Source organism: Buttiauxella sp. S19-1 (assembly GCF_022134725.1).
Taxonomy (GTDB): domain Bacteria; phylum Pseudomonadota; class Gammaproteobacteria; order Enterobacterales; family Enterobacteriaceae; genus Buttiauxella; species Buttiauxella ferragutiae.
In genome coordinates this window covers 1-57671 of record NZ_JAHWLU010000003.1, presented here as the reverse complement: position 1 = coordinate 57671, position 57671 = coordinate 1, and the positions used below count along the sequence as shown (strand labels likewise).

The following is a 57671-nucleotide window of genomic DNA, read 5'->3' as shown; positions in this document are numbered from 1 at the left end:
ATTCCTTGGTGGCTTATATCTGCGAAAACAAAGACGCTAATCGCGAATCAAAACCTCAGTCTGTTGTTTTGACTACCGGAGAAAATCTTGGGGATTATTGCTGTATTAAATGCGCTGTGAAAGCGATTGCTAAAAAACACTTAGGTGAGGATGGAATATATATCGCAGGCGACAATCCCTTAGCTCAATTCGGTGCGTTTGGAATGCTACTTGCTGCGCTTGCTGAACTGCCGACAGAAAAAAGCCCGCACGAGGCGGGCTGATTCCAGATTTAACATCTCTCGATGTGCCGGTCGGGGACCAACCCGACCGTCAGAGACATGACCAATGACCACCGAGGCGACCACTGGACGCCTCATATTCTACACAGTTTTGAGGAAAAGTGTAATGAGCGATATGCCGCAAGAAATTGCCCTGTATCAGAAGGTAAAAAACGAGAGTGCCAGAAAGCGCTTGAACATTAAGGCTGCGTTCTTCTGGTGTACCAGTAAGAAAGAAAGCCTGGCTCAATCTCGTATGGCGCTGGCGCTCGACGAGGCTGGTTTTAACGATGACGATTTCGCAAAGCCTGTCCGCGTTAATCTTCCCATTGTCAGCGACCTGCCTTTAGAGGGTGTGCTTGATACCACGTTCTGTGACCGTTACCAGATTGGCGATGACGGTATGACGTTCGGTTTAATTCTAGGAGCAGCACCGCTCGGCGTCCACAATAATGAAAAAGTTGTGGCCGGTACCGATTCAACCGTTGAGGATGCCAATACAGCAATTGCTCCCCTTGACGCCACTCTTCCCGACCCGATAAACGAAGATAGCCAGGGCGCAAATGCCACGCTGCCAGATGAGCAAGCAACACCTGAGCTTAGAACCGTCCCCACCCTGCCCTTCCGCCAACGCGTTCTGGCCCATTTACTGAGCAGTGAATATCGTTATCACGTACATGTTGATCGCGGCGAAATGAAAGAAATCATCCGGCTCGAAATGGATACGGATGAAACGTACGCGCAGAACCTGTTGCTTGCATGCGCGAATATTGAGGCGCTACACACCTACCCAGATTTCAATCTGTATACGGCAATTGATGCAGTAAAAAATGTCTTCCCGGTTGGCAACAAAGCCCCCCTGCTGGGTGATTTTATTGCGTTTTTGACGAAGTACGTGGCAACCGATCATATCGACCGCAAGTTGATGATTCAGGCATGGATTAAAGGGGATCGTAATTTCGTCGTTAAACGTAACGATGCTGGCTTAAATGCTGGTGGCAATGTCCTCACCGACCGTGGAGTGGGTATCAATCACGATATGCAATCCCTGTCGCTTGATGTTGCTCTGGGCAAGCTGGCCCGCTCTATGGATTTCGATATCTACAACCTGGAAGGCCCGGTTTACCGCCGCGCTAAGGAAATACGTGATACGAAGCCAAACTACGATGATGAATATCTCGCCTGGCTGGGCAAGGTGCGCAAAATTGCCGGCGTTCTGGATTATTCCCGCGCCTCAATAATCGCCATGATTAAGACTGCGCCCGACGATATCTGGCGTACGCCTGGTGCTCTGCAGGGTTACATCAATTCATTCCTGACCGAAACCGATCACGCCAACCCATTATCTGAAATTGTTGCTGCAGCATGCGGAACACCACCAACCAGCAGTAATGAAAGTCAACCGAAGGTCACAAATCTTGGTGACGGTAAATTTTCTATTGATGGGTTAATCAATTCCCCGGCACCGGAAACCGCCTCAAATGGCGGCGAAAAAGAAGAAGTAGCGCTTACGGAGAACACCAGCGATGTGCAGATTCAAGAAGATAACAGTGATGAAATCCAGGCTGGTGATGCGCTGCAGCCAGGCGAAAGCAGTGTGGTCATTAGTGAAGAAATCGCTCCCGTAATTCCGGATGCAGCTGAAATTCTTGCCGCTAATGCTCCTCACTTGGCTAACCATAACGAAGTCGATGTAAACCAAAATACCGATTTTGTCGCCCATAATGACGATTCTGTAAACCAGGTTGAACCAGCTGCACCCGAAATCATGCCAGAAGTAGATAAAGTCGAACCAGTTGTGCCGGAATCTTCGTGGCCGACATTCTTTGAGCCTGGCCGCTATGAAGATATACCAAACGATGTATATCACGGTTCGAACGGTGTCAGCAGCACCATGCTGAAAGACGCTCGCGTCAGTCTTATGTACTTCAATGGCCGCCACGTTATCAAGACGATCCCCCGCGAGCAGAGCGATGCACTACTGCGCGGCAACATCATCCATACGTACGTGCTGGAGCCAGAGAAATTCGCCGATGAGTTTGGTTTCCCTGAGGATATGCCTGATGAGGTGCTGTGCACCAGTAGCGACTTCGTTGCGATTATCAAAGAGTACAACGCCAGCCTACCAGCGCTTAAAACCCCTGATGAGCTTAAGCAATGGATCGAGTCGTACAACAGCGAGTTAACACCACCTCTTTCTGTCAGCGGAAACATGGATGAGACAGGGCAACTGTATGCCTCCTTGCCAGAGAAGTTTCAACGGCTGCCGGAAAGTGGCAAGCATACCTCGGCGACCATGAAAGCTTGCATCAAGGAATATAACGCCAGCTTGCCTCCGCTGCTTAAAACCAGCGGTTCTCGCGAGCAGCTGCTCGACCAGATCGCCACCGTTGCGCCAGACGTTGCAGAAGCCGAACGCGCCAAATTTCTGCCTTACAACATTAGCGGCACTAAAGAGCAACTGACAGAAGTCGTTAAAGCCATTCGCCCGAATGCAGTGACCGCTGAGGATTTCCATAAACAGCAGGAAGTGTTGTGCCAAGGCAAGACCATGATCAGCCTGGACATGTACGAGCAGGCCAAGAATATCAGCGCTGCCCTCCAGCAACATCCCGGAGCAAGTCGCTTACTGAACCACCCTTCCCGCAAATCCGAAGTGAGCTATTTCGGCATCGATGACGATACCGGCCTGGAACTGCGCGTTCGTCCTGATGCAGAAGTGACAATCGGCACCGTACGCATCGGTGGCGACCTGAAAACCCTGGGCATCCAGAACGTGAAACAGGAGCGCCTGCGTGACCGCATTCACCGCGAAATTATCGAACGGGACTACCACCTGAGCGCCGCCATGTACTGCGATGTCGCCTCGCTGGACCAGTTTTTCTGGATTTTCGTTAACAAAGAGCCGGGTTACCACTGGGTTGCGGTAGTAGAAGCGTCCTCCGAAATGCTTGAGCTTGGACGACTGGAATATAAGCGCACCCTCAACCTAATCAATGACGCGTACGAATCCGGTAACTGGCCTGCCCCGATTGCCGAAGATTACACCGACGAATTGAATGATTTTGACCTGCGCCGTCTTGAAAACCTGCGCACTGCATAAGGAGCCAGAGAATGAAAAGTATTATCGAAGTTGATAGTCAAGCACCAAACACTGTATCCGCCAGCAATGCTGTTTTTAATGTAGGTGCACTGACTCAATTAACCAGCTTTGCAAACCTTATGGCTGATTCTACGGTCGCGGTACCGGAACACCTAGTGGGGAAACCTGCGGATTGTATGGCAATTGTGATGCAGGCCATGCAGTGGGGTATGAACCCTTATGCAGTTGCCCAGAAAACGCATCTTGTCAGCGGAAAGCTTGGGTATGAAGCACAACTTGTGAATGCAGTTATATCCAGTTCCAACGCCATTTCTGGCCGATTCCATTATGAATACGGCGGTGACTGGTCTAAGTGCTCCAGCACAAAAGAAATCACGGTAAAAAAGAAAGGACGCAATGGGGAGTATTCATCTACTGAACGCGTTCGTGGCTGGTCTGATGCAGATGAGGTGGGCCTATATATCCGTGTCGGTGCCGTTCTGCGCGGAGAGAAAGAAATAACCTGGGGTGAAAAAATTCACCTCTCCAGTGTCGTAATTCGAAATTCCCCGCTTTGGGTTTCTAACCCCAAGCAGCAAATAGCCTATCTCGCGCTCAAATACTGGTCGCGTCTCTATTGTCCTGACGTGATTCTGGGTGTGTACACACCCGACGAACTGGAGCAACGCCAGGAGAAAGAAGTCAATCCGATGCCTGAACCACAGGAGCGAGTGAACCTGCATGATATTGGCGATGAGGTCGTTGTGACCCATGAGCATTCAGTTAGTAGCGAAGAAAAGGCTGACATTGAAGTGACTGCCCAGGACTTCCGCGAATCCATTGATGCGGCTGAAACAGCGGAAGAAGCTCGCGGAATTGGCGAAGAAGTTGATGCAATGAAGGTGATTCTTGGGGTCGATCTTCATACCGAATTGCGTAACAAAGCGGTGAAACGTTATCACCAGATAATCGCCCAGACCAAAATCAGCGCGCTCATTAATGACCTTCCAAATTCTGACGAACCTGATGCCCCGCAGCGCTTTGCCGACCTTGAGCAAAGCTTGCAGGCAGCTAAGTCGCGCCTTGGGGCTGACCTTTATGAGGGTTTCACCATCACCCTTGCTGATATGAAACCTGAATATTGCAGCTGATAACAACGGCCCGCTACGGCGGGCCAGGAGCACCTGTATGGGCAACGATAAATTCAAAGGGATTAAGGCTGTGGGCAAGGATTTGTTAAATCGAATTAAGCAATACGCGGGCGGAGCTGAACCAATATTTAAAACGCGTGAAGAATGGCAGCAATGGATGTCCAGGCAAGAAAAGCAATCCGCTAAAGCTGTAAACAGCCAGAACCGGGGCGTAAAGACTGAAAATCTGGTCGTACGTTCAGGCATTACAGACTTATATCGCACCTGCACATTCGCCACTTACAAGGTGACGAACGACGGCCAGCGAATCGCCCTTTCGTACGCCAAGAGCTATGCAGATGGTTTTGGTACCGGATTTGCCAGTTTCATTTTTGCGGGTTCAGTCGGTACCGGGAAAACCCACCTGGCGGCGGCAATCGGTAACAAGCTGATTCGGCACGACAAGAAAGTCGTACTGATCACTATCTCCGACCTGCTGCTGAAAGTTCGTGAATGCTACGCGCAGAACAAGTCCGAATCCGGACTCATTGACACGTTATGCCGCTGTGACCTGCTCATTCTCGATGATGTAGGCATGCAACGTGGCAAGACAAACGAAGCGGTTTTACTCAACCAAATTATTAACAGGAGGTCATCAGAATTTAAGCCAACCGGGATTACAACCAACCTGAATTTTGCCGGATTATCCGCGCTGCTCGGTGAGCGCATCCTCGATCGTCTCAAGATGGACCAGGGGATTTGGGTGAATTTTGGATGGGAAAGTTACAGATCAAACGTAACCCACAAAAATTTCAAAAAGTGAGACATGACCAATGACTAATCAAAAACCAACTCGTAGGCGCAGCAAGCGACACTGCCGTCAAATTGTTCGATTTATGGCAGCAAGCCTTATCCCTATTCCCGTACAACCTGGCGATAACCAAATTTTCGATGAATGTCGCCACCATTGGCGTGGTTATCAGGTTCACAAAATTTTCGGGAGTGCACGAGCATGACCCAATTCTATGCAAATGGCGTGGTGGATAACGGCCAAGAATGCGAACAAGTCTCTGATGAGATTGCTCAGTTCTGGACTGTTTACGAACGCAAGTCAGACGGCACCAGCCAGGCTCTTTGCGATTGTGACAACCCAGAGCATGCAGTCCTGGCAGCTGAGCGGCTTAACGAATTGGCTGATCGCATTGCCGAGCTAACCCGCGCTATGCAATTCGCAGTCAACCCAAGTTTGTGGTGTGAGCGCGACGACAACATTTATCAGTATCGCGGCAAAGTTTGGTTCGCGGATGTACTGGAACAAGCGCTAAGCAAGGAGGCTGGCAATGCCAAGTAAAAAACCGCCAATGACCCACTCGGGTGTCATCGTTACAAAAGATGGTCGCAAGCGCATGAAACTACGCATGACCGCAACAACATGGTGTAGCTCCGCAGGCAAAGGATATTACAAAACGGACGGTACCCGCTGCGGTACCCCGTCATCAAAAAATCGTTTGCTGCTGGACACCATCAAGCCACTGGAGGCCAACGATGCGTGAACGTGGAATGATTTTCAATGCTGAAATGGTGCGAGCCATCCTCAACGGCAGCAAGACGCAGACCAGGCGAGTTTTTAAAAAACAACCTGATGAAGATGGGGTGTCATGCCTGGAGGGTCGTTGGTTCGATTCTTCAGAAACACGCCATGATAATCCCTTCGGCAAAGTTGGTGACCATATCTGGGTGCGGGAGACGTTCACACCATTTCCCGGTCAAGGAGATGGCGCGAAATATCTATATCGTGCCGACGCTGATGACGACGGTTCTGTTCCGTATTTAGTGAGCAACGCAGGTGGTTTTGGCGGAGGCGTAGGCAACTCCACTCCTGAAAGATGGGTGCCTTCAATCCATATGCCGCGAACTGCCAGCCGTATCTTGCTTGAAATCATCGGCGTTCGCCTTGAGCAGTTGATTGATATATCAGAAGAGGACGCGCAGGCAGAAGGTGTTACACCGTCACAGAACTCATTAACCCCACCAGAAGCGCTTTACCGCGTAGGTTTTGCGAACTTGTGGCGTGATTTTTACGGTGAGGAAAATTGGGACTCCAAACCGTGGGTATGGGTAATTGAGTTCAAGCGCGTGGAGGTCAGCAATGACTAACTCACTCGAAGCGCAGGGAATGCCGTCAATTCTCGACATGTGCTGCGGCTCCCGCATGTTTTGGCTGGATAAGCACGATGACCGGGCTGTGTTCACTGATATTCGCAGCGAAGAGCATACGCTTTGCGACGGTCGCCGCCTTGTCATTCGTCCTGACCTGATTGCCTCGTTCCGCGCATTGCCGTTTGCTAACGATTCTTTCCCGGTTGTCGTCTTTGATCCGCCACACCTTGAGCGCGTCGGCGATAACGCCTGGATGGGCAAGAAGTACGGGAAGTTGAACAAAGAAACGTGGCGCGATGATTTGCGCGCCGGGTTCGCTGAGGCGTTCAGGGTGTTGTGGCCACACGGCGTGCTGATTTTCAAATGGAACGAAACGCAGATACCAGTTAGCCAGATTCTGGAGCTTACACCAGAGAAACCGATAATCGGGCAGCGCACTGGTAAGAACGACAAAACTCACTGGATTATTTTCGTGAAGGAGGTTGCATGACCTCTACCCCGCAACTTGAGTACGCCGTTCGCCGCATCGTCGAGCTTGAAAACCTGCTGCATGTTGATGTGCCAGAGAAAACAGTCTGGCCGCAAGAAGCAATGATGGTTCTTAGCGAAGTTCCTTTAAGCGGTGAGCTTTCTCCTGCAAGCAAGGAAAAGCTGCTTTATCACGTTAACCGTATGTGGCTTGAGCGCCTGCCACTTCCATCCATCGTTTCTGCGGCCAATGCGTTGGCAGCAGCACTGAGCAACCGAAAATGAACGAAATCATTGTTGATAATTTTGCTGGCGGTGGCGGTGCAAGCACCGGCATCGAGCTGGCGATCGGGCGCAGTGTGGATGTGGCAATCAACCATGATCCCCACGCAATCGCCATGCACGAGACAAACCATCCCGGCACTCTTCATTATTGCGAGAGCGTCTTCGATATCAACCCGGCAGTCGCAACTGCCGGCAAGCCTGTCGGGTTGGCGTGGTTCAGCCCGGACTGTCGTCATTTCAGCAAAGCGAAAGGTGCTAAGCCAGTTGAGAAGGAAATTCGTGGACTGGCGTGGATTGCCGTTCGCTGGGCGCTGGACGTTGGCCCCCGAGTCATGATGCTGGAGAACGTCGAAGAATTTAAGACCTGGGGACCGCTGCTGGCTGTTGAAATGCGCCCGGATCCAGCGCGCATCGGCGAAACCTTCCGCGCTTTCGTTGCAATGCTGTCCACCGGGATTGCAACTGATCACCCTGCCCTTGCTGAGGTATGCGAATTTTTGAAAATTTCTGCTGATAGCCAGGACGCTCAAAGGCTAATTCGCGGTCTGGGCTACATCGTCGATTACCGGGAACTGCGCGCCAGCGACTACGGTACCCCGACAATTCGCAAGCGCTTCTTTATGGTCATGCGCCGGGACGGTCGCCCGGTCGTCTGGCCCGATATCACCCACGGCGACCCGGCATCAGCAACGGTGAAGTCAGGCAGCCTGAAACCATGGAGAACCGCGGCAGAATGTATCGACTGGTCGATCCCCTGCCCGTCAATCTTTGAGCGGAAAAAATCACTAGCGGAAAATACCCTGCGCCGCGTGGCGCGTGGCATCCAGCGATTCGTCCTGAACAACGCAAACCCATTCATCGTTAAATGCAATCACACCAGCGGCAAAGGCAATTACGACTGCTTCCGGGGCCAGGCAATCACCGGACCATTGCAGACGATCACGAAGAAACATGGCTACGCGGTCGTGGTACCGCACCTCACAAAATTCCGTAGTGGCTCAACCGGGCAGCTCGTTACGGATCCTGCACCAACGATTACGGCGGGAACATCTGCACGCCCAGGTGGTAATGGGCATGCTCTCGGTATGGTTGAGGCTATGCTCACTCCGTTCATAGCTGGTAATGGCGGAAGCGAATACCAGGCTAAACCTCGCCAGGTCACAAAACCAGCACATACAATCCTCAAACAATCCCGCGCATGTGTCATTACTCCGGTTATCGCACGACAGTTCGGTAACAGCGTCGGCCACGCGGCGAACTCGCCAAGTGGCACCATCACGGCTGGCGGCGGCGGTAAATCACAGCTGGTAACGCCCACCCTGATCCAAATGGGCTACGGTGAACGCCCCGGCCAAGCGCCGCGTGTATTAAAACTCGAAAACCCATTGGGAACGGTTACCGCTGGAGGCGGCAAGTTTGCCGTCACAACCGCGTTCCTGGCTAAGCACTACGGCGGAAACTACACCGGGCCAGGCATTTGCGTTGATGAACCAGCCCATGCAGTGACGACCGTCGATCATCACGCCCTGGTAACTTCTCACCTGGTGATGCTGCGCGGCACCTGCAAGGACGGTCGCGTTGTTGATGCCCCGGCCCCCGGTCTTACGGCAGGCGGCCTGCACGTTGGCAACGTTGAAACTACGATGACAACCGAAGAAGGTGGCGAATACCCGCATGCAGCAGCTGTTCGGGAGTTTCTGCGGGAATATTGCGGGGAAGACGTTTCTGAGTTCGTGGAGATAGACGGTATCACCTACCGGATTGTTGATATCGGTATGCGCATGCTACAGCCCCGTGAGTTGTACTCCTGCCAGGGGTTTCCTGATTGGTACATCATTGATATGGACTATCGCGGTACCCGCTACGCAAAAGACAAACAAGTTGCGCGCTGTGGCAATGCCGTTCCCCCGCCATTCGCCGAGGCACTTGTTCGGGCAAACCTGCCCGAATTATGCGTCGTAAAAGAGGATGTCGCAGCATGAAAAAATCGTCCTGCATGTTTTGCGGCGGACTGGCCACTTTACTTTGTGACGGTCTGATCGGTTGGGATGCTGACGAAGATGAAAACGGTTATCTGCAGAACTGCAGGGGTATGTTCACCTGCGACGCACCGATGTGCCGCGCCTGTGGAACCTGGCAGAACAACGTATTTTTCGATGGAAAAGTGAGATTTGCTGACACACGCGACCTTTGTCCTATATGCCAGAAGTTGCACATTGCAGGCCAGCGCATACGCATCGCAGAACACCGTAAGGATTCAGCTATACCCGAACCCTGCCTAACGGCAAACCAGGCAACAATCATCCGTGCTGCACATTGGGCAACAGCCTCCAGCGATCACGTAAAGGGGCTAAAAATAGAGCAAGGAGGTGGGCAGCGTAGCTTCGATTTTTAGCTGAAATACCAACCTGATTATTGATAATCAACCCCGACCGTCAGCCGGGCAGTACACTCGGCGGCGGTCATGCAGAGACATGACCATGGCAAAAACCGTTCTCATTCAGGATTGGGCAAGTGGCCCAAATGGATTTGGGTACCCTCAAAAACAATCCCGTTTGAATCACCTGGCAAAAACCGGGCAAATATCACCTCCAGCAAGAAAAGATGGAAAAAAATGGGTGGTTGATGAAGATGCCGTTTTTATAGGTTGCGTCGGGAAAATAAAAATTTCCCGTAACTTGCCGGATAAAGCGAAATCACTGGTTGAGAGAACTATCAATGGGCGCACCGCGGAAACATAACATCAATATTGAAAACCTTTATGTGAAACTCGATAAGCGCAATAACAAAGTCTATTGGCAATATAAAGATCCATTAACTCAAAAATGGCAAAGCTTTGGTACTGATGAAGCCATAGCAAAGGCCGCAGCGATTGAGCTGAATCGTATATTTGCGGATCAGCAAGTAGAGCAGAGCTTCGCGCTCATTGATATTGCTAGGCGAAAGCAAAAGAACCCAGTGCCTATCGAATTGAGATTTAAAGATTGGGTTGAAAAATACGTTTCTATTGTGGAGAAAAGAAACGCTAAAGGTGAGATTTCCGACGCCAGCGCTTATGAACGCAAACGTGCAGCTAATATTCTGTGTTCCCGCATTGCAAATACCTCCCTGTGCAGGGTCGGTTCAAGGGAAATGGCTGCAATTCTCGAAGAGTATATTGATGAGGGTAAAAACAGTATGGCTAAACATCTTCGTTCAAGCTGGACCGATATATTTAAAGAGGCTCAGTTCGCTGGTGAGGTTCCACCTGGATTCAACCCGGTACTATCCACCCGGAAACCTAAAGTCGAAGTAACCCGAGCGCGTTTACAGTTCGATGACTGGGTTAAAATACTCGAAGCAGCAAGGGTCCGTTATTCCCCTTGGGCATATAATGCCCTGCGCCTGGCACTGATGACTGGGCAAAGACTTTCGGACATTCTGCACATGAAATTTAAGGATATAAAAGACGGGTATTTGTACGTCATTCAGGGAAAAACCGGAAGTAAAATCGCCCTTCCATTATCACTTCGCTGTGAGGCTGTTGGGCTGACACTCGAAGAGGTCGTCAATCATTGCCGTGACCAAACTTTAAGTCCATATCTGGTGCATCATTCAGGTGAAACCTCAAGAGCAAAGGCCGGAAAAACTATCAACAAAGCAACAGCAAGCACGATGTTTTCACGCTGTCGGGAAGATGCTGGGATCGAAACACCAGAAGGGAAAACGCCCGTTTCATTTCATGAACAGCGTTCGCTTGCTGAACGTCTGTACAAAAAACAGGGGATCAATACGCAAGAATTGCTGGGACATAAATCAGCTGCGATGACACAGCTGTATCATGATGAACGCGATGACGGATGGACTTTCATTGCGGTCTGATTTGCATACAGTCTTGGGGAAGAGTTTTGGGGGGGTTTTGGGGAAGAGTTAAGGAAGGGATGAAACTGTTATAGGTTTATGCTGGCAGTCTGTTTCTTAAACCCAGGTGTGGCAAGGCTTACAATTAAATCGAAATATTCTTTATGCGGAGTACTGCATGTTCGGTTTAGACGCTTTTCATCTGGCGAGGATTCAGTTTGCTTTTACTGTCTCCTTCCACATTATTTTCCCCGCCATCACCATTGGGCTGGCCAGTTATCTGGCAGTGCTTGAAGGGTTGTGGCTCAAATCTAAAAACCCGGTTTATCGTTCGCTTTACGATTTTTGGTCAAAGATATTCGCGGTTAACTTCGGCATGGGCGTGGTGTCCGGGCTGGTGATGGCCTATCAGTTCGGCACCAACTGGAGCGGTTTTTCGCAGTTTGCAGGCAGTATCACCGGGCCATTGTTGACCTATGAAGTGCTGACCGCATTTTTCCTTGAGGCAGGGTTCCTGGGCGTGATGCTGTTTGGCTGGAAGCGCGTCGGGCCTGGGCTGCATTTCTTTGCGACCTGCATGGTGGCGCTGGGCACTTTGATGTCCACCTTCTGGATCCTCGCGTCCAATAGTTGGATGCAGACACCGCAAGGTTTTGAAATTCATAACGGGCAAGTGGTGCCTGTTGACTGGTTTGCCGTGGTGTTTAATCCGTCATTCCCTTACCGCTTGCTGCATATGTCCGTGGCCGCTTTTCTTAGCAGCGCGTTTTTTGTTGGGGCATCAGCGGCCTGGCATTTGCTGCGGGGCAACAAAACTCCGGCGATTAAAACCATGTTTTCAATGGCATTATGGATGGCGTTAATCGTCGCGCCACTGCAAGCGATGATTGGGGATATGCACGGCCTGAATACCCTGAAACACCAACCGGCGAAAATTGCCGCCATTGAGGGGCATTGGGAAAACGTACCCGGCGAACCTACCCCGCTGCTGCTGTTTGGCTGGCCGGATATGGAACAAGAGCGCACGCGTTACGGGCTGGAGATCCCGGCGCTCGGCAGCCTGATCCTCACCCATAGCCTGGACAAACAGGTTCCGGCGCTAAAAGAGTTCCCGAAAGAAGACCGGCCAAATTCCACCATGGTGTTCTGGTCATTCCGCATTATGGCGGGGCTGGGCATGCTGATGATTCTGGCAGGCGTGTTCAGTTTGTGGTTGCGCTATCGCCACCGGTTATACGAAAGCCGCCCGTTCCTGCGCTTTATGTTGTGGATGGGGCCATCGGGGCTTATCGCGATTCTGGCAGGCTGGGTGACGACTGAAGTGGGTCGCCAACCGTGGGTGGTGTATGGCTTGCTGCGCACCAAAGATGCCGTTTCGGCACACGGGAATTTGCAGATGAGTATCAGCCTGCTGACCTTCTTTGTGGTGTACATGTCGGTGTTTGGCGTGGGTTATAGCTATATGGTCAGGCTTATCAAGAAAGGCCCTCAGCCATTTGATGACGATACGCCCTCCACGCACGGCACGCCTTCTCGCCCGCTATCGGCGGTCACCGATTCACTGGAGGAGCCACGTTAATGGGCATCGATCTGTCAGTTATTTGGTTTGTGATTATTGTCTTTTCCACCCTGATGTACATCGTGATGGATGGGTTTGATCTCGGCATTGGCATCCTTTTCCCGTTTGTTCGCGGTGCACAAGACCGTGATGTGATGGTCAATAGTGTTGCCCCTGTCTGGGATGGCAACGAAACCTGGCTGGTGTTAGGGGGGGCAGCACTGTTTGGTGCTTTCCCTCTGGCTTATGCGGTGATTGTTGATGCGTTAACCATCCCGCTGTCGTTGATGCTAATCGGGCTGATTTTTCGCGGTGTAGCGTTTGAATTCCGCTTTAAAGCCACGCCAGCGCACCGTCCATTCTGGGATAAAGCGTTTATTGGTGGTTCGATCCTGGCAACCTATTGTCAGGGTGTGGTAGTCGGCGCGGTGATTTCAGGTTTCCCGGTGACAGGACGCACTTTTAGCGGCAGCCAGCTTGACTGGATCACGCCGTTTAATCTGTTCTGCGGCCTTGGTTTGGTGGTGGCGTATGCGCTGCTTGGCGCCAGTTGGCTGGTGATGAAAAGCGCAGACCCGCTACTAAAAACCATGCGTAACATCATCAAGCCGCTGTTGATGGTCATGCTGGCGGTCATCGCCGTTATCAGTATCTGGACGCCGCTTGCGCACCCGCAAATTTCCACCCGCTGGTTTAGCCTGCCGAATTTCTGGTTCCTGTTGCCGGTTCCACTGCTGGTGGTAGCGTGCAGCGCCTGGTTATGGCTCTCGGTCAGTCGAGAAAATAGCTGGCACAGCACACCGTTTTTGCTGACGTTAGGGCTAATTTTCCTCGGCTTTAGCGGACTAGGGATCAGTATTTGGCCGTATCTGATCCCGCCATCCATTACCTTGTGGCAGGCCGCCGCCCCGCCGCAAAGCCAGGGTTTTATGCTGGTCGGCGCACTGTTTATTATCCCGATAATTTTGGTTTACACCTTCTGGAGTTATTACGTTTTCCGCGGAAAAGTGCCGTATGGCGATGGGTATCACTGATGAAACAGACTGGAGTTCGTTTGTTGTGGATGGTGGCGTTATGGGGCGGCAGTGTTTTGGCACTGGCCGCCGTGGGGATGGGTTTCCGGCTGCTGATGACCGCGGCGGGGTTTAAGTCCTGACCGGAATAGCGGTGGATGACGCTAGCGTTTATCCACCCGACAAAACCAAAGCTATTTGGCCAACACCCCGTTGGCCGCACTCATATAACGCAATGAGAAGAAGATCCGGTCCTGCCCCTGCGGGACAGGGGTCGACAACAATTTCTGCTGATACGCCGCCGGAGCGGGTTGCGCTTTAAAGGTTTCGGCCTGCTTATCCTGGCGGAATAGCTCTATGACCTTTCCGGCAGATGGCGCTTGCAGATACAACGCCCGCTCAGTTTCCGTCAGCACTTGCGTTCCCGCACCGTCCTGCATCCACACTTTCACACCGCTATGGTTCAGGGTGGTTATCCATTTACGGTATGAGTCCGGCGTCATGTTTCCGGCAAAGAAGCTACTGACCGCAACCGGTTTATCCGCGACAGCGGCCAACGACAAACGCGTGTTGTTCATCCAGTTTTCCGCAACTTGCTGCATTTGCGGGGTGCGCCAGCGTCGGTCATCGAGTTCACTGCTGATATACCAGCCAGAAATCGCCTGCTCACCCAGTACTTCAACCCAGCGTTTTGCCACGGCAACGTCGTTGGCGCGCAAGTGGTTGAGATAGTTTTCCAGTGCGGGCATTGGCTGTTTTTGGCGTTCGAAAAACTGTCCATCAGCTGCCAGACCAATCACCAGTTTTAGGCCGCTTGCGGTGGTGAGTTGCGCTTTACGCTCAAGCCAGGCGCGAGACTCCCCGCCCGTGAAAGCATCGTCGTAACGACTCCATTGCAAGACCAGGGTATCAATTCCCTGCCCTTTAAGTTTGCTCAATACGCTTTGCCACTGCGCGTCGGAAACGGTGGTATCGCGCAGTTGCGGCTGATACATCACGGCATTCATCGCACTGGCAAAAGGCACTACCAGCAGTAGCGTTGTTGTCAGAAGTATTTTCTTCATTACCAGCGCACTCCCAGCGTCAGGAACAGATTATTTTTGGAATTGGTATCGCGATTGTGGCCGGAAAATACTCTCTGGTATTCCAGCCCGACGCTCGCTTTATGCGGGAACGCGTCGTAATGCGTTTGCCCAAACCACGTATTTAACCGCACCCCAACGCCACCCAGCGTATTGTCCTGGTATGGGTCGCCCGTGTTGGCGTTGTACTGCGCGTGCCAGTAAGGCTCAATGGTTTGGTGTTGATTGATTTTCTGATGCCAGCTCATTCGGTAATCCGCGGTGTAAAGCTGATAATCCGCTTTCACGTAATGTGCCGCATCAAGATACAGGTTTTGTGCCATCCAGCCATTACCGGTGGGATGCCAGTCATCACTGTATTTACCGCCGTTGAAGAACGACGCACTCGCGCGCAGCATCAGGTCACTTTCGCCATGCGCCTTATCTAACGGGATCTGCTGTTCAGCCGCCAGGTAGATAACCTGGTCACGCAACGGTTTCCAGCGCACGCCAATCCCTAACATCGGCTCATACAGCGGCATGAAGTTATGGTCGCTTTCAGTGCTGCTGCCCGCGAACAGACGGCTGTAAACCGAGAGCTGGTCACCGTCGACAATTTGGTTTTTACCGATGCGGTACTCCGCCTCAAACTGCTGATAGCTACGGTAGCTTTTATTCGGCTGTACGCCGCTGCTGCTGCCCGAACTGTTCAGCGAGTCAGGCGTTAAACCGAATGAACCGTCCCAGGTAAAAGTCCAGCGGCGTTCGCTGTCTTCGTGGATGCGACGGAACTCAAAGCGGTCTTTTTTCTGCTGTTCGTTGAGCGTTTGCTGTGGTGTGAGAGTGTTATCTATGTCATCGACTACCCGCTCGCTGTACTCGCGAGTTTTGGGTTTATCGTCCAGTCGCTCGTTGAGATACACCAGTTGGCGCAGGATTTCGGGCGAGTCGGGTTGAGAAGCGCGGGCTTTTTCCAGCGCATCGCGGGCTTCAGAATGTTTGCCTTGCGTCAGTAGCGCAAAGCCACGCGCCGCATCATCCATTTCTGGCGCTGAGTCAGTTTTCAGGTTCGGTCTTTCTGATGCGGGAACGCGCGCCCAGCTGGCCTGTGCTAACTGATAATCTTCCGCGGTATACGCCAGATAAGCCACTTGCCGTTGGTAGTAAGGTGACGGATCGCGAGCTGCCGCTTGTTGCGCGGCATGCAGAGCAAGACCTGGCTGGAATGGATAACATTGCGCCAGATGTGACCAGCTTTCCGCGTCATATTGTGGCGACAAATCGCCTAATAAATTACGCACAATCGGGCAGTTTTCTGCGCCCTGGAACACGCGAGCCTGAGCCATACGCTGCGTGGCTGTCGGTAACGGTTTTTGCAACCGCGCTTTATTTTCCTCAGACAACCACTGCGGATGCGCCGCAAGCTGGCTGTACAAACGCGTTGAGAGCGAATCCTGCAACTTACCGGCTTGCTCAAACGGCCAGTAGTTCAACAGCAATTCGGTGGCTGCTTGCTCCTGCCCCATAGCCACCATTTGGTAGCTGGCGGTTTCCAGTTCCTGCGCGGACAGACTACGCATTTGGCTAATTTTGCGGATCAACTCCATGCTGGCTTGCGTGTCTTTTCGCGCAAAACTTAACGCCAGGCGCTGATCAAGTCCCTGATCGTCCGGGAAGTTACTGAGCAGCGCGTTGGCCCCTTGCCAGTCGCCTTGTTGGATACGGATGGGGACCAAGGTCGACAACACATACTGTTGGTTTTCTGGGTGTTTGACCGGCCAATGGGCAACTGTGTTACCCGGGTCCTGGCAGTAGGTTGCCAGTAACCGTAGCCAGTTACGCTCTTCGGCAGGGTTGGTGAACTCCGGCTTATGGCTGGTGAGATAACGGCGCAGTGGTGCCAGCGCGTTACGTTCAGCCAGCGATTGAGCATACGCCAGTTGCATACCAGGGCTATTCATCACACCCTGACTTTGCAAATCGAGGATCCGCTGGTCGCGCTGCATATGCAGTAAAATGGCAAACCATTGCTGGTACTGCGCCTCGCTCAGGGTGGCGTCGCTATCCAACAGTGCAAAACCCTGGTCGGCGGCCGCCCACTGATGCCTGAAGATCGCCCGCTGGATGTAGTTATCCGTTAACGCTTGCGCGGCTTTGGTGTGACGGAATTGAGGGTCAGACAGTTGGGCGCGAGCGATGTCTAACTGGTTGAGTTTGACCGCATAATTCCCTACTTTGCTGCGGCAATCCACCGTAGGCTCGGCATCGCATTTCTTCTGCAACTCCTGCAATTGGCTGAGGGATTTCACTTGCTGCTCGGCAACCGGAATCGCCGCCAGGGCTTGCTGCAAATCAGGGTTTTGCGGATTTGTCTTGAGCTCACGTTTCAGTAAAGCTTGCGCTTTCTTTTCGTGACCAAAATGACGGTAAGCCTCTGCCAACCATAATGTCAGACGCACACTTTCAGGCGCCATTTCATGCGCATGTTCAAAACTGCTCAAGGCGCGCGTTTCATCGTTAACCTTCATGGCTTGATGCGCCCGCTCGATATGCGGGTAAACCTTGAAATAGCGGTAATCGCTCAAGCCCAGGTCTTGTTTTGATCCTTCTTCTGCAGCGAGCGCAGGCGTTGCGAGTAATGTACCGCATATCAACATGGCCAGCGGATTCAGGCGGATGTTCATAACACCTCCCTAGCCAGGCGCGCCTGTTGTAACTTAGTGATACCGGCATTTTGCAGCAGTTTGCTGAGGGACGGTTGCAGTTTATCTTGCTGTTCCAGTGCGCGACTGACCACGTTTTGGTCGACCACACCTTCTTGCACCAGGAATTCCCCAAACATCAAATCGCTACGCTCATAGCGCAATAACACCGCACGCAGAACCGCTTCGTTGAGCTTGAATTCGTTGGTGAGCACTTCGGCAAAAAAAAGTTGACCGGAAACATATTGCTTCCAGAGGTCATCAGCCTGTGACGGGCTGATAAGATCTTCACTCACCGCACTTTCCAGTATCTGTTTCTCTTTGAGCAATTGCTCTGAGCCGTACCAGTAGCGCAAGCCAATCACGACCTGTCCGCGTGGCACCACCACGTATTTAACCGGACGGCCAACTTTGCGGCTTAGTGCCGAAAGCGAAACCGGGTCGATTGTGTTTTCGCAGGCCAGAGTCAGTGTCTCACCTTCAAGGCGCAATGGCAGCACCGCATGGTGTTGAGCGACTTTTGCCGGGATGCTGTTGACCAGTTGTGGATCCAGTGCCAGCGAGTCTATTGATTCCATCGGCACATCGGCCTGTTTTGCGAGTGCGACCGCAAGTTGTTCGGCGGTGATATAGCCGAGTTGTACCAGGCTACCCCCCAGTTTCAGACCTGGAATACGGTTTTGCAGTGCTTCTTCAAGTTGCTGCTGGGTAAGCACTCCCGAATCCACAAGGATGTAACCCAGAGGCTGAGCGGAACGTTGCTCGCTGACCGTCGGGAAATCGTGGGTAGTTTTATCCCAGGCAACGCGACGCGGGTCGCCGTGCTGGATAACCTGCTTAATCGCCCGCCAGTTAGCGACAAAGTTAATCAGGTTTCCCCAGAACAGACGCGGGATCACCAGCAAACCTTGCCCCACTCCGTAATAGCCGGTGACAAAAATCATGCGCTGGAGTATGCGATTGGACATCAACCCGAAGTTAATCCACAGCAGGGTTGTCAGCCATGGGCCACCCACGAAGATCGACAGAAATTGCCACGCACCATCAACGCTACGCTGATAAATCATGATCGCTACCAGCTGCATCATCACCAGCATCGCAGCAAAACTGAGGAAGTTGGCAATGGCCCCTTTGCGGTCACGCCACAAGAAATAGTTAAGAATCGGGCTTGGGCTCCAGCGGTGTGTTTTAAACCCCTGGAAGACAATACCGATGATCCAGCGCGATTTTTGCCGCACCGCAGTCGCAAAGGTGTCCGGGAAATATTCACGTACACAAATCACGTTGGCGGTACGCGAACGTTGTAAGAAAGGTTTTGCTGAGCTGTCGTTTTCATCCACGACCGGGAAGCGGCAGAAAATTTCTTCCATGCCCTTCTGACGCAAGCGGAAACCGATGTCGTAGTCTTCGGTCAAACTCTGCACGTCAAACGCAATACCATCACCGTCTGCCAGCAGTGCTAACACGGCTCGACGACTGAAACAGGTCCCTACGCCTGCACTCGGAACCTGCCCCGCTAAAGCTTCACGAACAGGCACATCTTTGCCGTGCAGTTCGGAAAATTCATCCAAATAACTGAGGCTGGTGAAATGTGTCCATTTGCGCTCAAACGGATAAACAGGGATCTGAATTAAATCTTTTCTATCGACCAGATAATTGAACAGGCGTAATTCGAGTGGAGAAATAACGTCTTCTGCATCGTGCAGAATAAAGCCGGAGAAATTAAAACGCGCGCTACGTTCAAACTGCAAAATCGCGTCGAGAATGTTATTCAGGCAATCCGCTTTGCTGGTTGGGCCAGGGCGTGCACACACCACTTTATGGACATTTGGAAAACGCGCGCAAACGTCGTCGACATCGCGTTGGGTGTCCGGGTCATTAGGGTAAGTGCCGACAAAAATATGATAGTTTTCGTAGTCCAGCGAGCTGGCGGCCAATCTCGCCATGTTACCGATAACCCCGGTCTCATTCCACGCGGGAACCATAATTGCCAGTGCCTTTTCTTGCGGCTCATACAGGGCTTTATAGTCCAGATAATCGTTGTTGCGGTAAACCGTCGCTGAGCGCCATACCCGGCGAACCCAATATACGACATCGATAAATAAATCATCTATTCCGCTAATTAACATCAATATCGCCAGAGTAATAGCGATGACTTTCAACCCGTAAAGATAGGTTGAAAAGCAATCAACAAACCAATCCATTTTTTACCCCAAAGGTCATGTGAAACCGTGTACTGTCATCCACAAGAGGGCTGATGCAGACACAAAAAAGCCTCATATGTTACCGGTATCATAATGTAACAAGATAAACTCAGAAAGGAGATAACTCTAATATTGCACTTATTTACAATCACAAAGATTATACCATAAACAACAAAACCAGTGTTTTCAGCTGACATTTACAATTGTTACAGGACATTTGAAATGAGTAATGGTTTCTGGTGCCAGTTCTTGCCAGAAACGGCTTTGATCTTTACATTGGCGGGCTGAATACCTGTGGGAGAAACGGACATGACTTACATCTGGCTCATTGTGGCAATTATTGCCGAGGTGATAGCAACTACCTCACTGAAACTATCAGAAGGTTTTAGCCGTTTATGGCCAAGTATCACCACCATTTTGTTTTATGGCGTGGCGTTTTATTGTTTATCCATCACTATGCGCACCATCCCTACCGGGATTATTTATGCGATTTGGTCAGGGGCCGGGATCGTGTTGATTGGTGCGGTAGGCTGGATATTTTTGGGGCAGAAACTCGACTGGCCTGCTCTTGCAGGTATGGCGCTGATCATTCTGGGTGTGTTAGTCATTAACCTGTTTTCAAAATCAGTCGCTCATTAATTCTGCCTTATAATGCCTGGACTGCGCCCTTTTCACTGGTAAAAGGGTTGTAGCATGTCATCTCTTTAATCAACCTATCGTAAACCAAAAGCTAACAATCTGGTCTTTTACACTGCTGACAATTCTTTTGTTTTATTTCTAAAAGTTGAATAGTCACCAGATGAAATCATCTATACAGTGGGCCCGTCACGTTAATGAGATTGAAGATGATGGTTAAACAGTTACGATCAAAACTGGGGATGATTTTGTTAGTCATTGGTGCGGCCTTGTTCTCTGGCCAGACGGCTGCGCAAACTCATGGTCACCTGTATTTGGTCGTCAAAAGTGCTGACATGTTGCTGCGCCATCAGGCTGATAGCGATGAAATCCGTCAAGCCGCCGAAGAGTCTGCCGCTGATTTCCGTGAGCATTATTATCACGTTAAAGAGCGACGAGCCGGGACCTTTCAACTTTAGAAAGTATTGATCTCACCGATTCTGCCGGCAAATTAACCGGGAATCGGTGAGATCAATTTAGCGGTTATTTATCGCCGAAATGGATAACGGTACGAATCGATTTTCCTTCGTGCATTAAATCGAATGCTTCGTTGATTTGCTCAAGCGGCATGCGATGGGTGATAAACGGGTCGAGGTTGATTTTGCCAGCCATCGCATCCTCTACCATGCCAGGCAATTGTGTACGCCCTTTCACGCCACCAAACGCTGAACCACGCCATACACGGCCGGTAACCAGCTGGAACGGACGGGTTTTGATTTCCTGGCCGGCACCTGCAACGCCGATGATCACGCTCTCGCCCCAGCCTTTATGGCAGCATTCTAGTGCCGAACGCATAACATTCACGTTACCGATACATTCAAAGCTGAAGTCCACACCGCCGTCGGTCAACTCGACGATGACATCCTGAATCGGCTTTTGATGATCTTTAGGGTTGATGCAATCGGTCGCCCCCATTTCAGTCGCCAGTTTGAATTTTTCTGGGTTGGTGTCGATAGCCAGAATGCGACCCGCTTTTGCCTGTACCGCGCCCTGAATCACCGCCAACCCAATGCCTCCGAGGCCAAACACCGCGACGGTATCACCCTCTTTTACTTTCGCCGTGTTGTGAACCGCCCCGATACCGGTGGTGACGCCACAACCCAGCAGACAAACTTTATCCAGTGGCGCTTGTTCGTTCACCTTAGCCAGTGAAATTTCCGCAACCACAGTGTATTCGCTGAAAGTACTGGTACCCATGTAGTGATAAATCGGCTCGCCATTGTATGAGAAACGTGTGGTGCCATCTGGCATCAAACCTTTACCCTGGGTGGCGCGAACCGCCTGGCAAAGGTTGGTTTTACCCGATTTACAGAATTTACATTCGCGACATTCTGCGGTGTACAACGGAATAACGTGATCGCCAGGTTTCAGGCTGGTCACGCCCTCACCAACTTCCACCACAATCCCGCCGCCTTCATGCCCCAGCACCGCCGGGAAAACACCTTCAGGATCATCACCCGACAATGTGAACGCATCGGTGTGGCAAACACCAGTATGGGTAATTTTGACCAGCACTTCGCCTTTCTGTGGCGGAGCAACATCAATTTCTACGATTTCCAGAGGCTTGCCTGGACCGAATGCAACAGCAGCACGTGATTTCATATTATTCTTCTTCCGTCGTCAGATGAGTGTGAGTTTTATTTTAGATAAGAGCGGATTAAATGGCCGACTTCCGCCATGCGTACAGCACGCTGATCTTCGGATGACTCCCCCGCGACCAGTTCGTCTTTAAGATGGATTTCCATCATTTCGCCCATCAAGCCGTTGGCTGCGCCGCGCACGGCAGCGATTTGTTGCAGGATGGCAATGCAAGGATCGCCATTTTCCAGCGCACGCTCTATCGCTTCCGTTTGACCGCGAATCCGCCGCACGCGAGTCAGGATACGTTTTTTGTCTTCAGGTGAATGTGGCATAGCGACCTCAATATACTATAGGGGGGTATGGTACATTATTTTCCAGTTAATTGATAAAATTGAATTTTTATATTATTCAGTGAGATAGGGGAATTACTCAAAAGACATATGGGGACATATACAGTCATTGACATGCCCCTAAATCTGTCCCTAATCGAGTTTAAGGTGGTTTTTGCCCCTAAAACGCCCCTGAAATTGGAGGGAAAATGGACTTGAAACCATGAATACGCAGTGGATCTGTTATACAAAAGTTCGTATACGATTCCCGCCCCCACAATTCAATATAAAAAATCCATATAATCAATGCATTACGATAAAAATCATTTGCTTTATGCTCAAAGGTACGTGCAAAAACATATCAAAACAATCAAATACATATCATTTTTTTCGGGTAAGTTCGGGAAAAATTCGTGAGCATATTAGCCCTTCTCATCCTCTTCAGTTATTCATGAAAACCAATAAATTCAAAAAAAAATCATTCACACAATCTATGGCACGAATCGCCCAGGTTAACCCTTTTATAATAATGGTTATCAGTGGAATATTTAACGTATTTTACTAATAAATGAGGGTTCAAATGGATACGATTGAAGAGCTGAATGGAACCTATTTTTACCGTGGTCATTACAACCTTACTGCTAATGAGCTTCTATTCTCTATATTCATTGATGTAACAGCACAGCAGATAGGCGTCAGAGATTACGCCGCTATTGGAGGGATGCTTCTCGGAATACCTGATATTCCTACGCGGGGGAAACCAATCGGCGCAACGCCCGGAACGTCACCGCTGAGTATGAGTTTGCGAAAACTCCTTAAAACCAAGGTGAATAACTGGCCTACGCTTACACTTGGAAGCGTTCGACGAATGAAATTCTCTTACGTCCGAAATCTTGGTGCATTTGTCGGTCGGTGGATTCCAGTGTTAGGGATTGTCATTATCGCTGCTGATGTGTCAGCGATAGCCTATAAAGCCACAAGCAGGTACAACACCATAGCCAGGGGTAATGACAAGATATGGTGACGGATAATGACATAATTCTTTGGTATAACTCGAACTACAACGAGCCAAGAGGTTTATTCAAAAAACGCAGTTGGCCTGTCACTATTGATACCAGCCTGACGACCGGCGATTATGTTTGGGTGTGGGAGACTGGCGAGGAAATCATAGATAACTACGCTAAAACATTTAGCGTAGACATGACAGGGTTTAACTTCGTGAGATACTGGCCTGAAGAATCATCCATAATTTTTATATTTTGTCCTTGCTGGGCGGATGACGATGATCCCGAGCCGTTAACCCTCAAAATGCTGGCTGAGTCGGCACGCGCGGGTAAATGGATCTATGACTAATAAGTAAAAGAAGCCCGATGATTACCGGGCTTGAGAAGTGTTATTGGTTTTTCAGCCCAAGTTTTTCAGCTAACCTATGCAGCGCGCATTGGCTCATCACTTCTTCTGCGCTTGCCGCGAACTCCTGCCTGTGTTTACCTAAAAAGAAGGCAATCATTTCTTTCTCTTGCTCTGTAAATTCTATTCGACAAAGTCCGTTATATGTACAAAAAATGAACCACGGAAAATTCCGGTGTTCTAATTAAAATGGATGGTGATTCAATATCGGCTGCTACAAAGCCTGGCACCATGTCACTTTGATTTTTAACTCAGACTTTGGACTTAAGGGGGTAAGATGAAAAGACATACGGAAAAACGAATAGCAGGCTCTATTCTGGAAGTAAGATGTTTGCGCGTGACCCCTCCCTTTTGTATTCATAGAGTTGCGTTCGAAGATGGTAAATTTGCGGTGGTGCGTTGCGTAACAGATGGTTGTCTCGTTCCCGGACACGTCATCAACCGTGATGCGCAGGGATGGCACTATGATGAGAAAATAATGAAGCTGCTGCCTTTTGAATACGTTAATCAAACAGAATCAGAGCGTGATTTCGCGGAATACCCTTAACGATAAAACAAAGACCCCATGATTTCGATGTGGTCTTTGTCCAATCATCAGTTTGAAGCGACACCCGCCAATAAACTCACTCTTTTTTGCCTGGCATCATGCGCAGCAAAGTGTTGTCTTTCCATACGTAATGGTGGAAAAGTGCCGCAAACGCATGAGTGCCGATGACGAAGTAGCCAATATTGGCGATGAGTTCGTGATAGCTTTTGATGGTGAATTCCATATCTTCATCAGGCTCCATCGCATGTGGCATAGAAATGCCAAATACCGACCAGTCACTGCCTTTGAAGTACACGGTTAAAAAACCGAGGATTGGCAGCGTAATAAACATCAAATAAATAATGGTGTGCACCAAATGCGACACGCCGATAATTGCCGGGTGCGGCTTAGGGATAATCGCGGGAGCACGGTATTTAATCCTTACCAGCAGGCGCGCAACCATCAAAAAGAACACGCTGATCCCGCAGGTGACGTGAGTGGCATTGAAGATTGGCCGATAAGAACGAGGTGCAAAACCTTTGAGTTCCATCGCGCAATACGCCCCAACGACCAGTAAAAAAACCAACCAATGAAGCGTTATCTGTAACGCGGTGTATTTGCTACGCATTTGACTGCCCTGCTTTGTGACAATGATTTTGCCAGGATAACGGCAATTACTTAGAAAATCATTAACATCACCTAAAATGACCTAACATTTCCGCTAACAGCGGGAGTTTGCCACCCCCTCATTTCTGAACTATCACTACAGTTGATTAAGATTTAAGCAGCCATCAACAGTTAGACATGAGGTTCTGGTCATGAAAAAAATCGGTATTAATGGTTTTGGACGTATTGGTCGACTGGTGTTGCGCCGCGTTCTGGAAACCAAAAGTGAAGTTGAGATTGTGGCTATCAATGATTTGACGTCGCCAAAGGTGCTGGCTTACTTGCTCAAGCATGACTCCAGCTATCGTAACTTCGACGGCACCGTAGATTTCACCGACGATTCTCTGGTGGTCAATGGCAATAAAATAGCGGTGTATGCCGAGAAAGACGCCAAAAATATCCCATGGGGGAAAGATGGCGTTGAGATAGTGATTGAATGCACTGGCTTCTATACTTCGGAAGAAAAAGCCAGTGCGCATCTGGAGGCTGGAGCGAAGAAAGTGTTAATTTCTGCCCCAGCGGGGGATATGAAAACCATCGTGTTCAACGTTAACTGCAACACCATCACGCCTGAGGATAAAATACTTTCCGTCGCCTCCTGCACTACGAATTGTCTGGCACCAATGGCAAAAGCGCTGCACGACAACTTTGGCATTAAACTCGGCACTATGACCACGATTCATGCCTATACCGGTACGCAATCGCTGGTTGACGGCCCGCGAGGCAAAGATCTGCGTGCTTCTCGTGCCGCCGCGCAAAATATCATTCCCCATACTACCGGTGCGGCAAAAGCCATTGGGCTGGTTATCCCTGAACTGCAAGGCAAACTCAAAGGACACGCGCAACGCGTGCCAACGTTGACTGGTTCAGTCACGGAGCTGGTGTCGATTCTGGGGAAAAAGGTCACGGTCGAAGAGATTAATGCAGCGTTGAAAAAGGCCACCGAGGGCAATGAGTCGTTTGGTTATACCGACGAAGAGATTGTTTCGTCCGATATTGTCGGGACACATTTTGGTTCCGTGTTCGATGCGACTCAAACAGAAGTGACTGAGGTCGGTGATTTGCAGTTAGTGAAAACTGTGGCCTGGTACGATAACGAATACGGTTTTGTGACTCAGTTGGTGCGGGTTTTGGACGCTGTAGCGAAAGAGTGATAGCTACCCTCTCCCTGCGCTTATCCGGCGGGGAGAGGGTTATAAACTTACTTCAACAAACGAACTTTAACGGATTTGCCTTTGATTTTACCCTGCTGCAATTGCTTCCAGGCATGACGTGCAACGGATTCACGAACCGCGACATAAACGTGCATTGGATGAACATCAATCTTACCGATATCCGCACCATCCAGCCCCATATCACCGGTCAATGCACCTAGGATATCACCCGGACGCATTTTCGCTTTCTTGCCACCATCGATGCAGAGTGTAGTCATGGTCGCTTCAAGCGGCTTAATGCTGCCGCCCGTTGGGGCTGGTTGCCAGTTCAGAGACAAATTCAGCATTTCAGCTAACACACTGGCACGCTGTGCTTCTTCTGGAGCGCACAGGCTAATCGCCAGGCCGCTTTCGCCTGCACGAGCAGTACGCCCGATGCGGTGAACGTGAACTTCTGGATCCCACGACAACTCGTAGTTAATGACCATTTCCAGTGCTTTGATATCCAGACCACGCGCGGCAACATCGGTCGCCACCAGCACGCGGCTGCTGCCATTGGCGAAACGCACCAGCGTTTGGTCGCGGTCGCGCTGTTCCATATCACCGTGTAGCGCCAACACACTTTGGTTGCTTTCCGTCAGCGCATCGCATACGGCCTGGCAATCTTTTTTGGTATTACAGAACACGACACAAGACGCAGGCTGATGCTTGCTGAGTAATTTTTGCAACAGGCTGATTTTGCCGCTGCGGGAGATTTCATAAAACTGCTGCTCAACAGACGGCAATTCGTCTACTGAATCAATTTCGATAGTTTCTGGCGTGCGCTGCACACGAGAACTGATAGCGGCAATGGCGGTTGGCCACGTTGCGGAGAACAGCAACGTTTGCCTGTCTTGCGGCGCATGGCTGATGACTTCGTCAATTGCATCCGCAAAGCCCATATCCAACATCCGGTCAGCTTCATCCAGTACCAGTGTTTGCAGGGCATCTAAATTAACGGTCTCTTTTTTCAGGTGATCGAGCAAACGACCTGGCGTTGCCACAATCACATGAGGCGCGTGTTGCAGCGAGTCGCGCTGCGCACCAAACGGCTGGCCACCACAAAGCGTCAACACTTTGATATTTGGCATATAGCGCGCGAGACGACGTAGCTCTTTCGCCACCTGGTCTGCGAGTTCACGAGTTGGGCATAACACTAACGATTGAGTAATAAACTGGCTGGCATCAATGTGTTGCAGCAAGCCCAGACCGAATGCTGCCGTTTTACCACTGCCAGTTTTCGCCTGTGCACGGACATCTTTCCCAGCCAGAATCGCGGGTAATGCGGCCGCCTGAACAGGCGTCATGGTGTGGTAACCAAGTTCGGTGAGATTGGCGAGTTGTTCTGCTGGCAGAACGTTTAGGGTAGAAAAAGATGTCACAGTTATACTCTCAATTAATGGGCTGTCAGACAGCGTCTGGCGCGCATGTTAGCAGATTTGAGGGGGCTTCGCGGCAGTTTCCAGCAAAAGGAAGGCAATTAAAGGTACGACCTATATTTAAGTTGCAGCAGTCGATCCTGAATTGAATAAAGCCAGATGTGGGTAAAATATTGTGTTTTGTGCAAACGGTATCCGAAACGGACCAGGTAATAATGGATAAGTTTGGATTTACAGATATTAAACGGTGGTTAAACGAATATAAGTAAATTCTCATACAGCTAATCGCAAGGCTGTAAATCCCTATATTTCAATGCGAGACTACGCGAAGTTCACACATAAAAAATAGGGTTGTTATGAAAAAGTTAATGATAGCGGTAGTAGCAGCAGCGGCATTATCTGGTTGTGCACAGCAGACTTTCACAATTAACAAAGATATTGCTGAGAAACCACAGCAAACAACGACACATCACTTCTTTGTTAGCGGAATTGGCCAGACCAAAACTGTTGATGCGGCGGCTGTATGTGGCGGTGCAGATAAAGTGGTTCGTACTGAAGTTCAACAAACGTTTGCCGATGGTTTCCTGGGCTTTATTACCTTTGGTATCTATACCCCACGTGACGCACGCGTTTACTGCTCTAAATAAGTATCATTGCCGGTGTCATTCACCGGCAGTTAATTATAAAAATAACCTTCCAGAATGATGCTATCCGACTATTGTCAGGCTGGCTGAAACGACAACCGTACTTCACTTGATGTTCATACCTCTTCCGAAACAGCGGTTACTGCAAAACGTGCTGGCATTCGGCGCGCTAATCCGTACCATACACGCCAGAATTACGCGTTATGCGTGTTGGTTTAGCCTGAGAACTTCATGACCAGTCAAAAAGAAACTTACAACCTGAACAAATTACAGAAGCGCCTGCGTCGTAACGTGGGTGAAGCGATCGCTGATTACAATATGATTGAAGAAGGCGACCGCATTATGGTCTGCCTGTCTGGCGGCAAAGACAGCTACACCATGCTGGAAATTCTGCGCAATTTGCAGCAGAGCGCGCCAATCAACTTCAGCCTGGTTGCCGTTAACCTCGATCAGAAACAACCGGGGTTCCCTGAGCATATCCTGCCCCAGTATCTGGAAAGCATCGGCGTTGAGTACAAAATCGTCGAAGAAAACACTTACAGCATCGTCAAAGATAAGATCCCAGAAGGCAAAACCACCTGCTCGCTGTGCTCTCGTTTACGCCGTGGCATTCTTTATCGTACTGCTACTGAGTTGGGCGCGACGAAAATCGCCCTGGGTCATCACCGCGACGACATCCTCCAGACGCTGTTCCTGAATATGTTCTACGGCGGCAAGATGAAAGGCATGCCACCAAAGCTGATGAGCGATGACGGCAAGCATATTGTGATTCGTCCGCTGGCTTACTGCCGTGAAAAAGACATCGAGCGCTTTGCCATAGCTCGTGAGTACCCGATTATTCCGTGTAATTTATGCGGTTCGCAGCCGAATCTGCAACGTCAGGTGATAGGCGATATGCTGCGTGACTGGGATAAACGCTACCCTGGCCGTATCGAAACCATGTTCAGTGCGATGCAGAATGTGGTGCCTTCACACATGTGTGATACCGAACTGTTTGACTTTAAAGGTCTTCAACATGGTGCCGATGTGGTTGATGGCGGCGATTTAGCCTTTGACCGCGAAGAGTTGCCGATGCAACCAGTGGGCTGGCAGCCAGAAGAAGACGACAACGAGCAACCTTTGCAGCGCCTGGATATTCTCGAAATCAAATAAACACCTCGTCCCTCTCTCGCCCGAGAGAGGGAATTCCCTACATGTGCGGTGGCGGATCAATAATCGGCTTTGGGTCGGGGTCTAACGGATCGGGAAGTGGTTGCGGTCTTGGGATCGGGTCTGGAACGGGAGTCGGTTCACTCGGAAAGGTCGGGTCGCTCATCGTTAGGCTTCGATATGCAGTCATGATTGCCTCCTGTAGTACTCCGTTGAAACACGTTCCTTAAGCATAGACAACAAATCGCAGACAAAAAAAAGCCGACTTATAGTCGGCTCGTACGAATCAATTGTGCTATGCAGTAATTCTAAAAAAGGAAGTAAGACAATATGGAGCGCAACGCCCATCGCTTGACGTTGCATTCACCTGCGAGAGAGATAGTGCCTTGAACCGACGTTCCATTTATTGACCTCGCTCAATTATCACCGCCTTTTTTAGTCCGCCTGATGTTAAAAATGTTAAATTTTACAGCCATTTACTACGATGTAACCACCAGGCAACACCACCTATAAGAACCACCAACATGATGCAGAACATGCTGAAACCAAAATGCCAGCCGCCGCCAGGAATTCCACCTAAATTCACCCCAAATAACCCAGTCAAAAATGTGCTGGGTAAAAAGACCATCGCCATCAACGACATGGTGTAAGTGCGTCGCCCCATCGCTTCCTGCATCACCTGAGCGATTTCGTCCGTCATCACAGCGGTACGCGCAATACACGCATCTATTTCATCCAGTCCGCGCCCTAGCCTGTCGGAAATATCCTGCATCCGGCGACGATGATCGTCGGTCATCCACGGTAAGCGTTCGCTGGAAAGCCGGGCGTAAACATCACGTTGTGGTGCCATATAACGGCGCATTACGATCAGTTGTTTGCGCAGCAGGGCAAGATAGCCGCGTGGCGGGATTTGCTGGTCAAGCAGGTTATCTTCCAGGTCGATGATTTTATCGTGCAGCTGTTCGATAAATTCGCTGGCGTGATCGGTCAGCGCATCACAAACATCCACCAGCCAGGAGCCGCTGTCGTTCGGGCCTGCGCCCTCTTTAAGATCGTTGACCACATCATCCAGCGCTAATACCTGTCGCTGACGCGTAGAGACAATCAGCCGTTCATCGATATACAAACGCATGGCGACAAGCTGGTCCGGGCGTTCATCTGTGCTACCGTTAATGCAACGCAGAGTGATAAGAGTGCCCTCTCCTATGCGTGACACGCGCGGGCGCAAGCTTTCCCCTGCCAGAGCATCGCGAGCATAATTTGGTAGCACTGACGTCTTCGCCAGCCAGTTCGCACTCTCTGAATGGGTATAATTCAAATGCAGCCAGGCAGGATGCTCAGCATCAATAGTGTCGTTACTCTCGATGCTATCGACACCGCCTTTGCCATCCAATTGCCAGGCAAATACAGCATCCGGCACAATTAACTGATGTCCCTTGATGGTTTCCACTGCATTTCTCCACGTGTGACCACATTAATGCAGTTAGTCTAGCCGTCTTCTTTTGTTATGTAACTCGGAAAAATAGGCAAACACGCTGAATTTGCTCAATAAATAATGTTACATTTCTGTTGGTTTTTTAAATATTGCAATGCCAAAGCGGCATACGGAGATAAGCTTTGCGAGAAAGACGTAACGAGAGTCCTGATTTAGACTTTCGCCTTAAGAGCATGCGACAGCGCGCTATCACCGTGAGCGGCCCATGGTTTCTATGGGTTAACCTATTGTTCTGTTTATTTATATTAGGCCGTCATTATTTCTCACCACTGAAGCAAGTGGCCAGTATTACGCAGTCTTACCCCGCTATGGAAATCATCATGGCGCTGATTCTGGTTATTGCATCGTCGGCAATTTTTATTCTGCGTATGGCCCATGATCAATATGCGGAGTGGTTGAGCAAGTTTCTGCACGGAGCCCTAATGTGCATCAGCGCGTTATGGGTGGGCTGTTTTTACTTGTTTCTCGCCAGCGGTGATTCACGGATTGTTTTTCCCTTCGCGGCGTTACTGATTTTCACTGCGCTAATTTCACTTTATTTTGATGGCCGCGTGTTGCTCAGTTTCACTTTGCCTATTTGGGTGGTGATTCTGATATGTAATTTTGTCTACCCCTCAGAACTGACCGTACTCAATGCCTTACTCTACGTGCTGCTGGCCTGTCTTTTTGAGTCTGGTCGCCGGATTTTACGCGGCTGGTTTGTGTTGGCCATCAACCGCGAGCAAGAAAACAGAGTACTGATTAAGCAATTACAGAATCTGGCGAACCACGACCCACTGACTGGCCTTGCCAATCGCCGTTCTTTCCACTTGCTGTTGGATAAAGCAATGCAACGCCACGAGCAATGCGGTACGTCCGTATCGTTAATTATGTTGGATGTCGATTATTTTAAGAAATATAACGACCATTACGGGCATCAGGCGGGTGACGAGTGTCTGGTGAAGATTGCAAAATGCCTTGAGGCTGCAACACGTTCAATACATGATGTTGCCGCACGTTTTGGCGGAGAGGAATTTATTATATTGCTGCCTGAAGCCAATCAGCAGCAGGCCATTGAAGTGGCAAAACGAATCCAACAAAATATCCAGGATCTGGCGATTCAACATGCCGCCTCGCCTGTCGCACCTTATGTAACCATAAGCCTGGGTATTACAAATTTAACACCTGCGACTAACGCAACGCGTTTTATCGCTCAAGCCGATGCGGCGTTGTATAAAGCCAAAGAAGCGGGCCGCAACCAGTGGCAAATTTTTTCTAACTGACAAATGAGATAAAAATGAAAATTGGCGTTCTGTTTCCTATTGCGATCATCATTGCTGCAATCGTCTTCATCACCTGGTTTATTGTCGGCGGCTACGCAACCTCAACCTCCTGAAACGCAGTTTACTAAGGCTTATCCGCCCTTTTAGTCGCGCGGATAAGCGTAGTGTTACTGGTTAATGTGCCACGATATACATGGTGCGGCTGTACGCGACATCTTCAGGGTTATTAATCGGATAACCTTTCAGCCACGGTTTGATCAAGCGACCATTGGTGTATTGATAAATCGGGGCGATTGGCGCCTGTTCCTGAATGATTCGCTCAGCCTGGTTGTAATCTTTATTCCGCGCAACATCCGTTGTTTCCTGGCTTGCCTGTTGCATCAGCTTGTCATATTCCGGCGAATTGAAGCGCGAAATATTACCGCTGTGAGTAGAAGTTAACAGTGACAAGAAGGTAGATGGTTCATTGTAATCACCAACCCAGGACGCACGAATAACATCGAAATTGCCGGTATTACGGCTGTCGATATACGTTTTCCATTCCTGGTTTTGCAGTTTCACGTCCACGCCAAGGTTCTTCTTCCACATAGATGCCACCGCAATAGCAATCTTCTGATGGTTTTCCGAAGTGTTGTACAGCAGTGTCAGATTAAGTGGTTTGTTGGGACCATAACCTGCCGCTTGCAGCAAGGTTTTTGCCTGAGCGTTGGCCTCTTCCTGGCTCATTTGCTCAAATGGTGAAGGTTCTGGTTTAAAGCCTGCGGTCACATCAGGGGTAAAGCGCCACGCTGGCTTCTCACCGGTACCCAACACCTTATCTGCCATGATGTGACGGTCAATGGTCATGCTCAGAGCCAGGCGAACGCGTGCATCAGCGGTTGGCCCTTTCTGGGTATTAAACGCGTAGTAATACGTTCCTAATTGTGGCGGCGTATAAACCTGGCCTGGAATATCTTTTAGCAGCTTTTGGTAGAGATTTTTTGGGAAGGATTCGGTGATATCGATATCCCCTGCCAGGTAACGTTTGGTCGCTGACGACTCCTGGTTAATCGGAATAAAGGTCACCTGAGTAATGACCGTTTTGCTGTTATCCCAGTAATTTTTGTTCTGCACCGCGACCAGTTTTTCGTTCACAACACGGTCTTTCAGGGTGTACGCACCATTGCCCACCAAATTACCGGGTTTGGTCCAGTCGTTACCGAATTTCTCTACCACTGCTTTGGGTACTGGATAGAACGAGAAGTTGGCCGTCAGATTCGGGAAATATGGCACCGGTTTATCCAACTGGATGCGCAATGTTCTGGCATCGACTGCCGTTACACCCAGTTTATCGGCTGGCATTTTTCCATCTATGATAGCTTGCGCATTATTGATACCCGCAAGGGCGGCAAACCAGGCGAAAGGTGAAGTGTTTTTTGGGTCAACCAGCCGCTGCCAGCTATAGACGAAATCTTGTGCTGTGACTGGCGTACCGTCCGACCAACGTGCGTCATTGCGTAAAGTAAATGTCCAGGTGCGGTTGTCATTACTTTGCCATTTGGTGGCCACACCAGGCTCCAGTTGCCCTTTTTCATTTTGGTTTACCAGGCCTTCAAACAGATCGCGAATGACCTGAATTTCTGGTAATCCCACCGCTTTTACCGGATCCAGAGAAGCGGGCTCATCTTTGATATGGCGCACCAGACTCTGGTCGGAGGCAAGTTGTGTCCCTGCAGGAATATCTGCTGCCCAGGCCTGTGAAAACGAGCAAGCGAGTGTTAATGCACAAGTGGTGATACGAAACCGATTTCTCATCAGTGCCCCTTTAGTTGTTTATTTTTGTAAGAGTAATACCTTGCCCAGATCGAACCATTAATGTAGCGCAATTACTTGTTTTGCCAATAAGAAAAACACCCCGCCAAGATGCAATTTATGTGGAGCATCTCACTCAAATGACCTTTTTACTCTTCCTGCGGGCATAATTTCGCATTCTTCTTGCGCACCGTTTAAACGCATTTTTTAAACCTCTTAAGCTGTCTCCATTTGAAAGTGAGGTGGCCGGATACCCAGCCTTAAGATACATAATGGCCTGGCATACAGTTGTTTCAGATGAGATTTTAACTAAACACTGCTATTAATAATGTCTTGCAACTCGTCACAGTAAGGACATTTATGCCCGGTCATCGCCCTCGCCCGCAACGAGGACATCTCCCTCCAGGAAGCGAACGCTTTGGAAAATCAGTTTTCGGCGCTCCGCTTATCTGGTTCCCAGCAGCACCCAGTGAGCAACGCAGCGGTTTGATCATTGCCGGAACACATGGCGATGAAAACGCAGCGATGGTCACGCTGTCCTGCGCACTGCGCACTCTTGAGCCTGAACATCGCCGCCATCATGTGGTGCTAGCGGTGAATCCTGACGGCTGCCAGTTGGGTTTGCGCGCCAATGCCAACGGAGTGGATTTGAATCGAAATTTCCCGGCTGCCAACTGGAAATCGGGCGAAACGGTTTATCGCTGGAACAGTAGCGCTGACAAACGTGATGTCGTGCTGTCGACGGGTAAAAAACCGGCGTCCGAACCGGAAACCGCAGCGCTGTGCCAGTTAATTCACACCTTGCAGCCCGCGTGGATTGTCTCTTTCCATGACCCACTGGGATGTATCGAAGATCCTGATAACTCGGTGCTCGGAGCCTGGCTTGCCAAAGCGTTTGAATTACCGCTGGTGACCAGCGTAGGCTACGAAACGCCCGGTTCATTTGGCAGCTGGTGCGCAGATTTAGGCTTACCGTGTATTACCGCAGAATTCCCGCCCATCTCAGCTGACGAAGCGAGTGAGCGGTATCTGGATGCCATGATGGGCTTACTGCATTGGCAGAAGTCATAGAAATTTACGGATAAAGTTTGCCGGTTTCGAAGTGCAGCCCTGGCTCGACATCAACGGCCAGCCAGGTTGGACCATCGAGATCGGCAAAACGGACCTTCGCCGCTAGCGGCAATGCGGCGGCGATGGCCCGTGATGTGCACAACATGCAGCCGAGCATCACATCAAACCCTTGCTCACGCGCCGCTTGCGTTAACGCCAGCGCCTCGGTTAACCCACCGGTTTTATCCAGCTTCACATTCACCATTTCGTAGCGCCCTTTCAGCGCCGCCAGGCTTTCACGCGTATGGCAGCTTTCATCGGCACAAATCGGTAATGGGTGAATAAAGTTTGCCAGCTGGCTGTCTTGCCCTGCGGGTAATGGTTGCTCAAGCATCGCCACATTCAAATCAGCCAACAACTGGCAACGCGCTGCCAGACCTTCACTGTGCCAGGCTTCGTTAGCGTCAACAATAATGACAGCCTCCGGGGCTGCTGCACGAATCGCCACCATGCGCTCAGTAATCAACCGGTCATCAATTTTGACTTTCAGCAAACGTGCGCCTTTGTCCCATAACAGTTTTGCGGCTGCCGCCATTTGCTCTGGTTCAGCAATACTGACGGTTTGCGCCGTGGTGACCAACTCTGGTAATTCAACACCGGCCATATACGCCAGGGTACGTTTACTGTGCCGGGCTTCCAAATCCCACAACGCGCTGTCGATGGCGTTACGTGCCGCGCCTGCTGGAAGTGCGGCCTGTAATTGCACTCGCGTCATCCCTTTTTCTAACTCAGGAATCAGGGTAGTAATTTGAGCCAGGACAGAAGCAACGCTTTCGCCATAGCGTGGATACGGTGTGCACTCGCCTACGGCTTTAATTCCATCCTCTTCAAGCTCCACCACCACGACTACGGCTTCGCTACGGGTACCGCGTGAAATCACAAAAGGCGTGTGAAGCGGCCAGGCTTCTTGATAAACCTTAACTGTTCTCATTGTTTTTCCAGTGTTCCAGGACATTCACTGAGTATAGCCAGAGAACACTTTCACTTGCAGTATCAGTTTTTTATATTCAGAAGCTGAATACTGACATACACTGTTCGCGGCGTTAATTATATGTAAAAAGGAAAATCAAACATGTCACAAATCGTTCATTTCCAGGGCAACCCTGTAGCGGTTGCAGGTCAAATCCCACAAACTGGCAACAAAGCTGAAGCTTTTACTCTGGTAGCAAAAGATCTCTCTGATGTTGCACTGAGCCAGTTCGATGGAAAACGTAAAGTACTGAACATTTTCCCAAGCATCGATACCGGCGTTTGCGCCGCTTCCGTGCGCAAATTCAACCAACTGGCGACTGAAATGGATAACACAGTTGTGCTGTGTGTTTCTGCAGATCTGCCATTTGCACAGTCTCGCTTCTGCGGCGCTGAAGGCCTGAGCAACGTGATTACGCTGTCTACTCTGCGTAACCCGGAATTCCAGCAGGCGTACGGTGTGGGTATTTCTGAAGGCGCACTGAAAGGCCTGACTGCTCGTGCGGTTGTGGTTCTTAATGAGAAAAATGAAGTGGTATTCAGCCAGTTAGTGAATGAAATTACTAACGAGCCGGATTATACCGCAGCACTGGAAGCCCTTCAGGCTTAAGTGTGAATGCCCCCGCTAACCGGGGGCATTGTCCAGATGGCTGACAAAGGTCACGAAACAGGTGTTGTAGAGTGGCCACCATTTTCGCCAGTTTTGTCGGATGACGCTTCCGCTTATCCGACCTACGAAAAGGTTTGTCATCAGTCTCGAATGCCCCGCTAACCAGGGGCATTATTCTTACGACTCTGTTTTTCTTTGGCTCAAGCCGTATTCACGCAATTTATTCGCAATCGCGGTATGTGAAACGCCAAGGCGTTTAGCCAGTTTACGCGTACTTGGATAAGTACGATAAAGCTGCGTCAGCACCGAGCGTTCAAAACGGCTGGTAATATCATCCAGCGACCCTTCCATCGCCTCTTCCCCAACCACCAAACTCGCGGTATCAAAATCAGGCAGCAGAATATCTTGTGGACGAAGTTCGTAACCTTCTAACTGGGTTAATGCGCGATAAATCGCATTTTTCAACTGACGCACGTTGCCCGGCCAGCCATAACGCGTGAGCACATTGCTCAAATCATTAGAGAGTTTCGGACGCGGCACCCCTTGTTCATCGGCAAACCGTGCCACAAACAGCTCAGTCAGCGGCATGATGTCTTGCGGTCTGTCGCGCAGCGGCGGCAAATTCAGCGTCAGGACGTTCAGGCGATAATAGAGATCTTCGCGGAACTCCCCTTTTTGTACCATCTCAATCAGGTTCTTTTGCGTCGCGCAAATCACCCGCACATCAACATGGACTTCATGCTCTTCACCTACCCGACGGAAGGTTCCATCGTTGAGGAAACGCAGCAGCTTAGTCTGCATGCGCGGTGACATTTCGCCAATTTCATCCAGCAGGACGGAACCGCCATTCGCCTGTTCAAAGAAGCCTTTTTTACCTTCTACAGCATTCGCATAAGCGCCTGGCGCATGGCCAAACAGCTCGCTTTCAACCACATCATCAGGCATCGAACCACAATTCAGTGCCAGATAAGGTTTTTGCGCTCGTGGGCTACCAAGATGGCAAGCATGCGCCAGCAAATCTTTACCGGTGCCGGTGTCACCAACAATCAACAGCGGCGCGTTTAGCATGGCCAGTTTGTGTGCCTGCTCGACGACATGGCGCATTTTCGGGCTGACGGCGACAATCTGGCTGAATGCACCCACATCGGTATTGGAGAGGTTTTGCAGTTGGCGACCCATACGCACCGTGGAGCGCAGCATTACTACCGCACCAACCAGCGAAGGACCGTCGTTTTCGTTATCCAAATGAACCGGCGTGATTTCCATCAGGAAATTTTGCCCGTTGATCACCACATGTTCGGTATGTGACTCAACCGGCGCACTTTCAAGCCAGCGCATAAAGTTAAAACCGTTCACCAGGCTGGCAGCGTTATGGTTACGCAGTTTGTCTTCGTTTTGCCCAAACAGCGTGCAGCTTGCCGGGTTCGCCAGCTCCACTTTGCTTCTCATATCCAGCGAAAGTACCGGCTCTGGCAGCGCTTCAAGTAAAGCGCTCAGCGCACGATGCTCACGCTCAGAAGGCATCCACGGCACAGTACGCACGTCCGTGACCCCAGGAATACGGCGGATTTCAGCCATTAAACTGCTGAACGTGTCGAAATCGAGGGTAGAGAAATTCAGGTAAATTCGCCCAATTGGATCAATTTCGATCCCTCGCAAATCGATACTACGCAGCACAAGTAAATCAAGTAATTCTCGAGTCAGACCAAGGCGGTCCTCGCAAAAGACTTCCAGACGCATGGAGGTGTCCTTCAAATGCAAATTACGGAGTCATTGGGGATACTAATGATACCCCAGATACCGGGCAGTCTAAAGTGATGTGTGAAGAAAAGTTGACAGATAAGCTGATGATACGGGAGGGTTGTACAATTCCAGGACGGATAAGCGCCAGCGTCATCCACCGTTGTCATCCGTCATTTACATAACGACCAATGACAGTGGCTGGCGCGTACCCGTGTTACGAAGGTGTATTGGGCTTTTTGTTCATGGTCTCTTTGAGCTGCACCAACAGCTGCTTGCGGAAATCCCCGAGCCGCGGTTTATCACCGTCAATCCACGGTAGCGGGCGGCACAGCTCCATCGCTTTAATCCCCAAGCGCGCTGTCAGTAAACCCGCGCCAATTCCCTGCGCTGCACGCGTGGAAAGCCGTGCCGCCAGATCCTGGCCAATCCAGTCCATACCCACTTCACGCACCAGTTCACTGGCACCGGCAAAGGCGATATTCAACAACACCAGGCGGAACAAACGTATACGGCTGAAATAGCCCAATTCGATGCCATACAGCGTGGCAATGCGGTTAATCAGGCGCAAGTTACGCCAGGCGATAAACGCCATATCCACCAGCGCCAGCGGGCTGACCGCAATCATTAAGGTCGATTCCGCAGCCGAACGGCTGATTTCCCGACGCGCCTGGTTATCAAGCACGGGCTGCACCAAACGTGCGTACAGCTCAACTACTTCGCGGTCGTTTTGCGTTTCATGAATCGCGGCATACCAGCGTTGTAGTGCCGGATGCCCGTGATCAAGCCCAGCCTGGCGCGCCAGCTTTTCACAAAATGCCCGGCCCTTACCCATTCCGTGACTGTGCATCAAATCACGTGCTTCATCGCGCTCTTCTGCACGCTGGCGTAAACGCCATAAACGACGCCACTCCGTTGCCACCGAACCGACACCCGCGGCGATAATTAACCCACCGGCGATGCCGCCGCCGAGCGCTATCCAGTCTTGCGTAACAAAAGCGTTATGCGTCCACTGGACGCCTTGCGCCACCACGCTGACACCAAACAGCCCAAGGCCCACCTGAACCATGCGCCGCCATATACTGCGTTTAGGATGTAACGCGGCTTCAATAACCGCTTCGGCCTGCCCTTCATCTTCCACTTCATCCAGCGAATTTAAGACGGGAGTAAACTTTTCAGCTTCCGGCTCACTAAAAGCATGCGCGGCTTTGAAACTCGGTTCTTGTTCCACATCCAACGGTTGCGCGAAATCGACACGCGGTTTTAATGGTTCGTTCATCGCAATTTATCCCCAATTAAAAACTCCAGTGCCGCATCCATCCGAATGTGTGGCATTGGCCGGTCCACATCCATGACTTGTGGGCGGAACTGTTCAAACTGAAAACCTTGTTTCTCCCAGAAGGTACTACCAGGCAAACGCGCTGGAACCTCACCAGGATAAACCGTCAGCGGCTCGCCATCACTTAAACGGTTCCCACGCAGCGCCGGAATTTGCTCTCCTTTCACATCAACCAGGCCACTCTGTGTGGCTTGCACCGAGGCAAGACCCATGCAGTCCATGTCGATACCTTCGAACGCGGCATTTTGCCAGGCGTCCTGCACCAGTTGCTGGAGCAGCGCCACCATGTTGGCATGTTGATCAACCGTAACGTGGTCGGCCTTTGTCGCGGCAAACAACAGCTTGTCGATAACCGGTGAAAACAACCTGCGGAACAGGGTGCGTTGGCCATAATGGAAACTTTGCATCAGTTGCGTCAGAGCCAGACGCATATCGTTAAACGCTTGCGGACCGCTATTGAGCGGTTGCAGGCAATCCACCAACACAATCTGGCGGTCAAAACGCAGGAAGTGGTTTTTATAAAAGCCCTTCACCACCTTTTCGCAGTAGTAATCAAAGCGCGCGCGCAGCATGCCAATGTTGGTGGTTTTATCGGCCTGCGCGAGTTTCGATTCGCCGACCGCGTCCACATCCGGCCACGGGAAAAATTGCAGTGCTGGCGCTCCCGCCATGTCGCCGGGTAACACGAAGCGGCCAGGCTGGATAAAGTGCAAACCTTCACGTTTGCAGCGCAACAGATAGTCAGTCCAGGCTTCTGAAATCGCCGCCAGGCGGTTTTCATCGGCTGGTGCGAGCGGGTCTAACCCTTCGCATAATTTGCGCCAAAGTGCGGACCATTCAGCGCGATCGCCCTGCAACAGGCCGGTCATTTGACGCGACCAGCTCAGGTAGTTTTGCGCCAGCATAGGCAAATCCAGCAACCATTCGCCAGGGTAGTCGACAATTTCCAGATACAGCGTCGAGGTGTCTTTGAAATGGCGTAACAACGAATCGTTTGAGCGATAGCGCAACGCAAGGCGCATTTCGCTGACACCCCGAGTCGGCGTTGGCCAGTTCGGCGGCGAACCGTAAAGTTGCGCCAGCCCTTCATCATAAGTGAAACGTTGAATACCCAGGTCGCGCTGGGGAACACGTTTCACGCCAAGGAGTCTTTCTTCACGCACCGCATTGAGCAACGGCAAACGCGCCCCGTTATGTACGCTCAGTAATTGATTCACCATCGCGGTAATAAACGCTGTCTTGCCGCTACGGCTTAAACCCGTGACGGCAAGACGTAAATGTCGGTCCACGCCCCGGTTCATCAGGGCATTTATTTCATTCTTGATTCTGTTCATCTGCGTCCTGGTTGCACCCTTTTGAAGCTGTTATGAGGGAGGTTATGGGGGTAAATAGTGGCAAATCAAAGGGTATAGCTCAATTTTATAGCCAATTGAAGGCGGCGTATCATGCATAGACAGCCTCATCGAGCTTAAGTAATATGCGTTATCTTTTGGCGCAGAACAGGACCGGTTCAGTCATGTCGCCCACCATTTATGATATTGCCCGTTTGGCGAACGTTTCTAAATCAACCGTATCGCGGGTGCTTAATAAGCAGACTAATATTTCCCCTGAAGCACTTGAACGTGTTTTAAAAGCGATTGAAGAGTTAAATTACCAGCCTAATAAATTAGCGCGCGCCCTGACTTCATCGGGTTTTGACGCGATTATGGTTATCTCAACTCGCTCAACCAAAACGACCGCAGGAAATCCATTTTTCTCTGAAGTCCTGCATGCTATTACCGCCAGGGCAGAACAAGAAGGATTTGACGTCATATTGCAGACATCCAAAAATAGTAAAGAAGACCTGCAAAAGTGTGTCAGTAAAATTAAGCAAAAAATGATCAAGGGCATTATTATGCTCAGCTCCCCCACTGATGAATCTTTCTTCGAGGAACTGGATCAGTACGCGATTCCTGTGGTCGTGATTGGGAAAGTAGATGGTGAGTTCAAGCATGTTTGTTCGGTGGATACGGATAATTATCGCGACAGCATTGCGTTAACCCAAACACTAATCAATAACGGGCATCGTAAAATAGCCTGCATTCATGCCCCGCTTGATTATCACGTTTCGGTAGACCGGCTCGCTGGGTTCAGAGATTGCCTGCTTGAGCAAAATATTAGTTTGCCTGAAGAGTGGGTCGTTGATGGTGGCTATACTAATGAAACAGCACTTGAAGCTGCTCAACAATTATTGAGCCATCTGGATCTTCCTGATGCGATATTCGCCACCGACAGCCTGAAGTTAATGAGTATCTACCGTATCGCCCAAGAAAAAGGCATTAAGATCCCCGGGCAGCTTTCAGTAGTGGGATACAGCAACGACATGTTGAGTTTTCTGCTCTCCCCACCGCCAGGAGGAATTGAAGTCCCGACACTGGAATTAGGCACTGCCGGTAGCGCGCTATTGTTTGAGAGAATTTCCGGAAAGTATGCCGCTCCCAGAACATTAATTCCAACAAAGATCACGTTGACGGGCTCTATCTCCTGAGATTTATTCACTTCAAAATGGTGGATAATGCTATCGCTTATCCACCTACAACGGCTAAACAGTTTCGTAGGTCGGATAAGCGCAGCGAAATCCGAAACTTAAAACGCGTAATTCACACCAATACCTGCATAGTGGAATTTATCATTATCACCTTCGTCATGGTTTTCCCACTCGAATGCATACTCCAGCGTCATTGACAGGCCGTTCCGGAAATCATAGGCATACAATAAACCCAGACGATTATAGTCATGGTTTTCAGTGTCAATATCCTCAGACCAATCCCAGTTCGTCCAGCGATCCAGCCCCAGACGGGTGTATGGCGTCAAAGTGGTATTGCCAAGCGCAATCGGCAGATAGATACGCATTTCCTGGGTAGAAAACTCACCGTTATTTTTATCGCTATCGGTATTAAAGCCGCGTTCTAAATAGTAGTTAGTGCGTAATGTAACGGTTTCATTAATTCGCCAGCTGAACCCCGTTTCCGTTTCAACACGGCTGTCGGAATAGCCGGTCTGGTCAAGATCGTTATCAAAGCGGTAGTATGCCAACCAACCGCTGAAACTCCAGTCAGGGTTAATTTTCACATTCCAGTCCGGCTGGAATTTATAACGCTGGGTATTTGCCGTACCATTGCTGGAACCATCATCATTTTTGAAATGGTAGCCGTAATTACGCATGCCGCCAGTGAAACCTAATGACCAGTCATCATTGTCGACAATTTGATAACGAATATCGATTTCCGGGCGGTTAAAGTAAGTACCACGGGATAAGTCGCTGTAATCCGCCGAACCTTCCTGATACATGGTTAATGCGATAGACCAGTCACCATAGCTGGCATTAAAGTAGACAGAGGGTTCATATAATCCATCTTTGTCCTCACCCTGACCTTCAACGTTTTCTATTTCGTACATCGCACCAATATTATAATTCCAGCCGTTATTTTCCGCAGCTTGCACGCAGGCCGCTCCTGCACAGGCAATAAGCACTGTGCATTGCATTAGCTTTTTCATTTTTGTATTCCTTGTAAAATTTACACAGAGAGAAAAAGCCGGGAGTGTTAATTCCCGGCAGGGTACAGAATATTATTAGTTAATCGCGTATTCAGTTTCAGAATCAAAGAAATGACTTTTATTCATATCGAACGTTATTTTTATATTTTGTGCAGCCCGATAATCACTATCTGAATTGGCGCGTAAGGTTAATTCATGGCCACCTACGGTGGCGTATAACATAAACTCCGCTCCGGTTAGCTCAGCCACCGTAATATGAGCGTCAATGCCTTTATCCTGTAACACCGGGATAATATCCTCAGGGCGAATACCCAATATCACTGGTTTATGTTGATAATTAGCTAAGTTCATTGCCGCATATTTATCATCCGGGATAGGCAGCTTTAATGTTTCAGTGACAAAGCAGCCGTCATCCAGTGTGCCACGAATAAAGTTCATCGATGGCGAGCCAATAAACCCGGCAACAAACATATTGGCCGGATGGTTATAAACCGTTTTAGGCGCCCCAACCTGCTGAATAATGCCATCTTTCATGATAACGATGCGCGTTGCCATGGTCATCGCTTCGGTCTGATCGTGGGTCACGTAGATCATGGTGGTATTCAGTTTTTGATGGAGCTTGCTGATTTCAGCACGCATTTGTACTCGCAACCGCGCATCCAGGTTGGATAGCGGTTCATCCATCAAAAATACACCGGCTTCGCGTACGATGGCGCGTCCTAGCGCCACGCGCTGGCGTTGCCCACCGGAAAGAGCAGCAGGTTTACGGTCGAGGTAGGTTTTTAACCCCAGAATAGAGGCGGCCCACTGTACGCGTTCATCAATAATGTTGGCGTCGAGTTTCTGCATCTTCAGCCCGAACGCCATGTTGTCGTAAACCGACATATGCGGATACAGCGCGTAGTTCTGGAACACCATAGCGATACCGCGCGACTTGGCAGGCACGTCATTCATGCACACGCCATCAATCAACAGTTCGCCACCACTGATTTCTTCCAGCCCGGCAATCATCCGCAAAGTGGTCGATTTTCCGCAGCCCGATGGCCCAACGAACACGATAAATTCTTTGTCCTCGATTTCGAGGGTGAAATCTTTCACCACATGAACCTGGTTGTTATAAATCTTTTGAATGTGCTGCAACGAGAGTTGTGCCATCACTTGTTCCTTTTTTCACACCGCGTGTGCACTGTGTTTGGTTAACCAGAATGTTTGCAAAAGTGGCCAGTTCAATTCTGCCGTCGTCGGCAGAAGCAAATCGGCGTGTTCAAGCCCCGAGCCAACCCCTACCGAGAGCATGCCGCTGGCGTTAATCGCCTCAATTCCCGCTTGTGCATCTTCAATGCCAATACATCTGGCCGGTTCGACACCCAGCCCTGCACAAGCGGCAAGGAAGATTTCAGGGTCGGGTTTTGAATGCTCGATTTGGCTGGCGTCCGCGCAGAAATCGAACTGACCTTTAAGCCGCAACGCTTGCAGAATGCGTGGCGCATTCAAGGAAACAGAAGCCAGCCCGACACGAATATGCTGGTGGTGAAGTTCTTCGAGCAACGCCGCAATTCCCGGTAATATCGCCGCAGGATCGAGGTGCTGAAGTGACGCGACATAGAGCGTGTTTTTACGCTCGGCAAGTTTGATTTTTGCCTGGCTGTCAAAACGCTGCTCTGCTCCCCCGCTGCGCAAAATGCGCGCCAGGGAATCCATGCGGCTGATACCTTTGAGCTGCTCGTTAATCCGCTCGTCGATCTCAATACCAATTTCACCAGCAACCTGCCGCCATGCCAGGAAATGCAAATGAGCGGTGTCCGTCACCACGCCGTCTAAATCAAAAATTACTGCTTCAGGCTTCATAGTGGTGTTCCTTTTGTGGTACCGCTCCCAGTTAAAGGTGTGAAAAAATCAGCCAGCGAAAAAGTTGCAGCCCTCGTGATTTGCAGCGCGGTGTTGCCAAGGTGAAGATTGATCGGTTTTTCGGACGATGAAGTCACGCTCAACTGTTGGTGAGTTAACGTCAGTTGGATGCGCGCCCCTTGCCAGACAAACGGCAGCGAGATGGATTGCCACTGTTCGGGCAAACATGGGTTCAGATGCAATTCTCCACATTCCACGGTTAGCCCAGCAAAACCCTGCACCGCACCGAGCCAGATTGCGCCGGTCGCGGCGGCGTGAATGCCGTCGTCACAGCTGTGCGGTTCATCACCGAGATCGATAAGACATGCCTGCTGCCAGAATTGATATGCCTGTTCACGGCGTCCACAACGTGCAGCAATGACGCCATGAATGGCTTTGCTGAGCGAAGAGTCATGAATGGTGCGCGGTTCATAGTAATCGAGATTGGCTGCCAGTTGGGCTGGCGTAAACTGCCACGGCAACATGTAGGCCAGCATCACCACATCCGCCTGTTTAAGGATTTGCATCTCGTTAACTTCAGCGCGTGAGTAATCCAGCAAGATAGCTTGAGTGCCCTGCAGCTCTTTATAGCTTGTGAGATCAAGGGTCGGTTTGCTGAAGAAGCTGTCGTCTTGCGCAATAACATGGTCTTCACGGGCTTCAGGCAACCAAATACGTGCAAGGAAACGATCGGCCTGGCGGATGAAATCGTCGTCCGGTAACGCAAACTGCTGTAAATAGTGCCTGGCTCGTTCAACGTTGTGATACGCCAGATAGTTGGTATAGGCGTTGTTATCAACATGCTCGGTGTACTCGTCTGGCCCAATGACATCGTGCAGTTCCAGCCTGCCATTAGCCTCAACTGCGCGGCTCATCCAGAAACATGCGGTTTCAAGCAACAGCGCCACTCCGCGTTCACGCATAAAGCCATCGTCGCCGGTGACTTGATAATATGCGTCTACCGCCCAGGCAATATCTGCCACCAAATGGTGTTCAGCCACGGCTGAGGCGACTTTCTGGCGCAAGCCAGTACGGATATTAATTGCCGCAAACTCTGGTGTTTCTTCTTCCCCGGACCAGGCGCTTTCCCACGGGAACAATGCGCCCTGCCAGCCATTTTTGCGCGCTTTCGCCAGTGCGCCCGCGAGGTTATGCCAGCGATAACTCAACAACTGGCGAGCGATTTCTGGTTGCGTCATCAGATGGAATGGCAGCAAGAACACTTCGGTATCCCAGAAAACATGGCCTTTGTAGCCTTCGCCGGTCAGCCCTTTCGCCGCAATACTGCATTTCTCGTTATGCGCGGGGGTCATCGCAAACAGGTGATACAACGCAAAATCTAACGCAATTTGATCCTGGCTATTTTGGCTTTCAAGCTGCACACGGCTGCGTTGCCAGTATGTCTCCCAAACCTGGTTGGACTCGGCCAGCAGTTGCTCATAACCCCGTTCCACACACTGCATCAGCTTGTTCAACGCCTGTTCGCTGCAACTGGCTGCGTGGTAGTCGCTATCTAACGAGCTGGTAATCCAGTTGGTTTTCACCAACTCGAATGTCTGGCCTTTTGCTACCTTGCCGCTACAGTGCTGGGTCAGACGGCGGTTCTTCGCATAAAAGCTGCTGCAACTCTCCGCTGGCAAGGCACAGAAACTGCTAATCACCACTTCATTGCTGCCGTCCAGAGTGCGATAACAACCCTGTAAATACCGCTGTTCAAAGACCCGGACACTGGTTTCATCCAGATGCTGACGGCCCGAATTAGTTTGGGTGGCATCAATACCGGTGCTGATGGTGACCCGCGCATTGTCGTCGAGCGGCGTAATAGCCACACGCGTGCACAACAACGAATGCTGTGCCGCCGACAGGAATCGCTGGCACACGATCTGATAACGTTTACCGTTTGGCGCATGCCACACCAGGCTGCGACGCAGTTCTCCACAAGCCAAATCAAGTTCGCGATGATAATCAGTCACCGTCCCTGAAAGCAGGGTAAATATTTCGCCATCCAGTTCGATGCGCATTTGCAGCACATCAGGCAAATTCACCAGTTCGGTGGTTTCTACGGCTGAACTGCGATGATAAAACCCCGCCAGATACATACCGCGAGTCTGCTCGGTGTAGGCTTCTTCATGGCAGGCCCGTAGCCCCAGATAGCCATTTCCAGCGGCCATTAAGGTGGCAAATTTATTCAGCGTGTGTTGGCTAAATTGCAGGTCTTGCAGTCGGGTAAGAGTGCTCATAAATCGATGCTCGCTCCTGATTCCGCTGCGCGATAAATCGCCGCAACCAGTTGCTGAATAAGGTAGCCCTGCTCGGCATCCGCGATGCTGACTGGCTCACCAAGGACATGATCGACAAACGCCTGCATACTTTTGAAATGGCGCTGGCTGTCAGCGGTTTCTCTTTGTGACAACGTCACCAGCTCTCCAGCTTCATCCTGGTAGATATGCGCCGGGAACAGCGTGGCCCCCGCGTTTACCCCACAGAATTCCACATTCATCACCGATTGCTGGGCAATGTTCAGCGCAAACGAAGTTTCAAGACGCAGGATACCGCCGTTGTGAAACTCGATAGTGGCGAACAGCGCATCTTCTACGGTGTAGGTTTTTGGGTCCCACTCACCGAATTGCCCGCTGTGTTTACGGGTGCCAAGCTTCTGGAACGAGTGCGCCGATACCCGCCGCACCGCCGGAAAACCGAGCACATACATTGCGGCATCGAGCATATGAATACCGATGTCGATAAGCGGCCCGCCGCCCTGTAACTCTTTATTGGTGAAAACACCCCAGCCCGGTACACCGCAGCGGCGCAACGCTTTAGCGGTGGTGACATAAATTTCGCCGAGCGTGCCGGCAACCACTTGTTGGCGTAAAAACTGCGTGTCGCTGGCAAAACGGTGGTGAAAATCGTAGGCCAACACTTTCCCGGCTTTGCGGGCAGCATCGCGCATTTCAGCCGCTTGCTCCGGCGTCATGGCCGGTGGCTTTTCACACATCACATGGCAGTTGTGCTCCAGCGCCTGCATCACATGTTGATGATGGAAACGGTTCGGCGTGCAGACGCTGACAATGTCGGGCGCACATGTGCGATACATTTCATCTGCATCGCTGAAGGCATGTGGGATACCGAGTTTGTCTGCCAGCGCCTGCGCACGACCGGTGTGGCTATCAACGACAGCCACCAGTTCCAGTTCACTTCTTGTCAGGTAATACGACGCATGGACGGTTTGAGCGACCTGCCCACCACCGATAATAGCCACCCTGAGTTTTCGACTCATCTCACGTTGCCTCTTAGCAGGTACGCAAAAATTGCAACGACTGTTGGTACGCCGCCACCGGATCTTCCGCGCGAATGCGTCCTTCGTAGACGATGTAACCGTCATAGCCATCCGCGCGAAGTTGTTCAAAATGCTTTTTGAAATCGATGCTGCCGCTGCCTGGCTGGTAACGATGGTTGTCGGCAATATGCACATGACCAAGCAGGTCACGGTTAGCATGAAACGCCGTGCTGATGTCGTCTTCTTCGATATTCATGTGATAGAAATCACCGATTATTTGCGTGTGTTTTAGCTGGTTTTCTTCGATATACGAACGCGCATCGGCCAGAGTGTTGATCATATGATCCTGGTAACGGTTAAGCGGTTCGAGGTAAACCGTGGTCCCGGTACGTGCCGCGACTTCATCCAGATAACACAGCGAATCACTAACCGCTTTACGATCCCCTGCCAGGCTGCGCGGTGAGTTCATTGGCGGCAAGCGAAACGTGAACATGCCCCATGCCGCTGGAACCACAATCCCTTTGCCTCCCACTTGCGCCAATGCTTCAAGAATGCGGGTAATTTGTTGCAGGCCATTCAAACGACGCTCTTCAATAAAGTCGCCAATCCAGCCATCGTAACCGCCACATGCGGTAGTGACCGGCAAACCAGTAGCGGCAATCGCCGCTTTCACTGCCTGCACATTTTCGACAAGCAGTTTGCCGTCGATTTCGAAGCCATCGAAGCCCATCGCTTTGACGTATTTGAATTTTTCCAGAATATCTGCCGGGAAAAACGCCTGATTTTGAGTACCGATTTTCATGATTTATTCCTTAATTATTCCTGAAAATATTTCCCTAAGTATTTCGAGGTGCAGAAAGGCGGCAAGAGAGTAAATCCCCTGGAGCTTACTCAAGTAAGTGACTGGGATGCACGAAAGCAGCCAACATATCTGCAACTTGAAAGACGACGGGAAATTAGAAGGTTACGCCCATCTTGATGCTCAAATCCGGATGCTTATCGACATACTTCATGTAGCTTTCGGCGCTGTCATGGAATGTTACTACCGGGTCAATCAGGTCTTCGCAATTCAGATAACCGTTCATCAACAGCTCCCAGCAGGTTTGTTCAATACGCTTACGATCCCAGCGCGGATAGTCCGGATTTGGTTCGCTACTGCCGCGGGAAAAGACGATTTTGGCGTTATTGAAGTGAGCTTCGCGACCCAGGTTGAAGTCATGGAAAGGTTTGGCAAAAGCAACGTAAGAGATGGTGCCGCCGTAGGCGATACCGCGCAGTGCGGCTTGCAGCGCCTGGTCGTTGCCGCTGGTTTCGATAATCACGTCCGCGCCAAGCTTATTGGTGATCTTTTTGATATCCAGGCCCACGTCGGTGCCAATCGGGTTCAGGCAGAAATCTGCGCCGTGACGTTTGGCTATTTCACAACGATGCGCAATAGGGTCAACGCCAATCACGACGGATGCACCAGCTTTTTTCGCCAGTTGAATGGCAATTTGGCCAATAGCACCGAGGCCAACGACTACTACAAAATCCCCTACCCGCACATTGCCATCGCGCACACCGCTCATGGCGAACTGCGCCGGATCGTAGCAAACCGCGTTTTTCCAGCTCGCTCCGGCAGGCATTTTGCGCAGTTTGTAGTTGTTAACGCCGTTGGCGATAACCGTTTCCTGTAATGGGCCGTAAGTGCAAACCTGGTCGCCCATTTGATATTCGGTGACGTCAGCACCGCATTCGATGACTTCACCGACGACCATATTGCCGAGCTGGAATTTGCCAAATTCAATACCACGGGCTGCACCTTCTGCGCGTGGCACAAACATATTCCATTCCGTCGAAAATTCTTCGTCGATAAACGGGCTGGCGGCGCGGAAATCCACCACTTCGGTGCCGTGTTTTGGCGCACCGAAGGCCACTTTGATTTTCACTTCGTGTGCCTGTACGGCACGATCTTCATAGTCCACTAAGGCCGCGATACGCGGTGCGGTTGCGACTAACTTCTTCATTTTTAACTCCAGTAATTAAATGTTGTGGTGGATGACGCAGCGCTTATCCACCCTACAAAACAGTGCAAATGAACCTGCTTAACCTTTAACGCCGCCTGCAGTCAGGCCGCTTTTAATAAAGCGTTCGGAAAGTGCGTACATCACCACCACTGGCAATGCAGTCACCAGCGAGGCCGCCATCATTCTTCCCCACACGTAATCCGGGGTGCTGAACAGCGTGCTTAAGCCGACTGGCAGCGTGAAGTTTGCCGAGCTGGAGAGGAAAATAGAGGCAAACAGATAGTCGTTCCACGCCACCATAAAGCAGTAGACGAATACCGAAACCAGCCCGGAAATCGCCAGCGGCACGGTGATGTAGAAGATGATTTGCAGGCGGTTTAAGCCGTCCATCATCGCTGCTTCTTCTATTTCATCCGGAATGGTGTCGAAGTAGCTTTTCAGCATAAAGACCGCAGTTGGCAGGGTCTGCGTCACCATCGTGATGATCAGCGCCAGTTCGGTATCGTAAATCCCCAGTGCGGTGATGATTTTGAACAATGGCACCACCAGCAAAATGCCGGAAAACATATACACCGCGTAGAAACTGGCGTTGATGGTCATCCGCCCTTTAAAGCGCAATTTGGAAAGTGCATATGCGCCCAGGATGCCGATCAACACCGCAATGGCAGAGGAAGTCAGCGATACCACCAGGCTGTTTTTGAAGTAGGTCAAAAACGGGAAGATGGTTGGGTTAAAAATGTCGATGTAATGCTGCAACGTCCACTCTTGCGGGAAGATGGTCGGATGCAACGAGATGGCCTCTTTCGGACTTTTAAACGAAGTCATCAGCATGACAAAGAACGGGAATAGCGTGATTGCCAGGAACAATGCCAGCCCAGAGTAAAAGCCCACGCGCCCTAACAGTTTGCGATGATTAGCGGTCATTTAAGATTCACCCGTTTTCTGGTCAGCAAGATGACGGCGAAGATAATGACGAACAGCACCACGGAAATGGCGGCTGCTTTTCCTAAGTCATTAAAGGCAAAGGCCGTTTTATAGAGATAGACGCCGAGAATGTTGACCTTGGTGGTTAACAACCAGACATCCGCAAACATGTAGAACATCCAGATGGTGCGCAGCGTCACCACCGTTGCCAGTACCGGCATAATGGCTGGCAGCGTGACAATTTTGAATTTCTGCCAGCCGTTCGCCCCGTCCATTTCAGCCGCTTCGTACAGCGATTTGTCGATGGTCTGCAAAATCGCCAGGAATGAGATAAACGCATATGGGAAGTAGCGCCAGATGGCGAACAGCACTACTAAAAAGAAGCTGCTGTCGGGGTTGTCGAACCACAACGGCGCTTCGTTGAACAGATGCAGCATGTCGACGCCGAGATAGTTCACGATGCCGTAGCCGCTGTTAAACATATATTTCCACGCGAACACCAAAGAGATTGACGGTGTCACGTAAGAAAGGATCACCAGCGAGCGCGCTGTTTTACGTAACCGAAACTCGCGGTTAAAGAACAGCGCCACGCCCAGCCCTAACCCTGTACTGCCAAGAACTACCAGCGCGGTGTACCAGAACGTGGTCCATAGCGAGTGCCAGAACGCCGTATCGCTCAGGATGTTGAGGTAATTTTCCAGCCCGATAAACCGCGAGCTGATGTTCGGGTTAAGCGGCAAGCGCAAAAAACTGATTTCGATGTTCGATAGCATCGGCCAGGCCACTAATCCCCCCAGCAATAACAAGCTGGGGGCGAGTAGCATCATGGCAAATGGCATATCAGAGCGGCCTGAGAACCACTTCTTCATAGTGACTTATCCTGTGATTTCAGTGTTGTTTCATCAATTCGACGATGCGCTGCTGGCTGTTATCCAGTGCCGGAGCGGTGGCTTGTTTACCCACCGTGACCTGGTTGACCATTTCACTCAAAATGGCTGAGCCGGTGATGTCGCCCATGCGGGTAAAGTTTTTCTCCCCCACTGAGCCAAAGACCTGCACGTTCGGGAATTGGGCAATCAGTTCGGCGGGAAGCGTGCCAAAGGCTTTGATTACCTCGTTATTTTTGTAGCTGTCGGTTTGTGCGACGGCTTTAGTGACCGGTAATGCCGCACCAGGTGACATCAGCACCCAATCAGCCGAGTTCTGCGCAGTCTCCATGAATGAGATAAATTTCTGTGCCGCTTCGGTTTCTGGCTTGCTTTGCCCGGCGGTAATGGTCAGCGAGGTGATCATGCCGTACACCGCCGGGGATTTTTCCGTAGGCACTACGAAGCCGAGATCCTGCGGTGAACCGTCTTTATAGAAAGCTGGCAAGATGTAGGTGGAATAAACCGCCATCGAGGTGGTGCCATTCATAAAGGCATCTTTTATTTCCATCACATCGTTGGAACCTGGCATGGTGTACTGCGCCAGCTCGCGGTAATAATTGAGCGAGGTCAGCATTTCAGGTGAGTTAGCGGTGACGTTTCCGGCAGCATCAAAGACGTTGGCACCATTTGAGAGCGCGAATTGCGAGAAGGTTTGTTCGGTCATCACGCTTTCAGCCGTGGGCAGCGCAATACCGTATTTCTTGTGGGCGCTATCGGTCATGACGCGCGCCGCGTTGAGCAATTCCGTCCAGTTGGTGGGTTCGTTCACTCCGGCCTTCGCCAGCGCGGATTTGCGATACCAGATGCCGCCCAACCAGGCGCTGATAGGCACACCGGTAAAAGCACTGCCGTCTTCGGTGCGCACCACGCGTAAAATGCCATCGTAGAAACTACTTTCGCCGACGCCTGAAATCACGGTTTTGATGGCATCACGATCGATAAGCTGCTCTTTATCCATCACTTTGGCGTAATCGTGGCTGACTTCGATAACCTCGGGCAGCGCGCCGGAACGTGCCAGGGTGATCACTTTGGTGTTATAGGCGTCTTCTTCGACAGGCACCTGCTTAACGATGATTTGTGGGTTTTCCTCGCTGAAACGAGCGATCAATTTGGTGATGACCGCCTGGCGTTCCTGTTCAACCGACGAATGCATAAATTCAATAGTGACCTGCTCAGAATCGTCTTGCTTACATCCTGAGAGCAAAGCAGCGGCTACCAGTGCTGTTAACAGCACTGCTTTTTTCGTTTTCATGGTTATTCCTTTATATTAATAGCTAAGCCACAACACCTGATAAGGTTGTATTTCGTAAGATTGCTTTCCGTTAATTTTTATACCGGAAATTAAATCCTGAATATTATTACCTGGCAGAGTAATCTGTTGGCGATGATGGCTCAGATTGAATAATGCCGTAACATGATTTCCCTCTTTCGAGGTTCGTTTTATTTCTAACACACTGCCATTAATGCATTGCGTAATAAAACTGCTGTCAGGATGGAATGCCCGGTGATTTTTACGAACATTGATCAGATGAGATAATTGTTTATACACTTGCTGGCGTAAACTATTTTCATCCAGCAGCTGGCTTTCAATTGCATGCCGTTCATATTTCTGACGGTTGATAGCGCGGTTATAACCCAGGCGCTCGACTCCGGCTTCATCATTACGTGACCCCAGAATACTTTGCACGTAAATGGCAGGGACACCCGGAAATGCAAGCAATATGGCATGAGCCAGGATAAATCTGGCCAGACGTTCCTCATCACTGCTATCCCGACGGTTTAGCGCATCCATATACGTGACGTTTATTTCATAGGGGCTGCGCGTACCATCAGGATTATTTTTCCAGTTGACTCGTGCACCTTCATCCTGAAGTTGATTCACCAACTGTAAAATATCTTCTTCCGGTAATATTCCGCGCAACGGATTGAGCCCAATGCCGTCGTGGGAGGCGAGGAAATTAAACCATGTCGTATTGCCATTTGTGGCATCAGATAAAGAGTTTGCCCACTGGCTTAACACCTGCGCAGAACCGGTATGGATCGCGTGTAACACCAGCGGCGGCAAAGGGAATTGATACACCATCTGAGCTTCATCATGGCCGTTACCCAGATAGGAAATATTGTCTTTGTGCGGGACATTTGTCTCGGTAATCAATACGGTACCAGGTGCTACGGTGTCCACAACCGCACGGAACAACTTCACCAACTGGTGGGTTTTTTCCAGGTGAATACAGTTCGTGCCAATGGTTTTCCACATATAGCCCACCGCATCAAGACGGATATAATCGGCTCCCTCTTGCAAATAGCGCAGCAGGACATCGACCATAGCCAACAACACCAGTGGATTGGCAAAGTTGAGGTCGATTTGGTCATCGCTAAAAGTGGTCCAGATATGTTGCTGCGAGCCATCAGCCAGGGTAAATGGTGAGAGTAATGGCAGCGCGCGCGGACGAGTAACCGTGGATAAATCTGTCCGCGGGTCAACAGAAATAAAGAAATTCTGATATTCAGGATTTCCCGCAAGATATTCTGTGAACCAGTGGCTTTTTGCCGATATATGGTTGCAGACAAAATCGAACATCAGACTGGTTGATTTATTTAATTGTGCAACGTCCTGCCAGTCACCACATACTGCATCAACCTGATGATAATCAATAACCGAAAACCCATCATCAGATGACCATGGGTAAAAAGGCAGTAAGTGGACGTGGGAGAAACTATTGGCTAGCCAGCGATGATAAAAATCATTCAGCGTTTTTAAGGTTTTTTCATTTTGTTGATGAAACTGATCGGCATAGGTGATAAGCACCACATCACGCTCATCCCACCCCTGCTTACGGGTTTTCAGATTCGTATCTTTGGCCTTCTTCACCCTGGAAATAAAAGCATCAATGACTGATTCATCTAACGGGTCATCATAAATAGCGGATAGTAATTCTATAATTTTTTTCATTTTGATTTTCCCATGGGAGCGGTACCACGAGAAGCGAGACTACTCCCGCTTTATTTTTCTGTCAACGCGAGGAAAGCTGAAGATTAATAATTGTGAGGTAACGCAAATTAAAATGAAAAAGCAGAAAGGTAACGGTACAAGAAGCCCCAGTTCGGTTCCAGAATGAACAGAACTGGTTTAAGCGCACTGCCAGCAACATTTTCTGTGGGCGGCCTGAGCGAGTTTCGATTCGCCGACCGCGTCCACATCTGGCCTGGCCTGATTACAAGATATTGACGATTGCCACCGCAGAACCGGTATAGGAACCGGGTAGTAAATCAGAACCGGCTTGTAACTCAGATTGTAAATAAAAAGTGGTTGCCCCATTGACTAATGCAGCCCCGGTTAATGTTCTTGCCCAATCGGTTTGATTTAACGATACAGACAGATAACTGCTTAAACCCGGACCTGGCCCCATATTAACCACCGTATAGGGATCATGAGTGTTATCCATACCCTGGAGAGTAATATCCACGGTGGTTTCGCCATCACAGGTGATAGCAAATGACTCTTGTTTTATATTTCTGTGTGCGTTGTTATATAAAACATTGCCATGCGACAAGGCAATATCTGTTGATGATAAAGAACAAATAACATCTGGGTTACCAGGTTCGCCGGTATCATCAATGCGGATATCAAGTGGCAAATGAATAGTTTGTGTGTATTCAGGTGTTCCTGCTGGGTTTGTGGCCCACCAGTTATTGGCCCCCATCATAAACCAGGTACTTGTGCCAGCAAGTTGCAGTGGAATGCTTACCGTGTAATTTCCGGGCTGGATGTTCAGCGCATCAATTAACACATCAATTGTTTTGGTTATTTGAAAATTACCATTACTCGATACTCCTATCATATATGATCCGGGATATACCCATATTTCCTCGATGGGCCTGATCGCTCCAGGATCATTGTCATTAACAATTCTCATCTCTTGCGTTCCGCTGCCACCACCTTCAGGAGAGAGGGTCGTTTTTAATATGCCTCCGCCGACGCCCACATCCTGGGTACGTGCGTCAACAATATGCCCTTCCATACAATTAAATTGAGCCTCAGGCACTAAGCCCGGTGGCAGGATATTTGACGACCAGTTAAAATTGTTTGGCGAGTTATCATAAAACTTGGTGCCTTGACTCATACTGATGTCTAGCGTCACCCGGTATCTTCCCTGACCGCCCGAGTTACCCAACCACTCCTGCTTTTCCAGGTTCATATAGACTCCTTCTATGGAGGTTCCTTTCCACCAGGTGCTTGTTGCATCAACTAAATCACATTCTTCAGCTGCCGCCTGAACCGTGCCCCCCAAGCTAATAATCAACACCATTGCACGCCATAACGTCATGCGATTATTGGCGCCGGAGGACGATTTTCTACCTGCGATGATCACGCTTTTATCTCCTGAAATACAAACTCCGTGAATGCGCGATTCTGGCAAACAACAGACTGTTAAGTGAATAGATGAAAATAACTAAATGATATTTACAATAGCTACAGCTGAACCCGTATAGGAACCAGGGAGGAGATCAGAACCGGCCTGTAAATTAGATTGCAAATAAAAAGTGGAGGCACCATTTATTAATACCGCACCCGCCAATGTCCTGGACCAGGTTGTTTGATCTAACGACACAGACAGTTGACTGGTTAAACCTGGACCAGGTCCCATGTTGACCTCTGTATAGGAACCCTGAGTGTTATTGTTACCTTGAAGGATAATGTCTACAGTGGTTTCACCATCACAGGTAATAGCGAATGACTCTTTTTTGATATTCCCTTGTGCATTACTGTATAAAACATTTCCGTGAGAGAGTGTAATATCCGTTGCAGACAAGGAGCAAATAACGTCTGGATTACCCGGTTCACCGGTGTCGTCAATACGAATATCCAGCGGCAGGTAAAACGTTTGAGTATAATCAGGCTCTCCTGCCGGATTGATCTCCCACCAATTATTGGTACCTGACATAAACCATGAACTTGCCCCAGCAGTTTGCAATGGAATACCAACCGTGTAATTTCCCGGTGATATATTTAGAGCATCCACTATGACATCGATAGATTTTGTTATTTGAAAATCACCATTATTCGATACTCCGACCATGTAAATACCCGGCGGAGTCATTATTTCTGCGATTGGCCTAAGGGCTCCTGGATCGTTTTCATCCACGATCCTCATTTCTTGTGTTCCGCTATACTCCCCCACAGCAGCCAGATACGTTTTCAATGTCCCGCCACCAATGCTCACATCCTGGCTTCGCGCATCAAGAACAAATCCTTCCATACAATTTGACTGATCCATCGCGAGAATACCGTCTGGTAGAAGATTCGAATTCCAGATGGAGTTATTAAATGAGGAGTAATAATTTTTACCCCCTTGGTTCATCAAAATATTCAAAGTGATACGGTATCTTCCTTGACCCACTGTATTGCCAATCCATTCCTGCCGTTCGACGTTTACATTAACACCGTGGGTGGACGTTCCTTTCCACCACATCCCTCC

At 50.2% G+C, this 57671-nt stretch carries 56 protein-coding genes (1 of these 56 running past the window's edge); 29 read left to right on the top strand and 27 right to left on the bottom strand.

Translation table 11 applies throughout. The features are described 5' to 3' along the window. From MES37_RS01455 to MES37_RS01380, 16 genes are all read left to right on the top strand, one after another. On the top strand, positions 1-263 hold the 3' portion of the coding sequence (locus tag MES37_RS01455) for a hypothetical protein (RefSeq protein ID WP_237929941.1). Its footprint begins 73 nt before the window's first position; the window shows 263 of its 336 coding nt (coding positions 74-336); its start codon lies off the left edge, out of view; the stop codon is at positions 261-263. A gap of 124 nt (positions 264-387) precedes the next feature. Continuing rightward, on the top strand, positions 388-3363 hold the full coding sequence (locus MES37_RS01450; protein ID WP_237929940.1) for a RecE family exodeoxyribonuclease: 2976 nt from the start codon (positions 388-390) through the stop codon (positions 3361-3363). Positions 3364-3374: 11 nt separating this feature from the next. Next, the gene (locus tag MES37_RS01445; protein ID WP_237929939.1) at positions 3375-4493 is read left to right on the top strand and encodes a RecT family recombinase; all 1119 of its coding nucleotides are present in this window, start codon (positions 3375-3377) and stop codon (positions 4491-4493) included. A gap of 37 nt (positions 4494-4530) precedes the next feature. Then, positions 4531-5295: an ATP-binding protein gene (locus MES37_RS01440; protein WP_237929938.1), complete on the top strand. Its 765-nt coding sequence runs from the start codon at positions 4531-4533 to the stop codon at positions 5293-5295. A 189-nt stretch (positions 5296-5484) separates the two neighbouring features. Continuing rightward, positions 5485-5823, top strand: a complete 339-nt coding sequence (locus MES37_RS01435; protein WP_237929937.1) for a hypothetical protein — start codon at positions 5485-5487, stop codon at positions 5821-5823. After that, a complete protein-coding gene (locus MES37_RS01430; protein ID WP_237929936.1) occupies positions 5813-6025 on the top strand; it encodes a hypothetical protein in 213 nt (70 codons plus the stop codon). Before MES37_RS01435 ends, MES37_RS01430 begins: the two co-directional genes overlap by 11 nt. Continuing rightward, complete coding sequence (locus tag MES37_RS01425; protein ID WP_237929935.1) at positions 6018-6629, top strand: hypothetical protein; 612 nt, start codon at positions 6018-6020, stop codon at positions 6627-6629. Before MES37_RS01430 ends, MES37_RS01425 begins: the two co-directional genes overlap by 8 nt. Further along, the gene (locus tag MES37_RS01420) at positions 6622-7122 is read left to right on the top strand and encodes a class I SAM-dependent methyltransferase (protein ID WP_237929934.1); all 501 of its coding nucleotides are present in this window, start codon (positions 6622-6624) and stop codon (positions 7120-7122) included. The genes MES37_RS01425 and MES37_RS01420 overlap by 8 nt, the downstream gene beginning before the upstream one ends. Next, the gene (locus MES37_RS01415) at positions 7119-7385 is read left to right on the top strand and encodes a hypothetical protein (protein WP_237929933.1); all 267 of its coding nucleotides are present in this window, start codon (positions 7119-7121) and stop codon (positions 7383-7385) included. The genes MES37_RS01420 and MES37_RS01415 overlap by 4 nt, the downstream gene beginning before the upstream one ends. Next, a complete protein-coding gene (locus MES37_RS01410; RefSeq protein ID WP_237929932.1) occupies positions 7382-9367 on the top strand; it encodes a DNA cytosine methyltransferase in 1986 nt (661 codons plus the stop codon). Before MES37_RS01415 ends, MES37_RS01410 begins: the two co-directional genes overlap by 4 nt. Further along, positions 9364-9780 carry a hypothetical protein gene (locus MES37_RS01405; RefSeq protein WP_237929931.1) on the top strand — a complete coding sequence of 139 codons (417 nt, stop codon included), beginning with the start codon at positions 9364-9366 and terminating at the stop codon, positions 9778-9780. Before MES37_RS01410 ends, MES37_RS01405 begins: the two co-directional genes overlap by 4 nt. Positions 9781-9865: 85 nt before the next feature. Continuing rightward, a complete protein-coding gene (locus tag MES37_RS01400) occupies positions 9866-10126 on the top strand; it encodes an excisionase (protein WP_237929930.1) in 261 nt (86 codons plus the stop codon). Next, positions 10104-11246: a tyrosine-type recombinase/integrase gene (locus tag MES37_RS01395; protein ID WP_237929929.1), complete on the top strand. Its 1143-nt coding sequence runs from the start codon at positions 10104-10106 to the stop codon at positions 11244-11246. The genes MES37_RS01400 and MES37_RS01395 overlap by 23 nt, the downstream gene beginning before the upstream one ends. A gap of 157 nt (positions 11247-11403) precedes the next feature. Continuing rightward, positions 11404-12804 carry a cytochrome ubiquinol oxidase subunit I gene (locus tag MES37_RS01390; RefSeq protein WP_237929928.1) on the top strand — a complete coding sequence of 467 codons (1401 nt, stop codon included), beginning with the start codon at positions 11404-11406 and terminating at the stop codon, positions 12802-12804. Next, the gene (gene cydB / locus MES37_RS01385) at positions 12804-13817 is read left to right on the top strand and encodes a cytochrome d ubiquinol oxidase subunit II (protein WP_237929927.1); all 1014 of its coding nucleotides are present in this window, start codon (positions 12804-12806) and stop codon (positions 13815-13817) included. Before MES37_RS01390 ends, cydB begins: the two co-directional genes overlap by 1 nt. Continuing rightward, the gene (locus MES37_RS01380) at positions 13817-13939 is read left to right on the top strand and encodes a DUF2474 domain-containing protein (protein ID WP_064546514.1); all 123 of its coding nucleotides are present in this window, start codon (positions 13817-13819) and stop codon (positions 13937-13939) included. The genes cydB and MES37_RS01380 overlap by 1 nt, the downstream gene beginning before the upstream one ends. Positions 13940-13990: 51 nt before the next feature. On the opposite strand, the gene MES37_RS01375 is transcribed toward MES37_RS01380, so the two are convergent. From MES37_RS01375 to nfrB, 3 genes are read right to left on the bottom strand one after another with little or no spacing between them, the layout of a single operon-like run. Continuing rightward, positions 13991-14860 (bottom strand): DUF4434 domain-containing protein, encoded by an 870-nt coding sequence (locus MES37_RS01375; RefSeq protein WP_237929926.1) that lies wholly within the window; start codon positions 14858-14860, stop codon positions 13991-13993. Continuing rightward, positions 14860-17541, bottom strand: coding sequence for an NfrA family protein (locus MES37_RS01370; protein ID WP_237929925.1), 2682 nt, complete (start codon positions 17539-17541; stop codon positions 14860-14862). Before MES37_RS01370 ends, MES37_RS01375 begins: the two co-directional genes overlap by 1 nt. Beyond that, positions 17538-19763 carry a cyclic di-3',5'-guanylate-activated glycosyltransferase NfrB gene (nfrB, locus tag MES37_RS01365; protein WP_237929924.1) on the bottom strand — a complete coding sequence of 742 codons (2226 nt, stop codon included), beginning with the start codon at positions 19761-19763 and terminating at the stop codon, positions 17538-17540. The genes MES37_RS01370 and nfrB overlap by 4 nt, the downstream gene beginning before the upstream one ends. A gap of 309 nt (positions 19764-20072) precedes the next feature. On the opposite strand from nfrB, the gene MES37_RS01360 reads away from it, so the two are divergent. Both MES37_RS01360 and MES37_RS01355 read left to right on the top strand, forming a co-directional pair. Then, a complete protein-coding gene (locus tag MES37_RS01360; protein ID WP_121813534.1) occupies positions 20073-20402 on the top strand; it encodes an SMR family transporter in 330 nt (109 codons plus the stop codon). Positions 20403-20608: 206 nt separating this feature from the next. Beyond that, a complete protein-coding gene (locus MES37_RS01355; protein ID WP_083963370.1) occupies positions 20609-20857 on the top strand; it encodes a DUF2554 family protein in 249 nt (82 codons plus the stop codon). Positions 20858-20921: 64 nt separating this feature from the next. Here the strand turns inward: MES37_RS01355 and MES37_RS01350 are convergent, their stop codons facing one another. Together MES37_RS01350 and MES37_RS01345 are read right to left on the bottom strand one after the other, a co-directional pair. Beyond that, positions 20922-22040, bottom strand: coding sequence for an S-(hydroxymethyl)glutathione dehydrogenase/class III alcohol dehydrogenase (locus MES37_RS01350; protein ID WP_064546502.1), 1119 nt, complete (start codon positions 22038-22040; stop codon positions 20922-20924). 35 nt (positions 22041-22075) lie between these two features. Then, the gene (locus MES37_RS01345) at positions 22076-22351 is read right to left on the bottom strand and encodes a metal/formaldehyde-sensitive transcriptional repressor (protein WP_237929923.1); all 276 of its coding nucleotides are present in this window, start codon (positions 22349-22351) and stop codon (positions 22076-22078) included. A 577-nt stretch (positions 22352-22928) separates the two neighbouring features. Here MES37_RS01345 and MES37_RS01340 point away from each other — a divergent pair. The 3 genes from MES37_RS01340 to MES37_RS01330 all read left to right on the top strand — a co-directional run bounded on the left by MES37_RS01340 (position 22929) and on the right by MES37_RS01330 (position 24305). Further along, entirely contained in the window at positions 22929-23372 is a 444-nt protein-coding gene (locus MES37_RS01340; RefSeq protein ID WP_237929922.1) for an STM2901 family protein, read from the top strand. Next, a complete protein-coding gene (locus MES37_RS01335; protein ID WP_064546495.1) occupies positions 23366-23701 on the top strand; it encodes a DUF1493 family protein in 336 nt (111 codons plus the stop codon). The genes MES37_RS01340 and MES37_RS01335 overlap by 7 nt, the downstream gene beginning before the upstream one ends. Before the next feature lie 334 nt (positions 23702-24035). Further along, the gene (locus tag MES37_RS01330; protein ID WP_237929921.1) at positions 24036-24305 is read left to right on the top strand and encodes a hypothetical protein; all 270 of its coding nucleotides are present in this window, start codon (positions 24036-24038) and stop codon (positions 24303-24305) included. Between the two features lie 76 nt (positions 24306-24381). On the opposite strand, the gene cybB is transcribed toward MES37_RS01330, so the two are convergent. Beyond that, positions 24382-24912, bottom strand: a complete 531-nt coding sequence (gene cybB / locus MES37_RS01325; protein ID WP_064546492.1) for a cytochrome b561 — start codon at positions 24910-24912, stop codon at positions 24382-24384. A 190-nt stretch (positions 24913-25102) separates the two neighbouring features. On the opposite strand from cybB, the gene gap reads away from it, so the two are divergent. Beyond that, the gene (gap, locus tag MES37_RS01320; RefSeq protein ID WP_133521514.1) at positions 25103-26104 is read left to right on the top strand and encodes a type I glyceraldehyde-3-phosphate dehydrogenase; all 1002 of its coding nucleotides are present in this window, start codon (positions 25103-25105) and stop codon (positions 26102-26104) included. Positions 26105-26151: 47 nt separating this feature from the next. Here the strand turns inward: gap and dbpA are convergent, their stop codons facing one another. Continuing rightward, positions 26152-27525, bottom strand: coding sequence for an ATP-dependent RNA helicase DbpA (gene dbpA / locus MES37_RS01315; protein WP_064546489.1), 1374 nt, complete (start codon positions 27523-27525; stop codon positions 26152-26154). Positions 27526-27878: 353 nt separating this feature from the next. Here dbpA and MES37_RS01310 point away from each other — a divergent pair, with 353 nt between their 5' ends. Together MES37_RS01310 and ttcA are read left to right on the top strand one after the other, a co-directional pair. Further along, complete coding sequence (locus MES37_RS01310) at positions 27879-28169, top strand: Bor family protein (RefSeq protein WP_064546488.1); 291 nt, start codon at positions 27879-27881, stop codon at positions 28167-28169. 228 nt (positions 28170-28397) lie between these two features. Continuing rightward, the gene (ttcA, locus tag MES37_RS01305; RefSeq protein WP_064546486.1) at positions 28398-29318 is read left to right on the top strand and encodes a tRNA 2-thiocytidine(32) synthetase TtcA; all 921 of its coding nucleotides are present in this window, start codon (positions 28398-28400) and stop codon (positions 29316-29318) included. 37 nt (positions 29319-29355) lie between these two features. Here the strand turns inward: ttcA and MES37_RS01300 are convergent, their stop codons facing one another. Further along, positions 29356-29505: a hypothetical protein gene (locus MES37_RS01300; RefSeq protein ID WP_157092952.1), complete on the bottom strand. Its 150-nt coding sequence runs from the start codon at positions 29503-29505 to the stop codon at positions 29356-29358. 276 nt (positions 29506-29781) lie between these two features. Further along, entirely contained in the window at positions 29782-30765 is a 984-nt protein-coding gene (zntB, locus tag MES37_RS01295) for a zinc transporter ZntB (RefSeq protein WP_064546484.1), read from the bottom strand. A 218-nt stretch (positions 30766-30983) separates the two neighbouring features. On the opposite strand from zntB, the gene MES37_RS01290 reads away from it, so the two are divergent. Together MES37_RS01290 and MES37_RS01285 are read left to right on the top strand one after the other, a co-directional pair. Further along, entirely contained in the window at positions 30984-32072 is a 1089-nt protein-coding gene (locus MES37_RS01290; protein WP_121813537.1) for a GGDEF domain-containing protein, read from the top strand. A 14-nt stretch (positions 32073-32086) separates the two neighbouring features. Beyond that, entirely contained in the window at positions 32087-32185 is a 99-nt protein-coding gene (locus MES37_RS01285; RefSeq protein ID WP_157092951.1) for a YoaK family small membrane protein, read from the top strand. Positions 32186-32246: 61 nt separating this feature from the next. On the opposite strand, the gene MES37_RS01280 is transcribed toward MES37_RS01285, so the two are convergent. After that, on the bottom strand, positions 32247-33866 hold the full coding sequence (locus MES37_RS01280) for a peptide ABC transporter substrate-binding protein (protein WP_064546480.1): 1620 nt from the start codon (positions 33864-33866) through the stop codon (positions 32247-32249). Positions 33867-34223: 357 nt separating this feature from the next. Between MES37_RS01280 and mpaA the strand changes: the two genes are divergently transcribed. After that, positions 34224-34934 (top strand): murein tripeptide amidase MpaA, encoded by a 711-nt coding sequence (gene mpaA, locus MES37_RS01275; protein ID WP_064546478.1) that lies wholly within the window; start codon positions 34224-34226, stop codon positions 34932-34934. Positions 34935-34938: 4 nt separating this feature from the next. Here the strand turns inward: mpaA and ycjG are convergent, their stop codons facing one another. Next, on the bottom strand, positions 34939-35904 hold the full coding sequence (gene ycjG, locus MES37_RS01270; RefSeq protein WP_237929920.1) for an L-Ala-D/L-Glu epimerase: 966 nt from the start codon (positions 35902-35904) through the stop codon (positions 34939-34941). 141 nt (positions 35905-36045) lie between these two features. On the opposite strand from ycjG, the gene tpx reads away from it, so the two are divergent. After that, positions 36046-36552, top strand: a complete 507-nt coding sequence (tpx, locus tag MES37_RS01265) for a thiol peroxidase (RefSeq protein WP_064546472.1) — start codon at positions 36046-36048, stop codon at positions 36550-36552. A 177-nt stretch (positions 36553-36729) separates the two neighbouring features. Here the strand turns inward: tpx and tyrR are convergent, their stop codons facing one another. From tyrR to MES37_RS01250, 3 genes are all read right to left on the bottom strand, one after another. Then, positions 36730-38292 carry a transcriptional regulator TyrR gene (gene tyrR / locus MES37_RS01260; protein ID WP_064546470.1) on the bottom strand — a complete coding sequence of 521 codons (1563 nt, stop codon included), beginning with the start codon at positions 38290-38292 and terminating at the stop codon, positions 36730-36732. A gap of 217 nt (positions 38293-38509) precedes the next feature. Continuing rightward, a complete protein-coding gene (locus tag MES37_RS01255; RefSeq protein WP_237929919.1) occupies positions 38510-39571 on the bottom strand; it encodes a TIGR01620 family protein in 1062 nt (353 codons plus the stop codon). Next, positions 39568-40965, bottom strand: a complete 1398-nt coding sequence (locus MES37_RS01250) for a YcjX family protein (protein ID WP_064546467.1) — start codon at positions 40963-40965, stop codon at positions 39568-39570. The genes MES37_RS01255 and MES37_RS01250 overlap by 4 nt, the downstream gene beginning before the upstream one ends. Positions 40966-41147: 182 nt before the next feature. Here MES37_RS01250 and MES37_RS01245 point away from each other — a divergent pair, with 182 nt between their 5' ends. After that, positions 41148-42158, top strand: coding sequence for a LacI family DNA-binding transcriptional regulator (locus MES37_RS01245; RefSeq protein ID WP_237929918.1), 1011 nt, complete (start codon positions 41148-41150; stop codon positions 42156-42158). A gap of 98 nt (positions 42159-42256) precedes the next feature. On the opposite strand, the gene MES37_RS01240 is transcribed toward MES37_RS01245, so the two are convergent. The 13 genes from MES37_RS01240 to MES37_RS01180 form a co-directional block, all read right to left on the bottom strand. Continuing rightward, positions 42257-43168 (bottom strand): OmpG family monomeric porin, encoded by a 912-nt coding sequence (locus tag MES37_RS01240; protein ID WP_232885825.1) that lies wholly within the window; start codon positions 43166-43168, stop codon positions 42257-42259. Positions 43169-43243: 75 nt separating this feature from the next. Next, on the bottom strand, positions 43244-44323 hold the full coding sequence (locus MES37_RS01235; protein ID WP_064546460.1) for an ABC transporter ATP-binding protein: 1080 nt from the start codon (positions 44321-44323) through the stop codon (positions 43244-43246). Between the two features lie 15 nt (positions 44324-44338). Continuing rightward, positions 44339-45016, bottom strand: a complete 678-nt coding sequence (gene pgmB / locus MES37_RS01230) for a beta-phosphoglucomutase (protein ID WP_133521522.1) — start codon at positions 45014-45016, stop codon at positions 44339-44341. Continuing rightward, complete coding sequence (locus MES37_RS01225) at positions 45013-47295, bottom strand: glycoside hydrolase family 65 protein (RefSeq protein WP_237929917.1); 2283 nt, start codon at positions 47293-47295, stop codon at positions 45013-45015. The genes pgmB and MES37_RS01225 overlap by 4 nt, the downstream gene beginning before the upstream one ends. Further along, on the bottom strand, positions 47292-48332 hold the full coding sequence (locus MES37_RS01220) for a Gfo/Idh/MocA family protein (RefSeq protein WP_064546454.1): 1041 nt from the start codon (positions 48330-48332) through the stop codon (positions 47292-47294). Before MES37_RS01220 ends, MES37_RS01225 begins: the two co-directional genes overlap by 4 nt. Positions 48333-48345: 13 nt before the next feature. Next, positions 48346-49134, bottom strand: coding sequence for a sugar phosphate isomerase/epimerase family protein (locus tag MES37_RS01215; protein WP_237929916.1), 789 nt, complete (start codon positions 49132-49134; stop codon positions 48346-48348). A gap of 154 nt (positions 49135-49288) precedes the next feature. After that, on the bottom strand, positions 49289-50338 hold the full coding sequence (locus MES37_RS01210; protein ID WP_064546450.1) for a zinc-dependent alcohol dehydrogenase: 1050 nt from the start codon (positions 50336-50338) through the stop codon (positions 49289-49291). A gap of 78 nt (positions 50339-50416) precedes the next feature. Further along, entirely contained in the window at positions 50417-51262 is an 846-nt protein-coding gene (locus tag MES37_RS01205) for a carbohydrate ABC transporter permease (RefSeq protein ID WP_064546447.1), read from the bottom strand. Then, entirely contained in the window at positions 51259-52131 is an 873-nt protein-coding gene (locus MES37_RS01200; RefSeq protein WP_237929915.1) for a carbohydrate ABC transporter permease, read from the bottom strand. The genes MES37_RS01205 and MES37_RS01200 overlap by 4 nt, the downstream gene beginning before the upstream one ends. Positions 52132-52150: 19 nt before the next feature. Then, positions 52151-53443, bottom strand: coding sequence for an ABC transporter substrate-binding protein (locus MES37_RS01195; protein WP_064546443.1), 1293 nt, complete (start codon positions 53441-53443; stop codon positions 52151-52153). Between the two features lie 15 nt (positions 53444-53458). Next, positions 53459-55144 (bottom strand): sugar phosphorylase, encoded by a 1686-nt coding sequence (locus MES37_RS01190; protein ID WP_237929914.1) that lies wholly within the window; start codon positions 55142-55144, stop codon positions 53459-53461. A gap of 262 nt (positions 55145-55406) precedes the next feature. Beyond that, the gene (locus MES37_RS24850) at positions 55407-56564 is read right to left on the bottom strand and encodes an MrpH family fimbial adhesin (protein WP_237929913.1); all 1158 of its coding nucleotides are present in this window, start codon (positions 56562-56564) and stop codon (positions 55407-55409) included. An 81-nt stretch (positions 56565-56645) separates the two neighbouring features. Next, positions 56646-57671 (bottom strand): MrpH family fimbial adhesin (locus MES37_RS01180; protein ID WP_237929912.1); only part of this gene is annotated, 1026 nt, incomplete at its 5' end.

Coding starts and splice junctions, on each gene's coding strand:
- MES37_RS01450 (WP_237929940.1), top strand. CDS start 388: ATGAGCGATATGCCGCAAGAAATTGCCCTGTATCAGAAGGTAAAAAAC.
- MES37_RS01445 (WP_237929939.1), top strand. CDS start 3,375: ATGAAAAGTATTATCGAAGTTGATAGTCAAGCACCAAACACTGTATCC.
- MES37_RS01440 (WP_237929938.1), top strand. CDS start 4,531: ATGGGCAACGATAAATTCAAAGGGATTAAGGCTGTGGGCAAGGATTTG.
- MES37_RS01435 (WP_237929937.1), top strand. CDS start 5,485: ATGACCCAATTCTATGCAAATGGCGTGGTGGATAACGGCCAAGAATGC.
- MES37_RS01430 (WP_237929936.1), top strand. CDS start 5,813: ATGCCAAGTAAAAAACCGCCAATGACCCACTCGGGTGTCATCGTTACA.
- MES37_RS01425 (WP_237929935.1), top strand. CDS start 6,018: ATGCGTGAACGTGGAATGATTTTCAATGCTGAAATGGTGCGAGCCATC.
- MES37_RS01420 (WP_237929934.1), top strand. CDS start 6,622: ATGACTAACTCACTCGAAGCGCAGGGAATGCCGTCAATTCTCGACATG.
- MES37_RS01415 (WP_237929933.1), top strand. CDS start 7,119: ATGACCTCTACCCCGCAACTTGAGTACGCCGTTCGCCGCATCGTCGAG.
- MES37_RS01410 (WP_237929932.1), top strand. CDS start 7,382: ATGAACGAAATCATTGTTGATAATTTTGCTGGCGGTGGCGGTGCAAGC.
- MES37_RS01405 (WP_237929931.1), top strand. CDS start 9,364: ATGAAAAAATCGTCCTGCATGTTTTGCGGCGGACTGGCCACTTTACTT.
- MES37_RS01400 (WP_237929930.1), top strand. CDS start 9,866: ATGGCAAAAACCGTTCTCATTCAGGATTGGGCAAGTGGCCCAAATGGA.
- MES37_RS01395 (WP_237929929.1), top strand. CDS start 10,104: ATGGGCGCACCGCGGAAACATAACATCAATATTGAAAACCTTTATGTG.
- MES37_RS01390 (WP_237929928.1), top strand. CDS start 11,404: ATGTTCGGTTTAGACGCTTTTCATCTGGCGAGGATTCAGTTTGCTTTT.
- cydB (WP_237929927.1), top strand. CDS start 12,804: ATGGGCATCGATCTGTCAGTTATTTGGTTTGTGATTATTGTCTTTTCC.
- MES37_RS01380 (WP_064546514.1), top strand. CDS start 13,817: ATGAAACAGACTGGAGTTCGTTTGTTGTGGATGGTGGCGTTATGGGGC.
- MES37_RS01375 (WP_237929926.1), bottom strand. CDS start 14,860: ATGAAGAAAATACTTCTGACAACAACGCTACTGCTGGTAGTGCCTTTT.
- MES37_RS01370 (WP_237929925.1), bottom strand. CDS start 17,541: ATGAACATCCGCCTGAATCCGCTGGCCATGTTGATATGCGGTACATTA.
- nfrB (WP_237929924.1), bottom strand. CDS start 19,763: ATGGATTGGTTTGTTGATTGCTTTTCAACCTATCTTTACGGGTTGAAA.
- MES37_RS01360 (WP_121813534.1), top strand. CDS start 20,073: ATGACTTACATCTGGCTCATTGTGGCAATTATTGCCGAGGTGATAGCA.
- MES37_RS01355 (WP_083963370.1), top strand. CDS start 20,609: ATGATGGTTAAACAGTTACGATCAAAACTGGGGATGATTTTGTTAGTC.
- MES37_RS01350 (WP_064546502.1), bottom strand. CDS start 22,040: ATGAAATCACGTGCTGCTGTTGCATTCGGTCCAGGCAAGCCTCTGGAA.
- MES37_RS01345 (WP_237929923.1), bottom strand. CDS start 22,351: ATGCCACATTCACCTGAAGACAAAAAACGTATCCTGACTCGCGTGCGG.
- MES37_RS01340 (WP_237929922.1), top strand. CDS start 22,929: ATGGATACGATTGAAGAGCTGAATGGAACCTATTTTTACCGTGGTCAT.
- MES37_RS01335 (WP_064546495.1), top strand. CDS start 23,366: ATGGTGACGGATAATGACATAATTCTTTGGTATAACTCGAACTACAAC.
- MES37_RS01330 (WP_237929921.1), top strand. CDS start 24,036: ATGAAAAGACATACGGAAAAACGAATAGCAGGCTCTATTCTGGAAGTA.
- cybB (WP_064546492.1), bottom strand. CDS start 24,912: ATGCGTAGCAAATACACCGCGTTACAGATAACGCTTCATTGGTTGGTT.
- gap (WP_133521514.1), top strand. CDS start 25,103: ATGAAAAAAATCGGTATTAATGGTTTTGGACGTATTGGTCGACTGGTG.
- MES37_RS01310 (WP_064546488.1), top strand. CDS start 27,879: ATGAAAAAGTTAATGATAGCGGTAGTAGCAGCAGCGGCATTATCTGGT.
- ttcA (WP_064546486.1), top strand. CDS start 28,398: ATGACCAGTCAAAAAGAAACTTACAACCTGAACAAATTACAGAAGCGC.
- MES37_RS01300 (WP_157092952.1), bottom strand. CDS start 29,505: ATGACTGCATATCGAAGCCTAACGATGAGCGACCCGACCTTTCCGAGT.
- MES37_RS01290 (WP_121813537.1), top strand. CDS start 30,984: ATGCGACAGCGCGCTATCACCGTGAGCGGCCCATGGTTTCTATGGGTT.
- MES37_RS01285 (WP_157092951.1), top strand. CDS start 32,087: ATGAAAATTGGCGTTCTGTTTCCTATTGCGATCATCATTGCTGCAATC.
- MES37_RS01280 (WP_064546480.1), bottom strand. CDS start 33,866: ATGAGAAATCGGTTTCGTATCACCACTTGTGCATTAACACTCGCTTGC.
- mpaA (WP_064546478.1), top strand. CDS start 34,224: ATGCCCGGTCATCGCCCTCGCCCGCAACGAGGACATCTCCCTCCAGGA.
- ycjG (WP_237929920.1), bottom strand. CDS start 35,904: ATGAGAACAGTTAAGGTTTATCAAGAAGCCTGGCCGCTTCACACGCCT.
- tpx (WP_064546472.1), top strand. CDS start 36,046: ATGTCACAAATCGTTCATTTCCAGGGCAACCCTGTAGCGGTTGCAGGT.
- tyrR (WP_064546470.1), bottom strand. CDS start 38,292: ATGCGTCTGGAAGTCTTTTGCGAGGACCGCCTTGGTCTGACTCGAGAA.
- MES37_RS01255 (WP_237929919.1), bottom strand. CDS start 39,571: ATGAACGAACCATTAAAACCGCGTGTCGATTTCGCGCAACCGTTGGAT.
- MES37_RS01250 (WP_064546467.1), bottom strand. CDS start 40,965: ATGAACAGAATCAAGAATGAAATAAATGCCCTGATGAACCGGGGCGTG.
- MES37_RS01245 (WP_237929918.1), top strand. CDS start 41,148: ATGTCGCCCACCATTTATGATATTGCCCGTTTGGCGAACGTTTCTAAA.
- MES37_RS01240 (WP_232885825.1), bottom strand. CDS start 43,168: ATGAAAAAGCTAATGCAATGCACAGTGCTTATTGCCTGTGCAGGAGCG.
- MES37_RS01235 (WP_064546460.1), bottom strand. CDS start 44,323: ATGGCACAACTCTCGTTGCAGCACATTCAAAAGATTTATAACAACCAG.
- pgmB (WP_133521522.1), bottom strand. CDS start 45,016: ATGAAGCCTGAAGCAGTAATTTTTGATTTAGACGGCGTGGTGACGGAC.
- MES37_RS01225 (WP_237929917.1), bottom strand. CDS start 47,295: ATGAGCACTCTTACCCGACTGCAAGACCTGCAATTTAGCCAACACACG.
- MES37_RS01220 (WP_064546454.1), bottom strand. CDS start 48,332: ATGAGTCGAAAACTCAGGGTGGCTATTATCGGTGGTGGGCAGGTCGCT.
- MES37_RS01215 (WP_237929916.1), bottom strand. CDS start 49,134: ATGAAAATCGGTACTCAAAATCAGGCGTTTTTCCCGGCAGATATTCTG.
- MES37_RS01210 (WP_064546450.1), bottom strand. CDS start 50,338: ATGAAGAAGTTAGTCGCAACCGCACCGCGTATCGCGGCCTTAGTGGAC.
- MES37_RS01205 (WP_064546447.1), bottom strand. CDS start 51,262: ATGACCGCTAATCATCGCAAACTGTTAGGGCGCGTGGGCTTTTACTCT.
- MES37_RS01200 (WP_237929915.1), bottom strand. CDS start 52,131: ATGAAGAAGTGGTTCTCAGGCCGCTCTGATATGCCATTTGCCATGATG.
- MES37_RS01195 (WP_064546443.1), bottom strand. CDS start 53,443: ATGAAAACGAAAAAAGCAGTGCTGTTAACAGCACTGGTAGCCGCTGCT.
- MES37_RS01190 (WP_237929914.1), bottom strand. CDS start 55,144: ATGAAAAAAATTATAGAATTACTATCCGCTATTTATGATGACCCGTTA.